Origin of the sequence: Corynebacterium sp. HMSC055G02 (assembly GCF_001809065.1) — a bacterium.
GTDB lineage: Bacteria > Actinomycetota > Actinomycetes > Mycobacteriales > Mycobacteriaceae > Corynebacterium > Corynebacterium jeikeium_D.
This window is the reverse complement of the sequence record NZ_KV795633.1, coordinates 1-57,671: the sequence shown is the minus strand read 5'-3', so window position 1 is coordinate 57,671 and position 57,671 is coordinate 1. Positions and strand designations below refer to the sequence as shown.

General features: G+C 58.3%; 51 protein-coding genes and 2 tRNA genes. 35 read left to right on the top strand and 18 right to left on the bottom strand.

The features are described 5' to 3' along the window. The first annotated feature begins 69 nt into the window (after positions 1-69). On the top strand, positions 70-438 hold the full coding sequence (locus tag HMPREF2547_RS00565) for a WhiB family transcriptional regulator (protein WP_005510060.1): 369 nt from the start codon (positions 70-72) through the stop codon (positions 436-438). Positions 439-809: 371 nt separating this feature from the next. On the opposite strand, the gene HMPREF2547_RS00560 is transcribed toward HMPREF2547_RS00565, so the two are convergent. Further along, positions 810-1,292: a metallopeptidase family protein gene (locus HMPREF2547_RS00560; protein ID WP_070439494.1), complete on the bottom strand. Its 483-nt coding sequence runs from the start codon at positions 1,290-1,292 to the stop codon at positions 810-812. A gap of 172 nt (positions 1,293-1,464) precedes the next feature. Between HMPREF2547_RS00560 and HMPREF2547_RS00555 the strand changes: the two genes are divergently transcribed. The 4 genes from HMPREF2547_RS00555 (at position 1,465) to manA (ending at position 5,712) form a co-directional block, all read left to right on the top strand. Then, positions 1,465-1,872, top strand: coding sequence for a DUF3499 domain-containing protein (locus tag HMPREF2547_RS00555; protein ID WP_005509890.1), 408 nt, complete (start codon positions 1,465-1,467; stop codon positions 1,870-1,872). 116 nt (positions 1,873-1,988) lie between these two features. Next, positions 1,989-3,368, top strand: a complete 1,380-nt coding sequence (locus tag HMPREF2547_RS00550) for a phosphomannomutase/phosphoglucomutase (RefSeq protein ID WP_083295704.1) — start codon at positions 1,989-1,991, stop codon at positions 3,366-3,368. 38 nt (positions 3,369-3,406) lie between these two features. Next, complete coding sequence (locus tag HMPREF2547_RS00545) at positions 3,407-4,423, top strand: hypothetical protein (RefSeq protein WP_070604414.1); 1,017 nt, start codon at positions 3,407-3,409, stop codon at positions 4,421-4,423. An 86-nt stretch (positions 4,424-4,509) separates the two neighbouring features. Then, positions 4,510-5,712: a mannose-6-phosphate isomerase, class I gene (gene manA, locus HMPREF2547_RS00540; RefSeq protein WP_049172794.1), complete on the top strand. Its 1,203-nt coding sequence runs from the start codon at positions 4,510-4,512 to the stop codon at positions 5,710-5,712. On the opposite strand, the gene HMPREF2547_RS00535 is transcribed toward manA, so the two are convergent. Beyond that, positions 5,709-6,467, bottom strand: a complete 759-nt coding sequence (locus tag HMPREF2547_RS00535; protein WP_069359452.1) for a hypothetical protein — start codon at positions 6,465-6,467, stop codon at positions 5,709-5,711. The two genes, manA and HMPREF2547_RS00535, sit on opposite strands and share 4 nt — an antisense overlap. A 350-nt stretch (positions 6,468-6,817) precedes the next feature. Between HMPREF2547_RS00535 and HMPREF2547_RS00530 the strand changes: the two genes are divergently transcribed. The 9 genes from HMPREF2547_RS00530 (at position 6,818) to secA (ending at position 18,148) form a co-directional block, all read left to right on the top strand. Continuing rightward, the gene (locus tag HMPREF2547_RS00530; RefSeq protein WP_038627901.1) at positions 6,818-7,192 is read left to right on the top strand and encodes a DUF4259 domain-containing protein; all 375 of its coding nucleotides are present in this window, start codon (positions 6,818-6,820) and stop codon (positions 7,190-7,192) included. Between the two features lie 67 nt (positions 7,193-7,259). Beyond that, entirely contained in the window at positions 7,260-8,714 is a 1,455-nt protein-coding gene (ahcY, locus tag HMPREF2547_RS00525; RefSeq protein WP_070604412.1) for an adenosylhomocysteinase, read from the top strand. A gap of 45 nt (positions 8,715-8,759) precedes the next feature. Beyond that, positions 8,760-9,389 (top strand): dTMP kinase, encoded by a 630-nt coding sequence (locus HMPREF2547_RS00520; RefSeq protein ID WP_069359479.1) that lies wholly within the window; start codon positions 8,760-8,762, stop codon positions 9,387-9,389. A gap of 54 nt (positions 9,390-9,443) precedes the next feature. Continuing rightward, on the top strand, positions 9,444-10,118 hold the full coding sequence (mtrA, locus tag HMPREF2547_RS00515; RefSeq protein ID WP_048731669.1) for an MtrAB system response regulator MtrA: 675 nt from the start codon (positions 9,444-9,446) through the stop codon (positions 10,116-10,118). Between the two features lie 78 nt (positions 10,119-10,196). Beyond that, positions 10,197-11,870, top strand: a complete 1,674-nt coding sequence (gene mtrB / locus HMPREF2547_RS00510) for an MtrAB system histidine kinase MtrB (RefSeq protein ID WP_070429795.1) — start codon at positions 10,197-10,199, stop codon at positions 11,868-11,870. Beyond that, entirely contained in the window at positions 11,871-13,712 is a 1,842-nt protein-coding gene (locus tag HMPREF2547_RS00505; RefSeq protein WP_049193303.1) for an LpqB family beta-propeller domain-containing protein, read from the top strand. A gap of 493 nt (positions 13,713-14,205) precedes the next feature. After that, positions 14,206-14,463 carry a hypothetical protein gene (locus tag HMPREF2547_RS10550; protein ID WP_141737802.1) on the top strand — a complete coding sequence of 86 codons (258 nt, stop codon included), beginning with the start codon at positions 14,206-14,208 and terminating at the stop codon, positions 14,461-14,463. 161 nt (positions 14,464-14,624) lie between these two features. Beyond that, positions 14,625-15,284, top strand: coding sequence for a ribosome hibernation-promoting factor, HPF/YfiA family (gene hpf, locus HMPREF2547_RS00495; protein ID WP_016422210.1), 660 nt, complete (start codon positions 14,625-14,627; stop codon positions 15,282-15,284). Positions 15,285-15,445: 161 nt separating this feature from the next. Next, positions 15,446-18,148 carry a preprotein translocase subunit SecA gene (gene secA, locus HMPREF2547_RS00490; RefSeq protein WP_070545755.1) on the top strand — a complete coding sequence of 901 codons (2,703 nt, stop codon included), beginning with the start codon at positions 15,446-15,448 and terminating at the stop codon, positions 18,146-18,148. 3 nt (positions 18,149-18,151) lie between these two features. Here the strand turns inward: secA and HMPREF2547_RS00485 are convergent, their stop codons facing one another. Continuing rightward, the gene (locus tag HMPREF2547_RS00485; protein ID WP_049172812.1) at positions 18,152-18,775 is read right to left on the bottom strand and encodes a hypothetical protein; all 624 of its coding nucleotides are present in this window, start codon (positions 18,773-18,775) and stop codon (positions 18,152-18,154) included. A gap of 288 nt (positions 18,776-19,063) precedes the next feature. On the opposite strand from HMPREF2547_RS00485, the gene HMPREF2547_RS00480 reads away from it, so the two are divergent. The 4 genes from HMPREF2547_RS00480 (at position 19,064) to HMPREF2547_RS00465 (ending at position 22,769) form a co-directional block, all read left to right on the top strand. Further along, positions 19,064-19,474 (top strand): HAD-IA family hydrolase, encoded by a 411-nt coding sequence (locus HMPREF2547_RS00480; protein ID WP_038627918.1) that lies wholly within the window; start codon positions 19,064-19,066, stop codon positions 19,472-19,474. Then, positions 19,474-19,965, top strand: a complete 492-nt coding sequence (locus HMPREF2547_RS00475) for a DUF6912 family protein (protein ID WP_049172814.1) — start codon at positions 19,474-19,476, stop codon at positions 19,963-19,965. The genes HMPREF2547_RS00480 and HMPREF2547_RS00475 overlap by 1 nt, the downstream gene beginning before the upstream one ends. Before the next feature lie 329 nt (positions 19,966-20,294). After that, a complete protein-coding gene (locus HMPREF2547_RS00470; protein ID WP_049172816.1) occupies positions 20,295-21,359 on the top strand; it encodes a flavin reductase family protein in 1,065 nt (354 codons plus the stop codon). A 69-nt stretch (positions 21,360-21,428) separates the two neighbouring features. Next, positions 21,429-22,769: a fatty acid desaturase family protein gene (locus HMPREF2547_RS00465; RefSeq protein ID WP_049172818.1), complete on the top strand. Its 1,341-nt coding sequence runs from the start codon at positions 21,429-21,431 to the stop codon at positions 22,767-22,769. On the opposite strand, the gene HMPREF2547_RS00460 is transcribed toward HMPREF2547_RS00465, so the two are convergent. Genes HMPREF2547_RS00460 through aroA form a run of 3 tightly spaced genes read right to left on the bottom strand, consistent with a single transcriptional unit; the run spans position 22,766 to position 26,665 of the window. Continuing rightward, entirely contained in the window at positions 22,766-24,151 is a 1,386-nt protein-coding gene (locus tag HMPREF2547_RS00460; RefSeq protein WP_049172820.1) for a chloride channel protein, read from the bottom strand. The genes HMPREF2547_RS00465 and HMPREF2547_RS00460 overlap by 4 nt on opposite strands. Then, the gene (rsgA, locus tag HMPREF2547_RS00455) at positions 24,138-25,184 is read right to left on the bottom strand and encodes a ribosome small subunit-dependent GTPase A (protein WP_049172822.1); all 1,047 of its coding nucleotides are present in this window, start codon (positions 25,182-25,184) and stop codon (positions 24,138-24,140) included. Before rsgA ends, HMPREF2547_RS00460 begins: the two co-directional genes overlap by 14 nt. Before the next feature lie 2 nt (positions 25,185-25,186). After that, a complete protein-coding gene (gene aroA, locus HMPREF2547_RS00450) occupies positions 25,187-26,665 on the bottom strand; it encodes a 3-phosphoshikimate 1-carboxyvinyltransferase (protein WP_080971514.1) in 1,479 nt (492 codons plus the stop codon). Positions 26,666-26,735: 70 nt separating this feature from the next. Here aroA and HMPREF2547_RS00445 point away from each other — a divergent pair, with 70 nt between their 5' ends. Continuing rightward, positions 26,736-27,431 (top strand): SOS response-associated peptidase, encoded by a 696-nt coding sequence (locus HMPREF2547_RS00445; RefSeq protein WP_049193311.1) that lies wholly within the window; start codon positions 26,736-26,738, stop codon positions 27,429-27,431. Between the two features lie 39 nt (positions 27,432-27,470). Here the strand turns inward: HMPREF2547_RS00445 and ybaK are convergent, their stop codons facing one another. Continuing rightward, complete coding sequence (ybaK, locus tag HMPREF2547_RS00440) at positions 27,471-27,983, bottom strand: Cys-tRNA(Pro) deacylase (RefSeq protein WP_070604410.1); 513 nt, start codon at positions 27,981-27,983, stop codon at positions 27,471-27,473. A gap of 98 nt (positions 27,984-28,081) precedes the next feature. Between ybaK and HMPREF2547_RS00435 the strand changes: the two genes are divergently transcribed. Continuing rightward, positions 28,082-28,711, top strand: coding sequence for a sigma-70 family RNA polymerase sigma factor (locus HMPREF2547_RS00435; protein WP_016422221.1), 630 nt, complete (start codon positions 28,082-28,084; stop codon positions 28,709-28,711). Further along, complete coding sequence (gene rsrA, locus HMPREF2547_RS11090; RefSeq protein ID WP_016422222.1) at positions 28,708-29,016, top strand: mycothiol system anti-sigma-R factor; 309 nt, start codon at positions 28,708-28,710, stop codon at positions 29,014-29,016. Before HMPREF2547_RS00435 ends, rsrA begins: the two co-directional genes overlap by 4 nt. Positions 29,017-29,168: 152 nt before the next feature. Here the strand turns inward: rsrA and HMPREF2547_RS00425 are convergent. The 4 genes from HMPREF2547_RS00425 to HMPREF2547_RS00415 form a co-directional block, all read right to left on the bottom strand. Beyond that, positions 29,169-29,241 (bottom strand) — tRNA-Ala (locus HMPREF2547_RS00425). Positions 29,242-29,605: 364 nt separating this feature from the next. Further along, positions 29,606-29,680 carry a 50S ribosomal protein bL37 gene (locus tag HMPREF2547_RS11085; protein WP_014300525.1) on the bottom strand — a complete coding sequence of 25 codons (75 nt, stop codon included), beginning with the start codon at positions 29,678-29,680 and terminating at the stop codon, positions 29,606-29,608. 76 nt (positions 29,681-29,756) lie between these two features. Continuing rightward, complete coding sequence (locus HMPREF2547_RS00420; protein WP_016422223.1) at positions 29,757-30,026, bottom strand: WhiB family transcriptional regulator; 270 nt, start codon at positions 30,024-30,026, stop codon at positions 29,757-29,759. A 484-nt stretch (positions 30,027-30,510) separates the two neighbouring features. Then, positions 30,511-31,617, bottom strand: a complete 1,107-nt coding sequence (locus HMPREF2547_RS00415; protein ID WP_246819583.1) for a diacylglycerol/lipid kinase family protein — start codon at positions 31,615-31,617, stop codon at positions 30,511-30,513. A gap of 100 nt (positions 31,618-31,717) precedes the next feature. On the opposite strand from HMPREF2547_RS00415, the gene HMPREF2547_RS00410 reads away from it, so the two are divergent. Then, entirely contained in the window at positions 31,718-32,176 is a 459-nt protein-coding gene (locus tag HMPREF2547_RS00410; protein ID WP_236658477.1) for a hypothetical protein, read from the top strand. Here the strand turns inward: HMPREF2547_RS00410 and HMPREF2547_RS00405 are convergent. Both HMPREF2547_RS00405 and HMPREF2547_RS00400 read right to left on the bottom strand, forming a co-directional pair. Further along, on the bottom strand, positions 32,173-33,504 hold the full coding sequence (locus tag HMPREF2547_RS00405) for an Rv3212 family protein (protein WP_070604405.1): 1,332 nt from the start codon (positions 33,502-33,504) through the stop codon (positions 32,173-32,175). The genes HMPREF2547_RS00410 and HMPREF2547_RS00405 overlap by 4 nt on opposite strands. Positions 33,505-33,572: 68 nt before the next feature. Next, positions 33,573-34,937, bottom strand: coding sequence for a DEAD/DEAH box helicase (locus HMPREF2547_RS00400; RefSeq protein ID WP_070604403.1), 1,365 nt, complete (start codon positions 34,935-34,937; stop codon positions 33,573-33,575). 94 nt (positions 34,938-35,031) lie between these two features. Here HMPREF2547_RS00400 and HMPREF2547_RS00395 point away from each other — a divergent pair, with 94 nt between their 5' ends. The 7 genes from HMPREF2547_RS00395 to HMPREF2547_RS00365 all read left to right on the top strand — a co-directional run bounded on the left by HMPREF2547_RS00395 (position 35,032) and on the right by HMPREF2547_RS00365 (position 47,348). Further along, positions 35,032-35,256 (top strand): DUF3107 domain-containing protein, encoded by a 225-nt coding sequence (locus HMPREF2547_RS00395; RefSeq protein WP_042388469.1) that lies wholly within the window; start codon positions 35,032-35,034, stop codon positions 35,254-35,256. Further along, a complete protein-coding gene (locus tag HMPREF2547_RS00390) occupies positions 35,256-36,164 on the top strand; it encodes a DUF3152 domain-containing protein (RefSeq protein ID WP_070604401.1) in 909 nt (302 codons plus the stop codon). Before HMPREF2547_RS00395 ends, HMPREF2547_RS00390 begins: the two co-directional genes overlap by 1 nt. 9 nt (positions 36,165-36,173) lie before the next feature. Beyond that, positions 36,174-37,025 carry a TIGR02569 family protein gene (locus tag HMPREF2547_RS00385; RefSeq protein WP_048733339.1) on the top strand — a complete coding sequence of 284 codons (852 nt, stop codon included), beginning with the start codon at positions 36,174-36,176 and terminating at the stop codon, positions 37,023-37,025. A gap of 103 nt (positions 37,026-37,128) precedes the next feature. After that, on the top strand, positions 37,129-40,479 hold the full coding sequence (locus HMPREF2547_RS00380; RefSeq protein WP_246819581.1) for an ATP-dependent helicase: 3,351 nt from the start codon (positions 37,129-37,131) through the stop codon (positions 40,477-40,479). Between the two features lie 2 nt (positions 40,480-40,481). Continuing rightward, positions 40,482-43,976 (top strand): ATP-dependent helicase, encoded by a 3,495-nt coding sequence (locus tag HMPREF2547_RS00375; RefSeq protein ID WP_070604397.1) that lies wholly within the window; start codon positions 40,482-40,484, stop codon positions 43,974-43,976. Between the two features lie 115 nt (positions 43,977-44,091). Then, entirely contained in the window at positions 44,092-45,159 is a 1,068-nt protein-coding gene (locus HMPREF2547_RS00370; RefSeq protein ID WP_016422233.1) for a potassium channel family protein, read from the top strand. Between the two features lie 119 nt (positions 45,160-45,278). Next, entirely contained in the window at positions 45,279-47,348 is a 2,070-nt protein-coding gene (locus tag HMPREF2547_RS00365) for an ATP-dependent DNA helicase UvrD2 (protein ID WP_070604485.1), read from the top strand. Positions 47,349-47,374: 26 nt separating this feature from the next. Here HMPREF2547_RS00365 and HMPREF2547_RS00360 read toward each other — a convergent pair whose 3' ends face one another. After that, positions 47,375-48,310 (bottom strand): TOMM precursor leader peptide-binding protein, encoded by a 936-nt coding sequence (locus HMPREF2547_RS00360; protein ID WP_042388472.1) that lies wholly within the window; start codon positions 48,308-48,310, stop codon positions 47,375-47,377. Between the two features lie 68 nt (positions 48,311-48,378). Between HMPREF2547_RS00360 and HMPREF2547_RS00355 the strand changes: the two genes are divergently transcribed. After that, entirely contained in the window at positions 48,379-48,909 is a 531-nt protein-coding gene (locus HMPREF2547_RS00355; protein ID WP_016422236.1) for a YgjP-like metallopeptidase domain-containing protein, read from the top strand. A gap of 4 nt (positions 48,910-48,913) precedes the next feature. Here the strand turns inward: HMPREF2547_RS00355 and HMPREF2547_RS00350 are convergent, their stop codons facing one another. Beyond that, the gene (locus tag HMPREF2547_RS00350) at positions 48,914-50,416 is read right to left on the bottom strand and encodes a zinc-dependent metalloprotease (RefSeq protein WP_070604395.1); all 1,503 of its coding nucleotides are present in this window, start codon (positions 50,414-50,416) and stop codon (positions 48,914-48,916) included. A gap of 139 nt (positions 50,417-50,555) precedes the next feature. Between HMPREF2547_RS00350 and HMPREF2547_RS00345 the strand changes: the two genes are divergently transcribed. Next, the gene (locus HMPREF2547_RS00345) at positions 50,556-51,629 is read left to right on the top strand and encodes a YlbL family protein (protein WP_070604394.1); all 1,074 of its coding nucleotides are present in this window, start codon (positions 50,556-50,558) and stop codon (positions 51,627-51,629) included. A 37-nt stretch (positions 51,630-51,666) separates the two neighbouring features. Here the strand turns inward: HMPREF2547_RS00345 and HMPREF2547_RS00340 are convergent, their stop codons facing one another. From HMPREF2547_RS00340 to HMPREF2547_RS00330, 3 genes are all read right to left on the bottom strand, one after another. Beyond that, positions 51,667-53,094, bottom strand: a complete 1,428-nt coding sequence (locus tag HMPREF2547_RS00340) for an alanine/glycine:cation symporter family protein (RefSeq protein ID WP_070604392.1) — start codon at positions 53,092-53,094, stop codon at positions 51,667-51,669. 69 nt (positions 53,095-53,163) lie between these two features. Continuing rightward, positions 53,164-53,589 (bottom strand): fluoride efflux transporter FluC, encoded by a 426-nt coding sequence (locus HMPREF2547_RS00335; RefSeq protein ID WP_070604390.1) that lies wholly within the window; start codon positions 53,587-53,589, stop codon positions 53,164-53,166. After that, positions 53,586-54,005 (bottom strand): fluoride efflux transporter FluC, encoded by a 420-nt coding sequence (locus tag HMPREF2547_RS00330; RefSeq protein ID WP_224433822.1) that lies wholly within the window; start codon positions 54,003-54,005, stop codon positions 53,586-53,588. The genes HMPREF2547_RS00335 and HMPREF2547_RS00330 overlap by 4 nt, the downstream gene beginning before the upstream one ends. A gap of 282 nt (positions 54,006-54,287) precedes the next feature. Here HMPREF2547_RS00330 and pgm point away from each other — a divergent pair, with 282 nt between their 5' ends. The 4 genes from pgm to HMPREF2547_RS00310 all read left to right on the top strand — a co-directional run bounded on the left by pgm (position 54,288) and on the right by HMPREF2547_RS00310 (position 57,566). Then, a complete protein-coding gene (pgm, locus tag HMPREF2547_RS00325; protein WP_005511175.1) occupies positions 54,288-55,943 on the top strand; it encodes a phosphoglucomutase (alpha-D-glucose-1,6-bisphosphate-dependent) in 1,656 nt (551 codons plus the stop codon). A gap of 54 nt (positions 55,944-55,997) precedes the next feature. Beyond that, on the top strand, positions 55,998-56,438 hold the full coding sequence (locus tag HMPREF2547_RS00320; protein ID WP_016422243.1) for a MauE/DoxX family redox-associated membrane protein: 441 nt from the start codon (positions 55,998-56,000) through the stop codon (positions 56,436-56,438). A gap of 145 nt (positions 56,439-56,583) precedes the next feature. Further along, on the top strand, positions 56,584-57,315 hold the full coding sequence (locus HMPREF2547_RS00315; RefSeq protein ID WP_016422244.1) for a DsbA family protein: 732 nt from the start codon (positions 56,584-56,586) through the stop codon (positions 57,313-57,315). Positions 57,316-57,490: 175 nt separating this feature from the next. Next, positions 57,491-57,566: transfer RNA gene (locus HMPREF2547_RS00310), tRNA-Ala, on the top strand. Positions 57,567-57,671 lie beyond the last annotated feature (105 nt).

Below are 57,671 nucleotides of genomic sequence, written 5' to 3'. Positions count from 1 at the left end.
CAAATGTGTGTTTCGCACACTAAGCCCAATTTAAAGACCCGCAGCAACAACCATCAGGAGGCCCTCGGCATGGAAAAGTCCAGCATGTTTGATGGCGGCTCTGCTGTGGATAGTGAGACGAATGCGGGTGACATCGCTGTGAATGATAGCTCCTCTGAAAACCAGCCTCGGCCGTTGACAGAGTGGGCAGATGACCTTTCGGGGTTGTTTGAAGCCGTCGATCAGGACTGGCAGGAGCAAGCTCTGTGTGCCCAGACCGATCCAGAAGCTTTCTTCCCTGAGAAGGGTGGGTCCACTCGCGAAGCAAAGCGTATTTGTCGTGCTTGTGGTGTGCGAGATGAATGCCTGGAGTTTGCTCTCGAGCATGATGAGCGCTTCGGCATTTGGGGTGGCCTCTCTGAGCGTGAGCGCCGCCGTTTGAAGCGGCAGATTGGCTAGGGCAGCCGGGTCTGCATTTTATCCCTCGCTCGACCTCGCAGTTTCCCCTTGGGTAATACCCTGGGGGATTTTTCGGTGAAGGAGTTTTTCCTGCTCTCTAGGGTTAATAGACGAAAATATGTCCGCTCAGCATGTCGCTGGGTGGGCCCTTTTGTCGCTTAGTTCTTAATGCGAGTTACTGACTGCGTTTATGACAAAAATCGCCCGAAAAATGGCCTGAAAGTGTCATAAACTTGCACAGTTTCACATTTGCAGCCCGTATTCACGCGTGCAGCCGGTAATTTATGGGGCCTGACCAGTTACTATCTTGAGAATCACACACTGTTTGTCTATTAACCCGGTCTCTAGGGAGCTCCTTAGAAGAAAGCTTTCTACAGGAAGTTCTCGTCGAAACTAGGGTCCACCTCAACCGGATCAATGCCCAGATATACCGCCACCAGGCGGATCAGTACATATTGCAGCATCTGGTCCAGTTCCACTCGGCCCGAGACACGGCGCTCAATGGGGCGGCGGAACACTACTACGCAGGGGCGGGTGGGGTTGCCTACGCGGTCAATGCCAGCAGGGATAAGTCGTCCCAGCGGAACAGGTCCATCAGCGACAATCTCTTCCGGGAAGTACATGTCCGGGCGCAACTGCATGCGAGGAATCGTGTCGATGGCGATGTCCAGGTGCGACAGTTGTCGGGACCAGCGCTGATCCAATGGGGCATAGGCGTCAATAACCGCCTGGTCAAAAGCTTCTGAACGGCTCTTCCAACGAGGTACTTCCGGCGGCAGCAGAGGTCCCCGAGGTCCGCGACCGCGTCGCAGTGAGCGTCGCAAAGAGCGCGGAGTATAAGCCGATGAATTCATATTTGTTGAGCATAATCGGTCGGCCTGTCAACGTGGGTGAGGTCAACTTTCGGCCATGTCGCGGGTTTGCTGGGTAAGGCTGGGGTGCCCCGGGGAGCGTCGGAAAGCGAAAAACGCCCGGAGTGGGAGAAAAACTATCGAAACTTAAAGTTAGGGTCTAGACTTTGATGCCGTGAGTGTTTTTAGACGTTGTTGCCGGCCCGGCTGTGGCAAACCTGCCGTAGCTACGTTGACGTATGCCTACGCGGAGTCGACGGCTGTGGTGGGGCCGCTCGCCGCCGCGTCCGAACCGCATAGCTGGGATCTCTGTGAGAAGCACGCGCGTTCCATCACCGCACCGCTGGGTTGGGAGCTCGTGCGTTACGACGTGCCGACGCCCGCCCAGGACGATGATGATTTGACCGCATTGGCGGAAGCCGTCCGTGAAGCTGGCCGCAACGCGACTGGCCTGGTGCTGCGGGATGAGGTCGACAACCGTCCTCAGACCTACAAGATTGATTCCAGCCGTCACCCGTCGACGCGGAAATCCGCGCGCGGTCACCTGCATGTAGTTCGCGATCCGGAGGATTCGGACGACTAACGGGTCGGGCGCCGTGCCCCAGCTCATGCCATCTTGCCGCGGCATTTCTTTGTGAGAGCCTCTCTGGGGCTAGTATCATTTTTCACAAAACTGATACTTACCCAGAGAGGTTTTTCGTGGGCACTTACAATCGTTCCGATTTGGATGCCGTCATCAAGGCCTATGACGTGCGCGGTGTTGTCGGTGAGGGCATCGACGCGGACCTCGTCGGAGCCATCGGCGCCGCCTTTGGGCACATCATGCGTTCAGAGGGCGCAACGCGTGTCGTAGTTGGCCACGATATGCGTGAGTCCTCGCCGGAGTTGGCGGCTAGTTTCGCCGATGGCGCGGCAGCGCAGGGGCTCAATGTCACCCTGCTCGGCCTGACCTCTACGGACGAGCTGTATTTCGCCTCCGGAGTAAGGGAATGCCCGGGCGCGATGTTCACTGCCAGCCACAACCCAGCTGAATACAACGGCATCAAGATGTGCCGTTCGCTGGCCCGCCCAATCGGGCAGGAGACAGGGCTTGCTCAGATTAAGGACCTGCTTGTCGACGGAATTCCGGAGTACACCGGCACTCCGGGCGAAATTGATCGTGAGGATGTTCTGCAGGATTACGCGGCGTTCCTCCATGGGCTGGTCGACATTCGCTCCGGCCGTCGCCTGAAGGTTGCAGTCGATGCCGGTAACGGTATGGGGGGACTGACAGTTCCGGCAGTGCTCGGAGAAGACATGGATGTTGCTGATCTCTACTTTGAGCTCGACGGCAACTTCCCGAATCACGAGGCCAATCCATTGGAGCCCGCCAACCTCGTTGACCTACAGAAGTTTACGGTGGAGCAGGGCGCAGACATCGGTATTGCCTTCGATGGCGACGCTGACCGCTGCTTCGTCGTCGACGAGAAGGGCAACCCGGTCAGCCCATCGGCCATCTGTGCGTTGGTGACCACCCGCTACCTGGAGCAGAACCCGGGTGCGGCTATCATCCATAACCTGATCACATCGCACGTCGTGCCGGAGATGATTGTGGAAAACGGCGGAACCCCGGTTCGTACCCGTGTTGGGCACTCCTTTATTAAGGCGCAAATGGCCGAGCACAGTGCTGTTTTTGGTGGCGAGCATTCAGCGCACTACTACTTCAAGGAATTCTTCAACGCAGACTCCGGCATGCTGGCTGCCATGCATGTCCTGGCCGCACTGGCCGAGCAGGATAAGCCGCTGAGTGAATTCATGGCCGAGTACAACCGCTACGAGGCCTCCGGTGAGATTAACTCCCGCCTGGGTAGTGCCGAGGAGCAGCAGGCCAAGCAGAAGGAAATCGAGGCCGCGTTTGCCGATCGCACGGAGTCCTCGGACTGGATGGATGGCCTGACCATTGAGCTGGCGGACTCCAAGGCGTGGTTCAACGTCCGGGCCTCCAATACGGAGCCGCTGCTGCGTCTGAACGTCGAGGCTCCGACGCGTGCTGAGGTCGACGCTCTTGTCGACGAAGTTCTCGGCATCATCCGCGGTTAATCAACCCCACGCGCCCGTTTTCAGGCATGCTTGGGAGTATGACCTCGTCATTCGACTCCTCCCATAACCCGCGCCAAGAGGCCCTGTTCTATCGTATGGCCACTGCCGGTGCAGGTCTCAGAGCTGCTGCTTCCGCGACTCGCGGGGGTGCGTTTGCTCAACTTTCACTGCCGCGCAGTGCGGTCATCCTCGTGGGAAATCGTCGGGCGCAGCTCGCTGCCGAATCCGTGCGCGCGCTTGCCGACGATATCCGCTGTCCGGTGGTAATTGCGCATCAGTTGCCCAGTTATGTCGGTGCCCTCGACTTGGTCATCGTCTGTGACGACAACCCCGGCAGCCCACTGGGGGCAGCTCTGGCTGAAGCTGATAGGCGAGGTGCTGCCACGGTCGTGGTGGATCCCGGTGAAGGGCCACTGCGTGCCGCCGGTAGCCCCGATACGGTTGTGGTTCCGCGCCCGGCGATGGCGGAGTCCGCGTCCTTTACCGCCTATGTCGGTGCCATCGCCAGCGCGCTCACCGAATGCGGTGCCACCACCCTGGCTCCGGCCGGGGTAGTGGAGGAAGTCGCTGATGCGGTGGACGCCGATATTGCCGCCTGTGCTCCGCAGCGAGATGAAACAGTTAACCCCGCGCGGCAGGTAGCGCAGTGGGTGGCAGGCCGCAGAATGCTTGCAGTGTCGACGACCTCGGCGCTGGCGCCGGTAGCGGAACTGGCATCGTTACAGATGCTTGAGGCAGGCGTGGTCTCGGCAGCGTCGTCGATAAGCGAATTGTCTCTTAGTGTGGGCGCGTTGCTCGCTGCAGAACCCCAGGAAAGCCGCGATATTTTCTATGACCCGTTTATTGATGGTGGGGATGAAGGGGCGACAGTGCTACCGTTGGGGGCGATTGTTTTAGCTGCGCCGAACAATGTGGGCCACTACCGGGACCACTACGGCGAGGTTGGATGGGCTCGTGTGGAGTGCCCTGCGCTCGATGCGGAGACTCATCATCCACTGGTTGAAGTATGTGTTACTGCAGCCAGAGTTGGTGCGATTGCGGCGTTTTCTGCGTAATCGCCGGGTGTCACCGAAGGCTTTTGGGCCTTCGGTGAGATTGGCGTGCTCGCGCCAGAAGTGACTATTAGAGGAGTGATACGGGCATGGAGCTGTTGGACCCCGTGCTGCAGTCGTACCCCTGGGGGTCTCGTACACATTTGGCGAGAATCACCGGTGCGGACGCTCCCACATCGAAGCCCTGGGCGGAACTGTGGTTTGGTGCGCATGCACTGGCATCGGCCACGGTGGCCGGCACGCCGCTGGATGAGCTCATTGCGCAGGATCCGGCAGCTGCGCTCGGATATGCAATTGACACCGACAACGGCAGGCTGCCGTTCCTGTTGAAGCTGCTCGCAGCCGATGAGCCGCTGTCGCTGCAGGCACACCCCACCTTGGCAGAAGCTCAGGAGGGATTTGCACGCGAAAATGCGGAGGGCATTCCGGCCACTGCACATTTCCGAAATTACCGGGACAACAACCACAAGCCGGAACTTATTGTCGCCCTGACTACCTTCGACGCGTTGGCCGGATTCCGCCCGGTGGAGCGCACGAAGGAGTTGCTCGCGACGCTGGCGGTACCGGAGCTCGACCATTACATGGGACTGCTCGATGCCGCCGATGACGAGAGTGCTCTGCGGGCATTGTTTACAACGTGGTTGACGTTGCCCCAGGATGTCCTCGATGAGCTGGTCGAGGCCGTGGCTGCCAAGTGCGCGGATTACAGTGGCGATGACGAGGAGTTCTCGCGAGTAGCCGAGACCACTTGCGAATTGGCTCGAAAGTATCCGGGGGACCCGGGAGTCCTGGGGTCGATGCTGCTTAATCGCCTTCGCTTACAGCCGGGCGAAGCCATCTACCTTGGTGCTGGACAGCTGCATGCTTACCTCAATGGCATGGGCGTGGAAATCATGGCCAACTCCGACAACGTGCTGCGCGGAGGGCTGACCTCTAAGCACGTCGATGTCGTGGAGCTACTGCGCGTGCTCTCTTTCCGACCGCTGCCAGATCCGGTGCTGCAGTCGCGGCTGACCGATGATGGCTGGAATGACTATGACGCGCCGGTGCGCGAGTTTCGCCTTCGTTCGCGGGATCTGGAGCCGGGCGAACATGTTCTGCTCGACGAAGAATCCGCCACGGTTGTGTTGTCTACAGCGGGCACGGTGGCGTTGCGTCACGACGACTCCGTGGTTGAGGTTCCCAGCGGCCATGCGGCCTGGGTTCCGGCTGTCGACGCAGTCGATATTGAGCTGACTGCGCGCCAAGACGGGGCAACCGTCTTTGTCGCGACCGTCCCGCGGGTGGGTTAGTCCTCGTCGTTATCGAAGAGATTTCCCAGGAATCCGGAGTCCTTCGGCTTTTCCGGGATTGGGGAAATCTTGCTATTGCTAGCCCCATTGCCGCCAGTGGTGTCCTTCTCCGTCGAAGGGGTCTGGTCCTTCGGAGGTGTCGGCTCCTTCGGGGATGTCGGCTCCTTCGAAGGAGTCTTCTGAGGAGTCTCGGACGGAGTTGTGGTTTGCGTACCCGACTGGGACTGCGCCTGCGATGAAGGCGGCTTCGGCTCAGCTGCTGCACCACCATCGCCTTCCGGAAGACTGTCGTTCGGCTTTTCCGAGTTATCTTCCGGTAGCAGTGGCACCGGCTTGCTGGGCGTCGGCGAAGAAACGTCGTCAGAGGTGGGCTCTGTGGTCTCCGTGGTCGTCGGAGGTGTCGATGTCGTCGACGTCGGAGTTGTCGCACTTGAGCTTGTGGAAGTCGGGGGGATGTACGCCTGCGGTGGCAGGTACGGATCCTCAACGATCTCGGTGCTCGATGACGTGGTCGGACGAGATACTAGACTGTCGTTCGTCTCAGTCAGCGAGGAATCTGAATTCGGTTCAGTGGTCTGCTGCAGCTCGGCATCACTAGGAACTGGAGGCAGTGGAGCAGAGGTCTCCATTTCCGACTGAGAGCCGGCGTTTTCCGGATTTGCACCCTTGGCGGCATTGCTATCGGAGCAGCCTACGAGCGAAGCGCTCAGGGGAAGGGCTGCAAGCAGAAGAGCTCCAAAAGCCTTCTTCACCATGGTAGGTACTCCTTTCGTGTCATGCGTGAGGTCGCCCTGTAACGAAAAAGATAACAGTTGCATTACGAGGTCTGGGAACTAACTTAACATGCCCGTTATCTTCTCTCTAGGGTGAAAATTGTGTTGAAGGGATTAAATATGTCTCTCGAACTGTAAAAGTGACGAAAAGTCGGGTAGAACTTCGGTAAGGCCACATGCGGTTTTCCGGCTAGCGGTACGTGCAGGCGACAGCTTTTAGGTCGGCGGCCAGATTACCGTGGGCTCGTCGAAAAGCGCTCTTTGGAAAGCGCTCGTCGATAGGCGAAAACTGGCTATTGGTTCGAAGCGCGAAAGGAGCGTGGCCACCTATCATGTCCATCTGGGATACTGAGATTTTTGGTAGCGATTCGGTCATTGAACTCTTCGATGAGGTTCAGGATCTCGACTCACAGGATCGTGTTGGTGCATTGATTGATGCTGGCCGCATTGGGGTGGATTCCGAAAATAGCGATGAGAAAGCATGCGCACTCGCGGCGGCTGTGATCATTGCAATTTGGAATGGTGCGCCATTTAGCGGCGGTGACATTGTGGAGGACTACAGCTTCATCCGGGAGGGAATCTCCGAGGCGCACGGCAGCGAGGAAGATGCGTTGGCTATCGCATCCGAGGTCTTCGATAGTCTTCTGGGGGAACTCAGTGAGTCTGACCAGGCGGCGCTGGAAAACTGCGTCGAAGCGGTAGAGTAACTCTCGCGTCCCCAGTAGTAATTCTTTAAGAAGAATCTCACGTCAAAGAATCTAGAGAAAGCGTTACATGTCCTCGAAGAACATTGATTTCAAGGTTGCAGACCTCTCCCTGGCTGAGGCCGGTCGTCACCAGATTCGTCTGGCTGAGCACGAGATGCCAGGTCTAATGGCGCTGCGCGAAGAGTACGCGGAGCAGCAGCCACTGGCCGGTGCCCGTATTTCCGGCTCCATTCACATGACGGTTCAAACCGCAGTGCTCATCGAGACGTTGACGGCGCTGGGCGCACAGGTCCGCTGGGCCTCGTGCAACATCTTCTCCACTCAGGATGAGGCCGCTGCGGCAGTCGTCGTTGGGCGAAACGGCACTCCGGAGGACCCGCAGGGTGTTCCGGTTTTCGCTTGGAAGGGCGAGACGCTGGAGGAGTACTGGTGGTGCCTCGACCGCATCTTCGACTGGGGCGATGAAGATGCCAACATGATTCTGGACGACGGCGGCGACGCCACCATGGCTGTTATTAAGGGCATGGAATTCGAGGATGCTGGCCTGGTGCCGCCAGCAGAAGAGTCGGATTCGGACGAGTTTATTGCCTTCAAGGACATGCTTCGCGCCAGCCTGGAGAAGGATGCCGGCCGTTGGCACCGAATTGCAAAGTCGGTCAAGGGTGTCACAGAGGAGACCACCACTGGTGTCCACCGCCTCTACCACTTCGCAGAGCAGGGCGTGCTGCCATTCCCGGCCATGAACGTCAACGATGCGGTCACCAAGTCCAAGTTCGATAACAAGTACGGCACCCGCCACAGCCTTCTGGACGGCATCAACCGCGGTACCGACATGCTGGTTGGCGGCAAGAATGTGCTGGTTTGCGGTTACGGCGATGTGGGTAAGGGCTGCGCGGAGGCGCTGGCGGGGCAGGGCGCTCGCGTTCAGGTCACCGAGGCCGACCCGATTAACGCATTGCAGGCATTGATGGACGGTTTCGACGTCGTCGCTACTGAGAGCGTCATCGCAGATGTCGACATTGTCATCACCGCCACAGGCAACAAGGACGTCATTACTTTCGAGCACATGCAGCAGATGAAGAACCACGCGCTGCTGGGCAACATCGGCCACTTTGACAACGAGATTGACATGCACAGCCTGCACCACCGCGATGATGTCCGTCGTGTGGAGATCAAGCCGCAGGTCACCGAGTACATCTTCCCGCATGCAGACGGCGAGGAGCGCTCTCTGATTGTGCTTTCCGAGGGGCGTCTGCTCAACCTGGGCAATGCCACCGGACACCCGTCCTTCGTAATGTCGACCTCCTTCGCCGACCAGACAATCGCGCAGATTGAGCTCTACTGCAACGGTGATAAGTACGACAACACTGTCCACCGTCTGCCGAAGATTCTGGATGAGAAGGTCGCTCGCATTCACGTCGAGGCACTCGGCGGTGAGCTCACCCGACTGTCCAAGGAACAGGCCGAATACATCGGCGTTGACGTCGAGGGCCCGTATAAGCCAGAGCACTACCGCTACTAGTTCTAGCCAAGGCTAGGCCGTAGCCATGTGTGCGAGGAGAAGAATTTGATTATCGCAGTCGAAGGAATCGACGGTGCTGGCAAGAACACGCTTGTCACAGCTGTTACCAATCAACTCCGAAGTCAAGGGCACTCCGTTTCATCGATGACCTTTCCGGCGTACCGGCAGACAATCTTCGCTGATTTCGCCGATCAAGCCTTGCACGGTCAGCTCGGCGACACTGCGGACTCCGCCTGGGCAATGGCACTCCTGTTCGCTCTGGACCGCAAAGAACGTCGTCAAGCGATTGTTGATGCAGCGCGCGAGAACGATGTTCTGATTATCGACCGCTACGTCGCGTCCAACGCGGCCTACTCCCTGGCTCGCACACAGGATTCGGCGATCGTTGAGTGGATTGAGAAGACCGAATTCGGAGATTTCCAGCTTCCGCTTCCCGACGTTCAGGTCTGTCTGGCCACGTCGGTGGGAGTGGCAGCCGACCGCGCACGCAATCGGGAAGCCGCTGATGTGCAGCGAACTAGGGATACCTACGAAAAGGACTCGGGTTTGCAGGAGCGCACGCTGGCGGCGTACCAGAAGTTCGCGGGGGGCTCGTGGCAGTCACCATGGTTGATGCTTACGGGGGATGATGGGGCGGACCGTCTTGTGGAATGGATCAGTGCACGCCTGCGCTAGCCACCTCAACCGGAAACTACAGAACTAGATAGCTTTACGTTTAGAATATGACGCATGAGCTCAAAAATCCTGGTTGTTGATGATGATCCGGCCATCGCCGAAATGCTCACGATGGTGATGGAGCGCGAGGGCTTCGACACAGTAGTAGTCGACGATGGCCTCGAAGCTGTCAAGGCAGCAGAGCGGGAGAATCCAGATTTGATTCTGCTGGATCTCATGTTGCCGGGCATGGGTGGTGTCGATGTCTGTCGCACTGTGCGAGAGACATCGGCGGTGCCGATCATCATGTTGACTGCGAAGACCGACACGGTCGATGTGGTCCTCGGCCTGGAATCCGGTGCGGATGACTATGTCACGAAGCCCTTTAAGCCGAAGGAGCTCGTGGCGCGTGTGCGCGCTCGGCTGCGTCGTCAAGAGGACAGCCCGAGTGAGACCCTCGAGGTCGGCGACCTGACTATCGACGTGCCCGGTCACGCCGTGTTCCGCGATGGCAAGGAGATTTCTCTGACCCCGTTGGAGTTTGACCTATTGCACACTCTTGCTTCCCGTCCGAAGCAGGTCTTTTCCCGTGATGAGTTGTTGGAAAAGGTCTGGGGATATCAGCACACCTCGGATACCCGACTCGTCAACGTTCACGTTCAGCGTCTGCGCTCGAAGATTGAATTGGATCCGGAAAACCCCCAGATTGTGCTGACCGTCCGCGGTGTCGGGTACAAGACGGGTGACTAATCAAGGTCAGTCAGCTTTAGTGGGAGCCGATTCTTGCGTCGATTAATAACGAAGCTTCGAGACTTCACCAACAGGGGAGTGACCTGGGCGGTTACGCTCTGGCGCACGTCTATCCAAGCGCGCATTCTGACCTCTGTGGTGGTACTGAGCGCGATGGTGATTGCGGTACTCGGTTTCGCGCTGGCGACTATTGTTACCCAGCGGCTTATCGACGCAAAGGTTACCGCTGCCGACGAGGAAATTGACCGTGCTCGCGCGGTGGTGGAGCAGGCGATTGAGAACTCTTCGTCCAACGAGCTGCAAGCTCTTCTCAACGTGGGGCGCGATGCCCTTGTGAACCGTGCAGCCGGTTCCGGTGCTGCGCCACTGACAAGTTATGAACCGCTGCTCGTGGCGCCGGTGCCACGAGGCACGGTGTTGGCTTCATCGCCGATTAAGGCCGATGTTCCAGAACGATTGCATGAAGTAGTCCGACAAGGGCAAATTGCGTATCAGGTACGCCAAGTCACTGATAACCGCGGCGATACGTACTCGGCGTTAATTATCGGTAGCCCTACTTCTACCTCGGTTGATGGGCTCGAGCTCTATCTGGTCACCTCTATGGCTGCAGAGGAATCGACTATTAAGTTGGTTCGTGGTCTCCTCGCCGGTGCGACAGTAGTCATCATGGCGCTTCTCGGCGGTATTACTTGGTTCTTCTCCAATCAGGTGACGACACCAGTGCGTTCCGCCGCCCAGATTGCCCAGCGCTTTGCCGACGGCCACTTGCGCGAACGCATGGTCGTGCAGGGTGAAGATGACATGGCGCGACTGGCCATGAGCTTTAACAAGATGGCCGAATCGCTGTCGACGCAGATTAGACAGCTGGAGGAATACGGCAGTCTGCAGCGACAGTTCACCTCCGATGTCTCGCATGAGTTGAGGACGCCTCTGACCACGGTGCGTATGGCCGCCGACCTTATTGCTGACGGCGCTGAGGACCTCGATCCGGCGACTCGCCGCGCAGCTGAGCTGATGAATGAGGAGCTTGAGCGTTTTGAGATGCTTCTCAATGACCTGCTTGAGATCTCACGCCACGATGCCGGCGTTGCTGATCTGTCCGCAGAAAAGGTCGATGTCCGTCGCTGCGTGGATGCTGCCTATCAGCAGGTAACGGTCGTGGCTAAGGAGACCGGTACACCCATCCGCTTCCACCTGCCCGATGAACCGGTAATGGCAACAGTCGACTCGCGTCGTATCGAGCGCGTGCTACGCAACCTTATGGCCAACGCTGTTGACCACAGTGAGGGCAATCCGGTGGATGTCACAGTGCGGGCGAGCAATTCCGCGGTCTCGTTTACGGTCGTTGACCACGGTGTGGGGCTAAAGCCGGAACAGCAAGAGCTGGTGTTTAACCGGTTCTGGCGCGCTGACCCCTCGCGTGTCCGACGCACCGGCGGGACCGGACTTGGCTTGGCGATCGCGCGTGAGGACGCACAATTGCATGGTGGGGAACTGGAGGCATTTGGCGTGCCGACGGTCGGTAGCTGTTTCCGCCTGACTGTGCCACTGGAGCCTGATGCGAGCTTCGGTGAGCATCCGCTCGGCCTGGAAGTTCCGCCGCTGCCCGATCAGATTCCGCATCAGCAGGAAATTGGTGCACGGGAGTTGGAATCGGATTCGATTGCACCGCAAGTCAAGAGCCAGGATCAGGGTAAGGGGCAGCCGACTAGCGATAGCGAATCCCGACAGGCACGAGAGGAGGATATTTAAATGACGGCGCAGCAACAGTCAAAGGCTCGTCGCGTCCTGCGTAAGACAGTGGCGCTTAGCTCAGTGATCATTTTGGGCACGGCCGCAGGATGTACCACCATTCCGAGAAACACCAGCCCCCAGGTGCTGCGTCCGTTTGAGCCGCCCCAAGTTCGTATTGAAGTTCCTCAGCCACGACCGAATGTCAATGCAGACATTGTCCTGCGCGACTTTTTCGCCGCGGCCGCGCATCCGGTTGATGATTTTCAAGCTATGCGTGCCTTCATGACCCCGGAACTTGCGGCCAGTTGGAAACCGCAGGATAGTGCCCGCATTCTCGACGGTGTCAACCTCATCGCCCAGAGGGATGAAGGAGGATCGCGACAGTCCTTCGTTGCCCGAGGTCGCAGCGTTGGTCAATTCGGTACTGATGGTGCGTATGAGCCCCAGTCCGGTGACTATGAGGAAACCGTGGAGATGAAGCTTGGTTCGGATGGGCAGTGGCGCATTTCCTCGCTGCCCGACGGTGTTGTCATGGAGCGTCAGGCATTCCTGGAAAACAATGTGCCTCGCAATATCTATTTCCTCGATCCGGCGGGTAATCATTTGGTCACAGATCGTCGTTGGCTCTATCGTGGCGTCACCGATGGCGCGACCAATCTGTTGACGAAGCTGAAGAACGGCCCATCAGCACCACTGCGGCCGGGCGTCACCACCGTGCTCAAGCCCAATGCCTCAATTGCGGTGGAAGCAGGACCTGTGTCCAACGCGGACGGTCGCAGGGTCGAAATCACCGGATTGGGTGATGTTTCCGAGGAACTGCGTGTCATGCTCGCGGCGCAGATTATCTGGACTCTCGACTCGGCAGATTTCCGTGGTCCGTGGATCCTCATGGCCGACGGCGAACCACTAGTTGCCAGCCACGACGAGCCGTGGACGAAGGACACCGACACAATCCAGCTCTACGACCCGAATCATCTACCGGCTGATAACGCACCGTTACGGACGGTCGACCGCAGCGGTATCTACGAGATCGCTGACGGCCACGCCACACCTGTGGGACGCGGCTGGACCGCCAGCGGCAGCACCGCGGTGTTCTCCGCGGCAGTGGGCACCAACCCCAACGGCAGCGAGCTCATTGCCGCCGTGTTCCGCTCGGCCGTGGATGGTCGTGCTGGGTCGTATGACCTCGGGGAGTCCACATTGATGCTCGGCGGAATACAAGATCAGCCGGTTCCTGTGCTGACTGGCGAGAGTCTCACCCGTCCGACATGGTCTCCAGACGCCGAGGCGGTCTGGACAGTGAAGGACGGTACAACCGTCGTACGCCTGGTTCGGCAGTCGACGTCATCTCGGATTCAGCAGGAGGAGGTTGATACCTCTGAGCTCAATCACCTTCTTGACGGCGGCGCAGGCACGGGGCGCCCGAGCGCCGGTATTTCTGAATTCCGCGTCGATTCTTCAGGCACGCAGGTAGCGATGATTATCGCTGGTGAAGTCTATATCGCCACCATCGAAAGGCATGACGATAAACCGTGGAAGTTGACGCACCCGCGTGCTCTGCCGCTCCCTGAAAACGTTTCCCCGGTGTCGCTGACGTGGTCGCCGAATCAAACGGTCACGGTGGGCGGTTACAGCGGGGACACCCCGATGTGGAGCGCCTTCCCGGACGGTGCGACCAGCTCTGTTCTGCCGAAGCTCAACCTGACACCGCCAATTCCTGTGGTTACCGCGACCTCGTCGAAGCGTTACGCATTAGATGCCACCGGTGTTATGGAGCTGATCTCCAGCGAGGGGCAGCAGCAGTTCTGGCGCCAGGTTCCGGGTGCGCGTGGTCGAATGGCTCCGGTGTCTGTGGAATAAGCGCAAATCGGGGAGGGGATTAATGGCGCAGGGGAGGTCATCGCAGGAATTTCTGCGCGTGCTTTACGACGTTACCCGCGATGCAATCGGCCTCGTGATACCGGAAACCTGTCCGGTGTGCGGCTGCTCCGGGACGCTGTGTCGCGATTGCAAGGACGATCTTCAGCAACCTCCAGTGCGGTTTTCACCGCGGGCTGCGTTACGCGCAGCAGCGTGGACCTGCGGTCCGTACTCGGGTGCGAGGAGACATCTCATTTTGTCGGCCAAAGAACGGGGCAGTGGTGAAGCCAGACGAATCATGGGGGCCGTGTTCGCCGCTGCGGTACGAAGGCTAGCCTCTGATGGCCATATAATGCCCCCGGAAATTACCCCCGTCATTTTGATTCCCGCGCCGACAAGATCGTCATCCCGTCGACAACGGGGTGGGGACCCGGTAACAATTGCCTGCGACTTTGCTTGCAGTCAGCTCCCCTCCAGTTCGGTATTGCCCCTGGTGCGCATTGGCGGGCGCACGCGGGATTCCGCGGAGCTGGGGGCTTCTCAACGCAGACGAAATCTTTCTGGCCACATTGTGCCGCTGACGCAATTCAAGCGCGGAATTAGCGACAAGCTGCGACAACGCTGTGCGCAGGCGACAGTAATTCTGGTTGATGATGTGGCCACTACTGGTGCCACTGCAGCGGAAACCGAGTTGGTGGCAGCGTCATTGGGGATTCGCATCGACATGGTGTTGGTGCTCGCCCGGGCGTAGACGCAGGGGTGTCGTCGGCAAGCGAAAAATAAACGAGGGGAACGTGGCATTGGTTACCCCCGGAACTGTATCCTGGGGGTGCAGAAAGACTCGTCACCGTAGACGCCGTGAGTAATCCCGCTCACGGAAGGGCGGTGGCCATACCGGGAGGTAGGTAGCAAGTGTCCACCCCTGCTGACAACAACGAGGTACTCAGCCCGAACGCTCAGGTGACCATCACCGGGCGCAATGTTGAGGTTCCAGAGCACTTCGCAGATCGTGTTAAGGCGAAGCTGGCGAAGATTGAGCGCCTCGACCCGACTTTGACCTTCTTCCACGTGGAGCTCCAGCACGAGCCGAATCCGCGCCGTGCAGACCGCTCTGACCGTATTCAGATCACCGCTACTGGCAAGGGTCACCTGGCTCGTGCGGAAGCCAAGGAAGATAGCTTCTACGCTGCACTGGAGTCTGCTCTGGGCAAGATGGAGCGCTCCCTGCGTAAGGTGAAGGCTCGCCGCAAGATTAGCCGTTCTGGCCACCGTGCACCGATGTCCGTCGGCGAGGCAACTGCTTCGCTGGTTGCAGAGGCTGAGGCAGCGGCTCCGGAAAAGGCTGATCCGTACGAGGATCTGGTCGAGGACGTGACCCCGGGTCAGGTTGTGCGTACCAAGCAGCACTCCGCAACTCCGATGACGGTGGAAGATGCTTTGTCTGAGATGGAGCTCGTCGGTCACGACTTCTACCTCTTCGTTAACGAGGCAACCTCTCGTCCGTCCGTGGTCTACCGTCGTCACGCATACGACTACGGTCTGATTGAGCTGGCAGACGAAGACGAGAAGTAAGTCTTCACCAAAAAGAGCACGCAATACCGCGCAGAGCTGTGTATTGGTAAGTAATTGCTCACATGAGCCCGTCTTCTCTTAGAAGGGAAGGCGGGTTCGTCGTATAATCAACCGTTGCACATTAAAGTTCGACGTGAATCGGCCGGAAAGGTCCCAATTTAGTGTTTTCGCTCAGCAAGTTGCTCCGCATTGGTGAAGGCCGCGCTGTCAAGAGGCTTGGCAATATTGCAGATCAGGTCATCGCCAAGGAAGACGAGTACGCAGCTCTTTCAGACGATGAACTCCGTGCCAAGACCGAGGAGTTTAAGAAGCAGCTGGCTGACGGTGCCGATGTAGACGATTTGCTTCTGGATGCTTTCGCCACGGCGCGCGAGGCATCCTGGCGCGTGCTGGGGCAGAAGCACTACCGCGTCCAGGTTATGGGCGGTGCGGCACTGCACTTCGGCAACGTTGCCGAGATGGGTACTGGTGAAGGTAAGACCCTGACCTGTGTGCTGCCCGCATACCTCAATGCGTTGGCAGGCAAGGGTGTTCATGTCGTTACGGTTAATGACTACCTGGCTAAGCGTGACGCGGAGTGGATGGGTCGAGTCCACCGCTTCCTGGGGCTTGAGACTTCCGTGATTCTCTCTGAGCTCAGTCCGGACCAGCGCCGCAAGGCCTATGCTGCCGACATCACCTACGGCACGAACAACGAGTTCGGCTTTGACTACCTGCGCGATAACATGGCGCATTCGCTCGACGATTTGGTGCAGCGTGGGCACCACTTTGCCATCGTCGATGAGGTTGACTCGATTCTGATTGACGAGGCCCGTACCCCGTTAATCATTTCCGGTCCGGCAGATGGCGATCCGCACTGGTACCTGGCGTTCTCCAAGATTGTGCCGCGTATGAAGCGCGACATTCACTACGAAGTCGATGAGCGTAAGCGCACCATCGGTATTCGTGAAGAGGGCGTTGAATTCGTTGAGGATCAGCTGGGTATTGCCAACCTGTATGCTCCGGAAAACTCCTCGCTGGTCAGCTACCTGAACAATGCCCTGAAGGCCAAGGAGCTGTTCACCCGCGACAAGGATTACATTATCCGCAATGGTGAGATCCTCATTGTCGATGAGTTCACCGGTCGCGTGCTGGCAGGCCGTCGCTATAACGAGGGCATGCACCAGGCAATTGAGGCCAAGGAAGGGGTGGAGATTAAAAACGAGAACCAGACGCTGGCAACCGTTACGCTCCAGAACTACTTCCGCCTCTACGACAAGCTGTCCGGTATGACCGGTACGGCTGAGACCGAAGCGGCTGAGCTGCACCAGATTTACAAGCTGAATGTCATGTCGATTCCGCCGAATCGCCCGAAGCAGCGTGAGGATCTGCCCGACCTGATTTACAAAACGCAGGAGGCAAAGTTTGCCGCTGTTGTCGAGGACATCCGCGAATGCCATGAAAAGGGCCAGCCAGTTCTCGTTGGTACGACGTCAGTTGAGAAATCCGAGTACCTTTCCAAGCTCCTGCAGCGCGAAGGTATTCCTCACTCTGTGCTGAACGCTAAGCACCACGAGAAGGAAGCTGAGATTGTCGCAGTGGCGGGTCGTCTCGGAGGCGTTACCGTGGCAACTAACATGGCCGGTCGTGGTACTGACATTGTGCTGGGCGGTAACCCGGACATCATCGCTGACCTGAATCTGCGCTCTCGTGGTCTGGACCCGGTGGAAACTCCGGAAGAGTACGAAGAGGCGTGGGACGCTGAGATTGAGCGTGTTCGTCAGCAGTCGAAGGAAGAAGCTGACAAGGTACGTGAGGCCGGTGGCCTCTACGTCCTGGGTACTGAGCGTCATGAGTCACGCCGCATTGACAACCAGTTGCGTGGTCGTACCGGTCGTCAGGGTGACCCGGGTGTTACCCGCTTCTACCTGTCCATGCGCGATGATCTCATGGTTCGCTTCAACGGTCAGCGCATGGAAGCGCTGATGAACACTCTGAATGTCCCGGATGACGTTCCTATCGACTCCAAGGTTGTCTCCAACTCCATTAAGAGCGTCCAGGCTCAGGTGGAAAGCCAGAACTTCGAAATCCGTAAGAATGTTCTGAAGTATGACGAGGTTATGAACCAGCAGCGTAAGGTCATCTACGCTGAGCGCCGTCGCATCCTCGAAGGTGAGGATTTGAAGACTCAGGTCCGTGACATGCAGGACGACGTAGTCGATGCGTATGTCAACGGTGCCACCGCTGACGGTTACGTGGAGGATTGGGACCTCGACGAGCTGTGGAATGCCCTTGAGCAGCTCTATAGCCCGACGTTTACCGCGCAAGAGCTCATTGATGGCTCTGACTTCGGTACCCCGGGTGACCTCTCGGCCGATGAGCTGTCCAAGGCTCTGCACGCGGACATCTCGGCCAGCTACGACCAGCTTGAGGATGCGGTCTCCGCAATTGGCGGCGACGACCAGATGCGCAACATCGAGCGCTTCACCATCCTGAACGTCATGGACCAGAAGTGGCGCGAGCACCTCTACGAGATGGACTACCTCAAGGAGGGCATTGGCTTGCGCGCCATGGCCCAGGCTGACCCGCTGGTGGAGTACCAGCGTGAGGGCTACGACATGTTCACCGCGATGATGGACGGCATCAAGGAAGAATCGGTTCGTCAGCTGTTCCTAATCCGTAAGCAGGTTATGCCCGCAGTGGAAAACACTGAGGGACAGGAGAATCAGGCTCCAGCTCTGCCGACGGAAGCTGCTGAGCAAAATCAGCAGATGACCTACTCCGGTCCCAGCGAGGACGGCAGTGCAGAGCAGCAGCGCGTGGATCAAGAGTCTGAGGGCAACCGAGCGCAGCGTCGGAAGGCGGCTCGCAAGCGCCGTCGCTAAGCACTAAAGCACCCGAAACGCGGTCATGGTCCATGGCCGCGTTTTTGCTGTTCCGCGGCGGAAAGTGCCCGTGAACGCGCGAACGCGCGGACCGACACGGCAACTACCCAGGAACTCGACCTTCTTGCCGTCCGCGGAAGCGCTGGCGTGAAAGGATTGCAACGCGACACCCTTGAGGCTGGTGTTCTTCGACAGCGTGAGTATCGCAGCGTGAATAATCGGGTCGATATTGATGCGACGTAGATCGTTGACTCGCCTGCGACCCGCGATGATGTCGAAGACGCGGCGAGTAATCGTGCCAAGCTCCTGTCTCAGATTCTGTTCACAGTGCTGGACGACGTGCGGTGTTTGCGGCGTCTTTTTTGCAGCAGGAGCGGCCGCGACGGGCGGTAATGCCGTCATGACAGCGGCTCCGGTGGCAGCCGAGCATCCGCTGTAGGTCGGTGCCACTTTTGCGGTTTGAGAGGCGGCGGCATTAGCTGACTGGCCGAGTTGAATTGTGTGGAGAAGCGAAAAGCCCGTTGCCGGTTCAATGGATTCCCTGCCACTGGAGCGGTGCTCAGCGGCGTGCGACAGCGCGTAAGGCATCGGTGTCTGAGATTTTGGTACGTGAGACGTTGGTGCCATGGATTAATCCCCCTAAAAACTCTCCATTGGCAAGTTCCCCCTTGCTGAAGACCATTGTCCTACAAGTGCTTTAAGTGTGCAGCTTGTGAAGGGGAATTCACGGCCGGCGTGGGGGGGATTGTGGAGAAGGCGCAGTCGCGAAATGGGCTGAGTGTTTCGCTGTTAATGGTCCTATCGGTTTCCGTCAAGGCCGTTCTGGTCGTCTACAAATGGGCGTAACGAACAGCCAATTAACACGCTGAACTGGAAAAAAGGCAAACGTGCAGGTCATGCGATAAACTACAGGCCATGCGCGGAATGATTATCGATTACTGTGGTGTCCTTGACGGCACGGATGAAGACCAGGCACGTTGGCGTAATTTGCTGGTAGAGGCGCGTGCAAATGGTGTTGGCCTGGCAGTCCTGTCGAATGACCCAGGTGGCCCATCGGCGGATCCGATTCGCAAGCTCGAAGATGAGGGCCTGGTAGACGCAGTTGTGCTCTCTGGTGAAATTGGCCATGAGAAGCCTTCGGCAGAGGCTTTTAATGCAGCCGCTGCGGCTATTGAACTGCCGGCACGGGACTGCGTGTTGGTAGATGATTCGATTGAGAACATCCATGCGGCCGTCTCTAACGGCATGGTGGGAGTCTTCTATCAGCAGTTCGACCGCGCAGTGGTCGAGATTGCCGGTCTGCTGGGTCTCGAGGGCGAGTTCTAATGCGCGTCTATATCCCAGCGACTTTCTCCATGCTTGAGGCGCTTAAGGAGGATGAGCTCTTCCACGCCCGCGGTGGTTGGGGCTTTGCTGTCACTGAAGCGCTGCGCGATTTCTTTACTGAGGGCGATGATGAGGAACTGGCAGACGTAGCCTTTGATGAGGCTGCGCGTGCGTCGCTCCGTCTGCTCGATGCCGCAGAAGAGAAGTTCCCGCACCGTCGAGTGGTCATTTCCGTTGATGTGGAGGCGGAGCCGCAGTCGGATATGGGAGATGCTGTGGTTAAGGTCGGCGGCCCAATTTCGCTTGCCGACGTTGCAGCTCTCCACATTGATGTGGAAGAGGCGGAAAGCAAGGTTGAGGCTGCGATTGATGCCGTCGATAAGGCAGATCTCGGTGACGAGGATGCGGAGCTCACTGTCGGCGATGCGCTGGAGATCCCGCTGGCGTGGTACGACGTAGCTGAGCTCGGCATGGTGGTCGACTTCCTGTAGTAGCGCGTGCTCGGCGTTAAAGAAGGGGACTGGGTTTAGGAACCCAGCCCCTTTTTTGTATGGCACAAGTGTTTTCAGTGGGGGTATAAAAGACGGGATTGTTTTGTGTGGATAAGCTCCATGTCAAAGGGGGTGTTTCGCACGGGAGTGGGGGTAATGACAATTTCGCTATTTGTGTCAAAATCATTTGTTTCTCTTGACCAATAACTTACCGCTCCGTAGTCTACGTCTAAGTAACCTACGGACACGTAATAATGAATCGGGTGGGGCATGCCTACTGATGAACAGCGTTATTACTTGTTCGCCCGTGACAGTCAGGAGGGCCAAAAATGGGGCTTAAGACCAAAGTTTCCCGGGTATTCAAGCATTTATCCACGCCACTTTTGCCCGATGATTACACGCATTTGCTAAATCCGCTGTGGTCAAGTCGCGAGCTGCGCGGTCAGATTGAGGCCATCAATCCCACATCTCCTACTTCAGCAGAGTTGATAATCCGTCCGGGTTGGGGGATGCCAACAGACTTCAAGCCAGGCCAGTTCATCGGACTTGGCGTAGAGGTCAAGGGGAAATACCTGTGGCGTTCCTACTCGCTGACAAATGCGCCGCGGCCTCATGACGGGCTGCTGACTATCAACATCCGTGCGCTAAACGACGGCTATGTGTCCCAACACCTCGTCGCCAATGTCAAGCCGGGTACTGTCGTCCGCCTGGCTGCCCCGGCTGGGGATTTCCATCTTCCGGAGCCGCTCCCAGCCCGCATTGCGTTTGTTACCGCAGGCTCCGGCGTAACTCCGGTGATTTCCATGCTGCGTGATCTTTCAGCTCGCAATGCCTCAGTGGAAGTCGAGCACATTCACTCCTACCGCGGCGAGGCAGAAGCTGTGTTTGTCAATGAGCTTCGCGAGCTGGAACAGTGCAGCGCTACTAGCGCGTTGAAGTATCGCCTGCATGCCCGGAATACGGAGACGCAGCCGCGGATTGACGCTGCGGCGGTTACCGACATCATTGCTGACTTTGGAGCGCTGGCATCGTCGGCAAGCGCCTACGCCTGTGGTCCGGTTGAACTGCTGAAAAACCTTGAGCCGGAGTTTCCCGGGCTGCGGACGGAACGTTTCACCGTTGACCGCTCGGCGGCAGGGGAGGTCGGCGGCACGGTGAGTTTAGGCAGCCGAGGCGATATCGACGTAGACGGTGCAACCACCATCCTGGAGGCGGCCGAGAGCGTCGGGGTTGACCTGCCGTACGGCTGTCGGATGGGAATTTGTGCGACGTGCGTGCAGCAGCTCTCCGACGGCGCAGCGCGGGACATCCGCACCGGTGCGACGTTTGTGGCGGGGGAGCGGGTCCGAACGTGCGTCTGTGCGCCGGCGGGGCACGCGCGTATCGAACTGTAAGTTCGCCCCACATCTATCTCAACCTGTATTAACCAGGAGAAACTACCTAAAGGAGTTGGGACCCTTCCCATGGCAATTTCTGATATCGCATCGTATGCGCACTTGAGCGAAGAAGACGTCGCAGAGATTGGGCGTCGATTTGCGGAAATCGAAAAGCAACACCGCGATTCGCTGGGGCAGAAGGATGCTCGCTACATCCGCACGCTCATCCGCATTCAACGCACCCTTGAGGTGACTGGTCGAGGTCTGCTGATGGTACCGACAGCCGGCATGGCCCTGAACAAACTAGGGATGCTGCCGAAGTCGTGGAAGAACACCGCGCACTGGGGTTTCAAATGGGCGGGTGCCTCAGCGCTGGGGCTGGCAAAGATTTTGGAAAACCTCGAAATCGGCCACAACACCATGCACGGTCAGTGGGACTGGATGAATGACCCCGAGATTCACTCGGCCACCTGGGAGTGGGACAATTCCTGCCCATCCAGCGGGTGGAAGCACTCCCACAACTTTGTCCACCACAAGTACACCAACGTGCTCGGTATGGACAACGATGTAGGATATGGCATTCTCCGGGTGACTCGTGACCGCCGTTGGAAGCCATCGACGCTGCTGCAGCCGGTGACAAACGTGGTGTTGGCCAGCCTTTTCCAATGGGCAGTGGCCTTCTATGACGTCGAGCTCGGGCGCGTGTTCGCCGGCAAGAAATCCTGGGATGAGGCCCGACCGCAGCTCATGGAGGTGCTCAACAAGTCGGGGCGCCAGGTGCTCAAGGACTACGTTCTCTTCCCGGCGATGGCGGGTCCGCGTTACCGTGAGGTGGCCTTTGCGAACATGATGGCCAACCTCGCCCGTAATCTTTGGGCCTACGCGGTCATCTTCTGCGGACACTTTCCGGATGATGCCGAGACTTTCACCAAGGAGCAGTACAACACCGAGGACAAGAGTGAGTGGTATTTGCGCCAAATGCTGGGCTCGGCGAACTTCCACGGTGGGCTGGCGCTGTCGGTGCTCTCAGGAAATCTGAATTACCAGATTGAGCACCACCTGTTCCCGGACATGCCGTCCAACAGGCTCGCGCAGATTTCGAAGCAGGTTCAGCAGATCTGCCGGGAATACGACCTGCCATACAACACGGGGTCGTTCCCGAAGCAGTTCTTCCAGGTCCAGCGCACGCTGCTGAAGTTGTCGCTGCCGGATCGTTTCTTAGTCGCTGACCCGGACAACGCCCCAGAGGTACGTTCGGAGACGGCGTTCAAGAAGTATCCGCAGGTTGAAGCGGAGCTCCAGTCCAGTTCCCCGCAACGCAAGGGCTTAGCGACGGGCCTGCGAATGCTCCGCCGTCTTCGCCCAGGTGTCCGGGAAATTGTCCGGGCCTACACCGGTCGCTCGACGCACACTGCTGCGCGCGGTTAGCCCTCGGCCCGCTTGCGAACCGCAGCCGCGACTGCTGGTTCGCGGTTCCATGGCATTGATTGCTTGTGGGGGAGCCGTAGCCAGGCGCGAATCATGGTCACGGTCAGCGTCGCAGTTGCACCAGCGAGGAAGAGTGCTAAGTAAGCCGAGGAATTCTGGCCGGTGAACTCCACGGTCACGATCAGTGCGAAAAGTGGGGCTGCCATGGACGCCGACAGGAAGGCCGCCGCGCCGAGAATCGCAAAGTCGCTCAGCGGAACTGAGGGCATCAATGGCTGTACGAAGCAGCCGACGATGAAACCGCTGAGCGCGCCAAGGGCAAAGCCGGGAGTCAAGAGACCACCGACGGCACCAGAACGGAAAGTAACGAGAACCGCGATAGCTTTCGCAATCAGCAGGATGACTGCAAAACCCAGCAGCGGGCGGTCCATGAGAACTGTGGTCGCAGCGATACGGCCATTGCCCAATACTTCTGGAACCCACAGTGAAATCACACCAACCAGTGTGAATGCGAGGGGGATGGCCCAGGCAGAGTGCCAGCCAGTCGGTGCTGTGTCCGACATTCGAGAGCTGAGAATGCGAAATGCGTAGCCAATGGCACCGCAGATAACACCGATGAGCAGTGCTGCCCCGAGGTTGCCCCAGCCGTCTGAGAGATTAATTGGGCTGTAGAGCGGGCTACTGCCGACCACGATGCCCGACGTCACCGTGGCGATGGCTGAACACGCCAGCACCACCATCACCGCGGTAATGCTCAGTGAGCCCAGCAGAATCTCCAACGAGAAAACCGCTCCAGCCAACGGGATGTGATAAATCGCCCCCAGGCCGGCACCGGCTGCTGCTGCGACCAGAATACGGCGGTGTAGCGGATCGATGCGCAGTCGATGCGACATCTGCGAGGCCACCATTGCACCGAGCTCACGCGGGGCATTCTCGCGTCCCATGGATGCACCTGCAGCGACAGTCGCCATCTGCAAAAACACATTGACAAGAGTTGACCACACAGGCATGGGGCGGCCGTGCATGCCCGCTTCAACGCTTTCAACAGGCTTCGCCTTTGTGCGAAGAGCTGCCCAGATTGGTCCTGCAATCAGCCCCGCCAACACAATTCCGACAAAGCGCTGTAAACCAGTGGTGCCATCGGTTACGACCGCTACGTCACCCTCGTGCTGCCCGTAGACCGCGTACTCGATGCCGTGCATGATCAGCGCGAGCCCGGCAGCTCCGAGCCCCGTCGCAAGACCCACGATAAGCGTGTAGATGCACAGCCGAATCCAACTGCCGGGAGCGGGGTAGAGTCCGGAGCCCGCTTTGTCCGACTCAGCACCAGCCGCGGCTTCAGAGGGCGTCTCCACAGAATCGGTGTGGCTAGTCTCTTTCAATGTCCAGCTCCCAGTCCTCGTTGTCGCTGATGGCGCTCAACAGGCGACGCACGGCCATCGCTCGACGGTGCTGAACTCCCTCCAGCTTGTCGAGGGCGCACTCTGGATCCGCGGGCGGCCCCAAATGGGTGCAACCACGTGGGCATTCATCTGTCGCTGCCTGGATATCTGGAAACGCCGCCAGCAGCGTCTCCGGTGTCACATGAGCCAGACCAAAGGAACGAATGCCCGGGGTATCAATAATCCACGACGCCGCATCGTCATCGCTTTCCGACGGCAACATCAGCGCCACCGACTGCGTGGAGGTATGGCGGCCCTTACCCACACCACTAACTTCGCCGGTCTCACGGTTGGCTTCGGGAACAATCCGGTTGACGAGGGTCGATTTCCCCACGCCGGAATGCCCAACCAAAGCTGTCACTCGTCCTGGGGCATCGATGAGTTCTGACAGAGGAGCCAAGTCATCATTAATACCGCAGACAACGACATCCACTCCGAGTGCCGAGAACTCCCCGGCAAATTCCTCTGGGTCGGCCAGATCGGATTTAGTCAGACAGAGCACGGGGCGGACACCGCCGGCGTAGGCCGCGACCAGCGCGCGTTCGACAAAACCGGTGCGAGGTTCAGGATCGGCGACTGCGCACACAATGAGCAGCAGGCTGGCATTGGCCACGACGATGCGCTCATACGGGTCATTGTCATCGGCGGTGCGACGCAAAACCGTGCTGCGCTCTGCCAGCTTGACGATGCGGGCCAGTGTGCCCGCACGGCCGCTGACATCGCCTACGACACCGACACGGTCACCGACAACGATATTGGTGCGGCCGAGCTCGCGGGCACGCATGCATGTCACTGCAACATCAGGGTTGTTATCGAGGACTACACCCCAACGACCACGATCCTTGGTCACCACCATGCCCCAGTGGGCATCGGCGTGGCGGGGGCGATCCTTCGTCCGTGGTCGCGACCCTTTACCGGGGCGGATGCGTACATCGGACTCGTCCCATTGCCGTCCACGCCTGCGTGCCGCCACTGTTATTTCCCTGCCTCGGTTCCGTTGTCCACACCATCAATTCGAGCTTCGACTGACTTTTCCAACGAACTAGGGCTGGGGGAGGCCAGTCCGAGCATCTCCAGCCAGCGCAGATCGAATCCAGGCATGGTCTTAGCAGTGGTACCGATATTTTCGACTTCCACGCCCTCCGTGCGCAGGCCAACAATGGCACCAGCGGTGGCCATTCGATGGTCGGCGTAGCTGTGCCAGAGACCACCGTGGAGCGGAACGGGGTCGATCGCAATGCCGTCGTCAAGCTCGGTCGCGCGACCGCCGAGACGGTTGATTTCCGTGGTGAGCGCGGCGAGACGGTTGGTTTCGTGACCGCGCAGGTGTGCGATACCCGTCAGCTCGGTGCGGGTAGTGGCCAAGGCGGCGATGGCCGCGACGGTGGGGGTCAGCTCGCCAACCTCGGACATGTCCATCGTGATTCCGCGCAGCTCCGACGGCTTTGGGCCCACGACGGTGAGGCTGGTGTGGCCACCTTCGTGACGGTTGAACGTCACGGTAGCGCCCATAGCGGTGAGGATCTCGCGGATGCGGTCGCCCGGCTGCGTGGTGTGCTCTGGCCAGTCGGGCACGGTGACGCTGCCACCAGTGACAGCCGCAGCGGCCAGGAAGGCGGCGGCGTTGGACAGATCAGGCTCGACCTGCCAAATACGACCCATCATTTCGGTCGGGTGAATGGTGAACGTTGTGCGTGGTCCCTCAGGTGTGTCGGCCGTGGTCTCCTCGACCTGCACACCGGCCTCGCGAAGCATGTCCAGGGTCATGTCAATGTGCGGGCGGGAAGGAATCTCACCGGTCGGGCGAAGTACCAGGCCACGGCCGTAGCGCGGTGCTGACAGCAACAGACCAGAGACGAACTGGCTCGAAGCCGAAGCGTCAATTTCCACTTCGCCGCCGATGTCCGGCAGATCTTGCTCTTGAACCGAGTCACCGAGGCGGTTGCCCTGATTCGGACCCTGCGGATTGACCGTGAAGGGAAGCCCATTGCCCGCGATGTTCACACCGAGGCTGCGCAGGGCATCCAGCACGGCCGACATCGGGCGAGCCTTGGCTTCTACGTCGCCTTCGAAGAACACCGACCCCTGCGCAAGAGCTGCGATAGGTGGCACGAAGCGCATAACCGTACCTGCGAGACCACATTCCACGACACCACCGCGAAGCATGCGTGGAGTGACGCGGAGCGTGTGGTTCGGGGCACCCGAATATGTCGAGTCGGCACTGATGTCAGTTCCCAGAGCCTGCAGTGCGCGAATCATAAGATCGGTATCGCGAGAGCGCAGAGCACCATGGATAACCGATGGTGTCGAAGATATCGCCGCGATGACAAGGGCACGGTTCGTAATCGACTTCGAGCCGGCAATCTGCACCGTGGCACTAAAAGGCTGTCGACCGGCCTCGGCACCGTCGACACTTACAGTAGGGGCGGACCAATTCTGATTTTGGGAACACACACAACCAATTATGGAACACTTTCACTCCATACCTCGACTAGAGGGGGAGTCAACGGCACAATCAGTTGGTATGTGTGGTCGTTTCGTCAATTTCACAGTCGCCGAAGAACTGCTCAGCACCACGGCTGAGATTCCCGGTTTGGCGCCCGTGCGTGCCGACGGCCCGTTGCCCACCTCCCGCTACAACATCGGACCGACCATGCCAATAGTTGCTCTTGCCCGCGAGCACCCCGGCCGCACAGGAACCATTGCTGCCACCGTGCGCTGGGGTTTAATTCCGCAGTGGGCCCGCGAAGTGCCAACAACACCTTTCTTCAATGCTCGTGCGGAAACCTGGCAGTCCAAACCGACTTTCCGGGACAGCCTGCCCTGCGCAATCCCCATGAACGGTTGGTACGAGTGGAAGAATCGCCAGCCCTACTTCGTCAGCTTCAGCGATGACGCACCGCTTTTCACCGTCGCGGGGCTGTGGGCGCGCTGGGGCGATATCGTCTCCGCCACAATTCTCACCACCGACGCCGTGAGACAGCTCGCGGATCTTCATCATCGTATGCCGCGCGTGCTTGCCGACGACGAAGTCAGTGACTGGTTGGATCTCTCGGCCTGGGCAGCAGACGGAGATGTTGGCATGACCAGCGCAGAAGTGGTGGACAAGCTGACCATCCGACCGGTCAACCGCGCCGTCGGCAATGTTGCGAATGAAGGATCGCACCTGCTGAATGGGCCCGATGGAGCAGCACCCGGCCACAACGAGGAGCTGTTTTAAGGCCGTATCAGCGGGGAGGTTGCAGGAGTAGCCGCAGGGTTAGCGGGCGATGTCGGCGACCGTGGCGTCGCAAAGCGAAACCAGATCAGCGGGTGACAGTTCGATGTCCCACCCGCGGCGACCACCGGAGACGAACACGGTGTCGGCGAGAGTAGCGGTCTCATCAATGACGGTGGGGAGCTTGCGGCGACCGCCAAGCGGGGAGATGCCGCCGGGAACGTAGCCGGTGGCAAGTGACGCGTCATGGGGGTCGGCCATCGTGGCCTTGGAAGCCCCGACAGCCGCGGCGGCGGCCTTGAGGTTGAGCATTCCGGTGGCGGGGACGACGGCGATGGCCAGCCCAGTGAGTTTGCCGGATAGCTCGATAATGAGAGTTTTGAAGATGCGTTCGGGCTCGACACCGAGATGCTCTAGTAGCCAAGAGGCGGCCTCTTCGCCGAAGTTGTCGCTGCCGTGGGGGAATTGGTGAACGTGGAAGTCGATTCCGGCGTTCTGACAGACGGCGATTGCCGGGGTGGCGGCAGCGGATTTCTTGGCGGACTTCTTCGACATAGTTTCCCATCGTTGCACACCAGTGCAGCTAAGCGACGAAATGCCTGGTGACGGGGGTCTGGCCGACTCGTGGGTGCGGATGTTTTAGGATAGGTAGCATGTCAGGTGATCAGACAGGAACATCGGCCATCCGGACTGATGAGTCGGATGAGGAGCTTGCGCAGCGCTTTGAGCGTGACGCCATGCCGCTTTTGGATCAGCTCTATGGAGCGGCGCTGCGGATGACGCGCAACCCCGCCGATGCCGAAGACCTGGTGCAGGAGACCTATATCAAGGCTTTTCAGGGCTTCCGCTCCTACAAACCGGGCACGAATCTGAAAGCGTGGCTCTACCGCATTCTGACGAATGCGTACATCAACAACTACCGCAAGGCGCAGCGTCGTCCTGCCGAGTACGCCACCGATGACATCACGGATTCACAGATCGCGGAAACCGCGTCGCACACTTCGATAGGGCTGCGCTCTGCTGAGGTTGAAGCGCTGGAAAAGCTTCCTGACGAGGAAATTCGTGACGCTTTGATGAGCCTCAAAGAGGACTACCGGATGGTGGTCTACTACGCCGATGTCGAGGGATTGCCCTACAAGGAAATCGCCGAAATCATGGGCACACCCATCGGAACTGTGATGAGTCGGCTCCACCGTGGAAGAAAACAGCTCCGAGACGCGTTGCACAACGTAGCCGTGGAACGTGGATTCTTGAAAGAAGAGAAGGGAGATTCTCCGCGATGAGCCGAGAGTCGAGCCAAGATATGGAGCAGACGCCAGAGCGCGGGCACGCCTGTGAAGATGCTTTCTGTCAGGATGTCCACTCGCGCCTACACGCATTTTTGGATGGAGAGTGTGATTCGGAGGAACGCCGCTTTCTCGAGGAACACATTCACAAATGCCCTCAGTGCTTGGAAGAGTTCGGTTCCGAGCAAGCTATACGACGGCTGCTACGCCGGTGCTGCCAGCAACCTGCCCCTGAGGACCTCCGTCAGCGCATTACCACTCGGATTCGCGTGTCCTATACGCGGGTGGAGTACCGCAGGTAGCTGCTGGCGGCTAGGTTTTGGTGCGTCATCTTTTGGCGCGTATTCCTTTGATGCTTAATGCGATGTTGCGTAATACGGTAATGCGGTAATGCGTAATGGGAAAATCCCAGGTCACGGTGATGTGGCCTGGGATATTTTTGTGGAGCTATTTGTGGAGCTAAGGGGAATCGAACCCCTGACCTTCGCATTGCGAACGCGACGCTCTACCAACTGAGCTATAGCCCCATTGCTTTCGAGCAACCTAGCTGGAGCTGCTGTAAAAGCTCTGTTTTCAGACGTTACTCCGGTGGGGTTTGGGCTCCAAACTCGCTGGTAAGGTTCTGGCGGATGGTTAATCCGGAAAGCGAGGATGCGGTATCGACGAGGCATCGAAAAGGTGTTGAAAGTGACTAGGTTTATGACAAAAAATCGCGGGTGAATTCAATTCATGTGTCATAAACCTAGTCACTTTCAGACCTGCTACCCGTTGAGGTATCCGCTGGAGGCATAAAAAACTCCACCCCGTCCCTCGGTGCAATACCGAGTTGTGCTGGAGTGGAGTGAGATGTCTTAGCCGGTGATGGCTAAGACTGCTGCAACTAAGGGCAACTTAGCTGTTCGGACGCTTGCCGTGGTTAGCCTTGTTCTTACGGCGGTCCTTGCGCTTACGGCCACGCTTGCTCATAGCTGGGCTCTCTTTCTATCGGGTTAAACAGGTATCAACCGGTATAGATTACACGGTACGAGGGTAAGTCCTTTAATTAGACCGTGGTGCTGGTGCGAGTGCGACGGGTGCGGCCGCGGTTGCGACGGCGCTTCAGTGCGCGACGCTCATCCTCGCTCATGCCGCCCCAGACACCTGCATCCTGGCCGGTCTCAAGTGCCCAGGCCAGGCACTGAGCAGTAACGGGGCAACGGTTGCAAACGACCTTGGCCTTAGCAATCTGGGCGAGAGCCGGGCCGGAGTTACCGACCGGGAAGAACAGCTCCGGATCCTCTTCACGACAAACGGCCTTGTGACGCCAATCCATGACAAACTCCTAAAACATTACGAGCCCGGGTGAGGGCAGGGTTAAATTTCCTTGCGGGAAGGCAGCTCCGGAAATGGATTTCGTCAGACACGACAAATCGCCGTATCTCAACGAAGGTTGGGGTTCATTCCCGGTTGCCCAGGGGTATTAGGCATCTTGGGAGGGGCCACCTGTTCCATCGCCTATACGGCGTGAAAGGTAGTGGGGACTCACCAAAGAGTTTGCGCCTAAAAAGGCGAGACTTGCATGGTTACACAACCAGTGAACTGCGTGCCTGTCTCGCTGACGATTTACATGTTTTCACGACTGGGACGGTTCGTAAAGAGCAAAATGAATAAAAGTGCCAAACCTCACAGAAAAGTGAAGTTTTGGTTAAAACGCCAGGTCAAAACTAGCCCTTTGTGGGGGTAAAATTAGTTTTGGTAATTGCAGTAGTGAGGGTGTATGGCGCATTTTTGTTGGCTTGTCAGTAAACAGTTGCAGTTTAAGCCGGGTTTGCCTCGGTCTTTTGGCTAGTACTGAACAGTCGGCGTGTGCGATCCATGACCTTTTTGGTCACCACAACGAGCAAGCGCTCGTCCACGGGGCGGGTAGCGACTTTCTTGGTGAACTGGTCCTCGGTGTAATCGTCGGCACGCGCCACAAAATTGATAGCGCCTTGCTTAACACGGATGTTGAGGGACTCACACTGATTGATGTACTCGCCGTCCAACTGGAGACGAAGTGGGGCAGTAGCGGTGAGCTCGATGTGCTGGGCGTTGTCGACGCGTCGTTCGCGGGCTTCGACGTGGAAGGGGGAACGCAGTCGGGTGAAGAAACCGGCCAAATTGGCTGCGGCGACAAGTCCCGTCACTCCCCTCAGGGAAGTGAAGCCATAAAAGCCCAGGCCTCTGCGTAGGGACACAGTGGAGTTGGTGACGATGGGGAGGTCGCCGAGGAATGTCCAGGGATTGGAGTTGGACACCACGGCCATTGCGAGATCACGGCCAAACTCCGTGCCGTCGATAGTTGCGGTGATTTGTGGCGGGCTTTTGCGCAACTGATTCCATGCGGTGAAAATTGCCGGCAAATAGCGCACGGCTTTGGCGCGGGTACCGTTTTGTCGGAGCTGTTCCATGGTGGAAATGACTTCCGCATCGATGCCGATACCGGCATTGACCACGAAGCATCGCTCCGCTGCATGTCCAACGCTGATAGTGCTGCGGGTTCGGGAGCGCAGCAGACTTGCGATGTACCACGCGGCATCTACGGGGTCGCGGGGAATGCCCAACGCACCTGCCAAGACGTTGGCGCTGCCGGTGGGAATTGTCGCGATGGCAGGCAGTTCAGTGGCAGGCAGTGCGGAGAATGGGTTGGAGTCCATGAGCCCATTGACAATCTCGTTAATGGTTCCGTCGCCGCCGAGGGAAATAATGACGTCGTAATCGCGAACCGTTATTCCCGCCACCATTTCCTCAGCATGGCCGGGGTAAGCGGTGAACATGGATGTCAAGCGGATCCCCTCGACTGAGCGAAGCGCCCGCACAATGCTGGGCATGCGTCGAGCAGAGTTACTGGTCGAATTCGGATTGGAGATTAGCAACGCACGCACAGGCACCAAGAGTAGTGCATGAATAGACCTGTGATGGGTGCATTGGTCGACTTGCCTCCAGAGTGTATTCATCGGTTCTCGCCGGGCTAACATGGAGGGCGTGAGTAACCAGAAAAACAGCAGCAATGCGTCCAAATCGCGTACTACTGACCAGCTTGCGGTAACTGACGGGCCGATGGCCGCACCTCAGGTTGTCATGGTCGGTGCGTGGATCGGTGTCGCCGAATGTGCCCTCGGTCTGGGCTACGGAGTCTTCCTTCTGATTCGTGATTTGATGGGGTACCGCGACGAGGCCGCGGTCATTTCCGGTTGGGGTACCGCGCTGTGGTTCCTTCTCATTTTTGGCTCTGTTCTCGCTGGTGCGATTATGTTGCTGCGTGGCGCCCGTTGGGGGCGCGGGCCGATTATTATGCTCAACCTCTGCTTGCTCGGTGTGGCCTATTACATGTTCCGCTCGAGCGCTTTTCTGCTGGCTCTGCCGACGGCGGCAGCTTCAATTGCGGCGCTGGTCTGTATGTTTAGTCCGAAGGCAATTGACTGGGCTGCCCGCTCTTTCTAAGCTTCGATGGCGAACGCGTCGACTGACTCACCGCGCTGAACCAGTAGCGTGTCACCGACAACCGCAAGGCGCACGGGCACTTCCGGCTTGTCCGCATTATTTGCTTGAGTGGACTTCGCAGCTGCAGGCAACGGGAGTGTGCCGATAATCTCCAGAGTCTTGGCATTCAATACCGCGACTCCGTCAGTGACTGGCATGAAAACATGCTCACCCCATGGAGCTGGGGTTCCTGTGGCCTCAGCAAACTCGAAATCCGGCGCCAGGGTGCTCGGGCGGAAGCCCAGTAAACCACGCGGCGACCACCACGTCATGTGATGGGGAAGATCCGTTGTAAAAGGCGCACGCGGGGCATCGCCGTTGGAGTTAGCTTCCGCCGGTGCTGGGCGCAGGGTAGTCTCATCCAGCGCCAATTCAGTCAGCATCGTGCCGTCCATACGAAAAACTCGGATGCGGTTGTCTGACAGTACCGCCGCCGTGTCCTGGCCAATCGATACCAGTGACATATCTGCAGTTGCCGGACCAAGGTCAATATCGCTCTTGACCTCCGGTTTCCGAGACTCCTCCGGATTTGCCGCCTGCATGACCAGGCGCCCGTGACCATCGCAGTTGTTTACGACGGCCAGCAGCTCCACGCGCGTGAGCGCACTGATAATCGAACACTCCGGATGCGGCTGCATCTTCGGTTCCGGAGACGCTGGAATCTTGCCGTACTCGACTACTCGGACCAGGTCAGAGCGCCACAGCTCCAGGAATCCAGAGTCGTAGACACCTGCGTATGAGTTCGAGCGCACGGCGGCAGGGCCGTCAGCCGCAATCGATTTACGGGTCGCAACATACTGTCCCGAGTCGGGCTTGAGTGCAACGGTCTCACCGCAGCCAGCTGCCCCACGAAAAGTCGCGAAAACTTGGCCATCACTGCCCGAGAGCGCACAAAGCGGAATATCTCGTCGATAGTGCCAGCGCTCCGTGCCGTCGTTAAGCGAGATAGCACGCACGCCCCGGTCCTCAGCAACGATGAGGGAGTTGTCCATCACCAGTGGCGCCGGGGAGATGGTGTGCGTGCTTGTGCTTGCCGACGATTCGGTGGACCACACCGGCCGGAGAGTATGTGGCATTGCCTCCGGATCGTTCGCGGCCGGGGCTTGCGCTGTGCTGCTCGTCGGTGCCGTGGATTCAGTGCGATCGACCTTACGAGCCGGAGAAGCGACCCATGTCCAACCGACGACTAGCACTACGGCGATGATGAGAACTACTGATGCGATTCGATTGCGGCGCAGTCGGGTCTCTGCAGTGGTGGGCTCAGCGTTGGCTTGTGGTGACTGCAGCACGGTTGGAATGTCCTGTCGACGAGTGGTCGTGGCGAGAGGTGAGGTGGGGAGTTGGCACGCGCAGCGGCCTAGCTGCGACGATGAGAATTGGAGTGGCCGTCCCGCTTTGAGCTTCGTCCTTGGCCGCGATTGCGATGATGAGACTGTGAGCGGTTGTTTCGCGGGCCTCTTCCGCCACGCCCGCGAGGTGGCCGGGAACCCAATACCGGGCGGGCTGGCCCGACCTTCTCATCGATCCCCTCGGGGATGTCTAGAGCTTCGGCGAGCTCGGGGGAGGTGGAAAACCACGTCGGAATCTCGGCCATGTCCAGGTCGAGAGCATCTGAAATAGCCTTCCACTTTGTGGTTTCATCCCAGCCGACGAGCGTAACGGCGACACCGCTGTGTCCCGCGCGGCCGGTGCGGCCGATGCGGTGGACATAGGTCATTTCGTCATCGGGCACCTGGTGGTTGATGACGTGGGTGACATCGTCGATATCGATACCGCGAGCCGCGACATCGGTTGCGACCAGGACGTCGACGTCGCCATTGCGGAACGCCGTCAGCGAGCGCTCACGTGCAGGCTGGCCCATATCGCCGTGGACGGCGGTGACCAGGAAGCCGCGCTCGCCGAGCTGCTCAGCAACCGAGGCGACGCCGCGCTTCGTGCGAGCAAAAATGATGGTGCGACCACGACCGTTGGCTTGCAGGATGCGGGCGATGACCGAGACCTTATCCATCTGGTGCGATTGGAAAACAATCTGTTTAGTGGTCTCGTGGACTGTGGCCTCTTCCTCGCCTGATTCAGCACGGATGTGCACCGGGCGATTCATAAAGGTACGTGCGAGAGTCAGAATTGGGCCCGGCATTGTTGCCGAGAAGAGCATGGTCTGACGTTCATCTGGCACCGCAGCCAGAATCTTCTCGATGTCCGGCAGGAAGCCCAAGTCGAGCATTTCGTCGGCCTCGTCGAGAACCAAAATCTTTACGCCTGACAGCTCTAGATTATTGCGCTGGTAAAGATCGATGAGACGGCCGGGAGTACCGACGATGATGTCCACACCGCGGTCTAGCTGTTCAATCTGTTCCTCATAGGGGCGGCCACCGTAAATAGTGCACACACGCAGATTGGTTGAGTGCGCAGCGCGGGCCAAATCCTCGCCGACCTGCACACATAGCTCACGGGTGGGGACGATGATGATTGCGCGGGCAGTGCCATCCGGTTCTGGAATGCGGGCGTCATCAAAGACGCGGTCAATAAGGGGGACACCAAAACCAAGAGTTTTTCCCATGCCAGTACGGGCTTGGCCGATAATGTCCGTGCCGTCGAGCGCCAAGGGCAGCGTCAGTTCCTGGATTGCAAATGTGCGGGTGATTCCTTCGTCGGCGAGTGCGTCGCAGATTTCCGCGGCGACCCCCAATTCGACGAATGTCGGGGACTGGGACTCTGCCACGGCGACTCCTTTGCTGTTTGTAACCTCACGTGACACGACGGCTTAATCGGTCTCTCTAATCCTAGCCGCTTTGGGAATGGTTATGATGTCACCTATGGACATCACTATTGGATTTGCAGACAATACGCGTGAGCTGAACATTGAAAACGTCGCTGGTGGTGAGGAGGTCAAGGCTGCGATCTCCCAGAAGCTGGCTGCTGGCGAAGGTGTGATTGAGCTCAGCGACGGCGCTGGTCAGGAGTACCTGATTAATGCTGACAAGGTCGCCTACGTCCGTACCGGTAATAACGCAGACCGTAAGGTTGGCTTCTTCGCCTAATGACGCAAGAACCCTTTCTCGTACGCATTGCAAGGAGTTGGGGGTGGCGAGCCTATGCCATCCCTGTACTTGTGGTGCTCACAGTCATCATTCTCTTCGACATCTTCACTGCTGAAGATGATTCTTCAGGTTCCGGCACTGGCACTATCGCCTCGCAGAGTGGCAATGGTCGCCCTGGTCCGGTGCCCGGTGAGGGATACGGTGATGGTTACGAGGGAGGGCAGTTGCCACCCGGTCCGGCCTTTGCCACGGAACCCTCGGGAAATTTTAAAGATGTCACCGTGGCGCATCCCCGTGTTGGGGAGGGGCGCGACAATGCGGTCAGGTATTCCGTGGAAATTGAAGACAACATTGATGTTCCTTCGATTGGTGGCGAGCGCGCCTTTGCAGAGACGGTGAACTCGATTCTGGCCGATCCACGTGGCTGGACAGCTAATCCAGATTTTTCTTTCGAGGCAGTGCCTCGCGACCAGGATCCGACGATTGTCGTGCAGCTTTCCGCGACTGGAACCGCACATCAGCTGTGCGGCAACACCTTGGGAATGGAGACCTCCTGTTACCTGTCTGGGCAGCGGGAAGGTGAGCCTGGGCGCGTGGTCGTCAGTATCGCCCGGTGGGTTCGAGGTGCCCTGCCTTTTGAGGGGGACCTGGGATTGTATCGCCAATACCTTATTAATCACGAGGTTGGTCACGGACTTGGGTACGCGGTTCACGAGCCCTGTCCGAGGGACGGCGGTATCGCGCCAATCATGATGCAGCAGACCCTGAGCGTGTCGAACGATGAACTGCACAAAATCGACAGCAGCGAGGTCTATCAGGTCGATGGTAAGACGTGTTCTGTCAACGGCTGGCCGTACCCATTTGGGGCGGACGACGATACGGCCGCACCGACTCAGAAAGCAAGGTAGTAGCAGATTATGATCGCCACTCCTCCCGACCGTGTTTTAGAGGCCTTTGGTGCCGAGGGCGAGCCGCATCGTGCCGGGCGAGCTTGGGACAATGGCTGGGTCTACGACGATTCCATTGTCCTTTCGCCGGTACATAATTCGGCGCAGGCGCTGTGGTCTGCAAAGGTTCGCAGTGCGCTAGATGTCGATGGCGTCCGAGTGGCGAAATCCGTGCGTACCAGTGACGGCCGCTTGGTTATTGCTGGGTGGCAGGCTCGTCATTTCATCCCGGGGGGATTCGCGCCACGTGCCGATGAAACCATTGTGGCCGCTGGTCGCGTGGAAGAGTCGCTTGCCAGTATTGAACGGCCACAGTTCCTCCTTGATAAAGAGCCCGATTACTTCGTCATGTGTAATCGCGCAGCTTGGGACTCTGACCCAATCGGCATCCTCGAGCAGCTTCTCGACGCGGATAGCGTCCCCCGCGCCGATTGTGCCGAGGCTCTCACGATCTCCGGTGATCTTCTCCAGCTGCGGGCAGAGATGGTTGTGCCAACGGAGCTTCTGCAGGTCTGTCACGCAGACCTCGTCGGCACGCTGCTTTACGACGGCACGGCCGCCCCGGTTCTCACCGATATCGTGCCAGCGTGGCATGTCCGTGGTTGGACAGCTGCCTTGGCGGCAGTGGATTGTCTGTCCATGATGGGGGCTGATGAGGAGCTACTGCGGCGCTTCGATCACCTGCCGGATTTCGGTCAGTTGCTCGTTCGTGCGATGTGTTATCGACTTTTTGTCCACGCTGTTAGTCCAGAATCGCAGCCGAGTGCGTATCGCGGTCTGTTCCGCGCGGCTTCGCTAGTTCGCGCGTTTGTGTCTAAGTAACGCCGGGCAGTATTTACGGGAGTTTTTGGGACGGGGGTACTTTTCTCCTTATTTCGAATGGGTGTTCGAGTATCGGTCCGGAGGTTGTGCCACAATGGTGCACATGAACGTAGATGGAATGCCGAAGGTTCGGTTCGTCCAGGAGGAACCTCCTCGTCGTCGGCAGTGGTTGGGTACTGCGGTAGAGGCGCTTTTCCCTTCCCATAATCAGGCGCTCGTGGTAGAGAACAAGCTTGTAAACCAGTCTGTTGTGCGCGTTTTAGGCGGCCCAGGGACTGGAAAGAGTTCGCTGCTGGCAGATCTCGCGGTGGACTACATGCAGGCGGGCATTCCGGCGGACAGCATTTTGGTGGTGTCACAGTCAAAAGAGGCCGCTGCGGAATTGAGGCGGGATATTGACAGGCGTTTTTCCTCTGAACTGGGGGAAGGTGGTTCGGTCGGGGCAGGTCAAGGTGGCATGGTGCGTGCCGTGCATTCGCTTGCCTATGCAGTAGTACGTGATGCCGCTGTCAGTCGGGGAGAGCCTGAACCATCGTTGACCACTGGTGCACGCCAAGATGCTGTCGTGCGGCAACTTTTGGCCGGACATGCGGAAGATGGTGGTGCGTATTGGCCAGAGCGGTTGCGCCCGGCTCTCCCATTAGTCGGTTTTTCCCGTGCAGTTCGTGACTTTCTGCTGCGTGCAGCTGAGCGGGGGATTGATGCCCCGAGGCTTCAGCAGCTCGGCGTGGACTATGGCATTGAGTCGTGGTGTGCGGCTGGCAAGTTTATGGCGGAGTATCAGCAGACTATGCGGTTGGCGTGGGAGCCCAGCCTGAACGCTGCAGAGATTGTCTCTGCGGCATTGATGGAGCTGGATGCAGACGCGCAAGCACTGGCTCGGTGGGGAAAGTCGGTGGTGCTGGTCGATGATGCTGAACACCTATCCCCGGAAGCTGCGCGTCTTGTGGATCGGTTTGTGTCGCAGGCGGCGGTAGCCGTCATTACTGGTGATGAAGATCAATCGGTATTCCACTTCCGCGGTGCTAATAATGACTATCTCCGGAGGACTGGTGAGGCCGAGTGCAAGGCAATCCACTTGCAGCAGTCTTACCGCTGTAACGCTGATATCGCGGATTTAGTCAACGCAGTTTCTCAGCGCTTGCCTAAGGCTCCTGCATACCGTGGCATTGTCGGTTCAGTTGGAGCACAGGAAGCTCGTGAATCCGAAGTTGGAAACAACAGCGATACCGTCGCAGCGGAAAACTCGTACGCAGCTAAAAGTGCAGTAAAAATAGCTATTCATCCTTCTGAACGTGCACAGCGAGCCACAGTCGCGGACTACTTCCGGCGCCTTCATATTGACGAGGGAGTGGCATGGAAGGATATGGCGGTCATCGTCCGGTCCGGTGCAGGGGAGTCCTCTCTGTTCCGTGCGTTGTCGCGTGCGGGTGTGCCTGTGCAGATTGACCCAACGGACATCGTGCTAAGTCATCAGCGATTGGTGCGAGCGCTGATGGTGGCGTTGCGGGCAACTATGAACCAGCTCGATGACGTGGAGTGGGACGAGTTCCTCTCCGGCCCATTGGTCAACATGGATCCGATTGTCAAAGAGCGTCTGCTGCGCGGAATCCGAAAGGCCGACCTGTTCGGCGGGGCCGCGATGACTCAGCTCATCGGAGTCTTGAAGGCAGAGGGACTCACAGCTGAACATCTGGAGCTTATTGAGTCTCTGTCGCAGCGTGAACGTCAGGCGCTGCAGGTGCCGCTGGATCTGTTGAGCGCAGCTCGTGAAGCGTTGCGCGATGGTGTGGAAGCAACTTTGTGGGCAATTTGGCAGTCCACTGGTTTGGCAGACCATCTGGTGGCGGCATCGTTGCGCGGCGGTACAGCTGGCGCATCGGCTGACCGCGATTTGGATGCTGTGATGGCACTGTTCGACTTTGCTGGTGACCGTGTGGAGCTGAATCCAAAACTGACGGTTGACGGTTTTATCGCTTCTGTGGAAGAGCAGGAGCTGCCCATCGGCGCACGTGACCGTAGCGGGGTAGAGCGCGATGCCGTGCGCATTCTCTCAGCCCATGCGGCTCTGGGCAGGCAGTGGAAAGCAGTAGCAGTTGTCGGAGTCCAGGAAGGCCAGTGGCCCAGCCTCGGTGTGACTGGCTCGGTGATGAAGCAGAACGAGTTCATCGGTCTCGTTGATCACGGAATTGAGCCGCGGGAGTACATCAATTCCATGGCGGATGCGCTGGCGGAGGAACGTCGTTTGCTGCACGTCGCGGTATCACGGGCGAGCGACAGGGTACTGCTGACCGCAGTCGATTCTCCTGACGATGTTGGAGTTCCCAGTCCGTTTATTATCGAGCTCGTTGAAAAGCTCGGTAATTCGGTGACGGAGCTGGTGAAACAGTCGGAAGCATCGTCGTCTGCGAACGGAGTCGGGGCTACGGCTAATGAAGCAAACGCCGGCAATCCGGATGTTGCAGAGGCAGAAGATGTCGCATGGGCCGGTGAAGGCCTGCCACGGGTGCTCTCTGTGGAGTCACTGCTGGCAGAACTGCGTGCAGCCGTTGTGGACGATGCGGAGACTGAGACGCGGCGTCGACAAGCTGCACGTCAACTCGCGCGATTGGCGCAGGTTGAGGTTGCTGGCGCACATCCAGACACCTGGTGGGGGCTCCGTGCACCGTCGACTTCGAAGCCGGTAAATGACAAGAAGCCGATGAGGATCAATCCCTCCAAGGTGGAAGCAACCCTGAGTTGTCCGTTGAAGGCCATGTTGGATAAATCAGCACCGACATCGGCCATGTATCTGGGCTCTCTACTGCATCAGGCGGTAGAAGCAGTCGCCAAGGGAGTGACTGTGCCTGAGGCTCAGTCTGAGATCCGGCGTGTTTTTGGGGACCTGTCCGATGATCCGGAGTGGCGTAAGCGTACTGAGGAAGAGACCTGGTTGACCGGGCTGGAGGATTGGCAGCGGTGGATTGAGACTAAGAAAGATATCGGAACCGAGGTCCCAGTAAATGTCAACATCAACGATGACATCGTGATTGTCGGACGAATCGACCGGTTGATTGAAGACGCTGATGGTGCAGTTCAAATCGTCGATATTAAAACCGGTAAGACAGCGCCCTCCGGTAAAGAAGTAGAAGGACACGCACAGCTAGCTACATATCAACTAGCGCTGTCGAAGGGGAAGCTCGTTGAAAGCGGAGATGGGCTCGCTGTGGACAACGGCGAAGGCATTGAACAATCTGGGGCATACCTGGTATTTCCGCGAAAGTCACACAATAAGACCATTATCACTAGCCGCGAACAGTCAAAGCTCACGGAAGACAAGTTGGCTGACTGGGAGCGTCGCGTAGAGCAGGTAGCACGTGCGACGTCTGGCCCGCGTGCCTTGGCGCTCGCTGGTGATCATTGCAAGTTCTGCACGCTTTCGAAGGCGTGCCCGGCAGCAGAAGGGAATCGGTAGTCATGTCGGAGGAACGAACCATCATTGATCCCGTCACCCTGTCGGAGATGATGGGGCAGGACTTTCCGCCCACTCCGCAACAAGCGGCGGTAATCGGTGCACCGATGGAACCAATGCTTGTTGTCGCCGGTGCCGGTGCTGGTAAAACAGCGACAATGGCTGCCCGTGTCGTGTGGTTGGTCGCCAACGGCTTTATCCGCCCAGAAGAAGTTCTAGGTTTGACCTTCACCAGGAAGGCAGCGCGCGAGCTCGGCGTCCGTATCCGCCAACAGCTGAATGCGCTTGCTTCCTCCGCTGCATTTCGTGCACAAGCTTCACCAGAGGTATTAGCAAGCCTCGAGGTCATTGCCCCAACCACGCTTACTTACGATGCTTATGCCTCTGAAGTCGTGAGCAATTATGGTCTTTTGCTGCCGACGGAGCCGGGGGTCACCATTATGGATGGCGCGACGCAGTGGCAGTTGGCCTGGGAAACAGCTCGCAATGTGACCGAAATTGATGTCGATATTGCACCATCAACGCTGGCTAGTCGCATTATTGAGCTGGGGTCGAACATCGACTCAAACTTATCTACCCCGCAGGCGATTCGCGAGGAAACCGAAGCGTTCATCAGCAATATTGAGCAGACCCCGCAGAAGGGTAAACGCGAGGGACTAATTGGCGATCTACAGGGCATCGTCGATAAGCAGCGGGAGAGATTAGAGATTTTGCCGCTGGTAGAGCAGGTTCGAGCTCGGTGCAATGAAGAAAATGTCGCCACCTTCGGTATGCAGATGGCTCGGGCGGCCCGGCTAGCCACCGACTTCGCGGAAGTCGGGGAGGAGGAGCGGCGTCGCTTTAAGATCATCATGCTCGACGAGTACCAGGACACGTCGCACACACAGCGGCTGTTCCTGCGTGCGCTGTTCTCCGGTGGTTGTGTCACCGCTGTCGGCGATCCGATGCAGGCAATTTATGGCTGGCGAGGAGCAACGGCCGAAAACCTTGTGCAGTTTGTCAATGATTTTCCGCGGTCGGATGGGCAGCCAGCGGAGAAAAAGCAACTGACCATTTCTTGGCGAAACCCGCAGTCAGTGCTGCAGCTTGCTAACGCAGTCTCCGACCGTGCTTTTGCGGGGCAGGCTCGTACGGTAGAGGCACTGGATGCAGGGCCAAAAGCAGGCCAGGGCGAGGTGCAGCTTGCTTTCACTGCAACCGGTGAGGAAGAAGTTGCATACATCGCAGATTGCATGGAGGCGCAATTACGCGAATGTGAAGCAGCTGGCAACAAGCTCGATGCCGCCATCCTGGTTCGGACAAATGCTGAATCGGCTGTCTATTTAGAGGCACTGTCTGAGCGGGGTGTGCCTGCAATCATTGTAGGACTCGCTGGATTACTGCACTTGCCCGAGGTCATGGATATCACCTCGGTGATGAAGATATTGGTCGACCCCAGTTCAGACCCGGATGCTCTGCGTCTGCTGCTCAGCCCACAGTTCAATTTGGGTGCCGCAGACGTGGAGGCACTTCGCACTCGTGTAGACCAGCTGGCAATGGCAGGCAAGGACGAGTTGGCCCGCAAGAAGGGCAACGTCGAAGAAACTTCAGACTCCTCACCGCTTTCCCAGCTCGCTCGCCAGTATGACAAGCTCGTGGAAGATGCCGAAGCAGCATCGTCCGCGGTGGGGCTGGGGCACGCCATCGCCGACCCGGATATTCGTTTTTACGACGGCACCCCGCTGGCGCGCGGCAGTGTGGAAAAAAATGGGCGGTTGGTCTGCAGCGAGTCACTGAACTACACAGATGAAGCAATGGTGCGCATCGCACAGTTGGGTGCAAGCCTACGAAAACTACGCCGGTTCTCGCTGAATAAGCCTCTGCCGGAACTGGTCGAGGACATCGCTACTGAGTTTGGAATTCGCGTAGAAGCAGCGGCTGGACAGTACGGTTCTGCTACCGCGATAACCAGGCCGACAACCGCACATCTGGATAGGTTTGTCGATATCGCTGCGACGTATTCTCAAAATATCTCGGACGATGTGACAGGGTTTTTGAACTATCTGGAATTCGCTGTCGAACACGATGATGGCTTGGAACGGGCACCTATGAACATGCCGGAAAACTGTGTCCAAATCATGACTATGCACAAGTCAAAGGGCTTGGAGTGGGAAACGGTTGCTGTTCCGGGCATCACCACTAGCAAGTTCGACAGAGTTGATTTGTCATCGTGGCTCACCAATTCAGTTCAGCTTCCTCCTGGCGCAATTACTCAAGTGGATCCGCTAACGGCTAGTGCAGAAACAACAGAGGATGCAACGCAGCTTGCAGCAGGCGATTGGGCTCCTGTCGCTGATTCTGTCGATAGCAACGCCCCCGAACTGGACATATCAGGCACCGATAACCAGACCGACCTCAACAAGGTGATCAAAGCCTACAAGGAAGAGCTGCGAGAAGTGGAGAGGGAAGAAAAACAGCGCCTCTTCTACGTTGCCATGACTCGCTCCGCGAAAAAGCTCATTGTCACTGCAAGCAGGCGGCCTAATCCGAGCTTGAAGAAACCCACCGACGTGTCGGCGGACTTCGCAGCCATCGCCACTCAATTCAGTGACTATGTGGTGTCGTGGACAGATGGGGAGGACCCTGAGGTAGAGGACACTGAAGTCGATTTGGACTGCGACACTGCGGTTGATGGGGTGGTCTGGCCCGTCGATACCCTGGGCAACCGCCGAGATAGTGTGCAGCGAGCAGCCGAAAGCGTCATGCGCTACATGGGCGAAGACCAGGATGAGCGCCCCATTGCAGGTGACCTGTCTGAGGTATGGGAAACGGAAACGACCATTCTCGTGGATGAAATCCTTCGAGCTAAGGCCGCGGAGATTCATCTACCAATGCCGACAAGCATGTCCACTAGCGAATACCAAGCGATGATTGCGGATCCGGTCGCGTTTGCTCGTCGGAAAGCACGCCCGGTGCCGTTTAAGCCAAACCGATTCGCGCGCCGAGGTACGGCATTCCACGCTTGGTTGGAGAATCGCTTCGGTGCACACAGTCTGCTGGACGATGAGGATCTCTTCGGGGATCAACTGGATGACTTCCTCGGCACAGAACAAGTCGCGTCCGAACGCGAACTGGAGAAATTGAAGGCGAACTTCGAGGCATCTGTGTGGGCTGACCGCACGCCAACGCATGTAGAGGTGCCGTTTGAAATTGCCATCGGGCAGAGGCGGGTCGTCGGCCGAATCGACGCGGTGTTTAACGACAACGGGAAGTGGAGCGTCATTGACTGGAAGACAGGCCAGATGCCGCGCGGAAAGGAAAGGGAAGTAGCGGCGCTACAGCTGGCGATTTACCGCCTGGCGTGGTCGGATAGGCTGCGCGAGATGGGAATGGAAACTGCCCCCGAAGACATTGAAGCCGGGTTCTTCTACGTTTCGGCAGGACGGACGCTAATACCAGATGAAGCGCTACTGCCAAGCAGGATAGAGTTAGACAGGAAAATGCGCGAGCTGATTGGATAATCATCTACGTATGTAACTGCCGCGTGGCCGTGGCCAGTTATCCAGGTGAAAGCAGCAGTTTGTATGCGCTATTTTTCACCGGGAGGAGTTTTCATGAAAGGCAGGCGAGGAGCGGTTGCGTAATCCAATTCGGAAATCTTCGGGATACGAAACCGGGCTCAATGATCTTCCCGGGCATGCACTGCTGGGAGTCATTGGCCTGCCTGAGTCCGCGCCGAAGAATCCTTGGCGGCTAATCATACGTCGTTTGAACTACGCCGTATTTTTGCTGCTGATTGCATCCGTCGTGGTCTACTACGACCGCAACGGATATACGGAGCCTCTCACCTTCATCGATGCGGTGTATTACTCGGCTGTCAGCCTGTCGACGACGGGTTACGGTGACATCACGCCGGTGACACAGAGGGCTCGATTACTCAATATTTTGATCATTACGCCACTGCGCGTGGCCTTCCTTGCTCTCTTGGTCGGTACTACTCTGACCGTTTTGACCCAAGAATCTCGGAAAACCCTGCAAATTCAGCGCTGGAGGAGACAGTTGCGCAACCACACCGTCGTTATCGGATACGGCACCAAGGGTCGTTCTGCCATTGCAGCTCTTCTCGCGGACGGCGTAGATCCGGCAGAAATCGTTGTTATTGATACGGACAAGGAAGCACTCGATCACGCTTCGAATCAAGGCTTGGCGACGGTGCATGGGTCGGCTACCAAATCCGATGTGCTGAAGTTAGCTGGTATTCAGCGTGCCCGCTCTATAGTCGTTGCACCGAACAAAGATGACACAGCGGTGCTGGTCACGTTGTCGGTCCGTGAGTTGGCGCCGGGTGCCTCAATTGTGGCCTCGGTGCGTGAATCAGAAAACCGCCACTTGTTGACGCAGTCAGGTGCAGACCAAGTGGTTATTTCTTCTGAAACCGCCGGCCGAATGCTGGGGCTGGCCACGGTGACTCCTTCGGTGGTTGAGATGATGGAAGACCTCCTGAGCCCGGATGAAGGATTCTCTGTTGCAGAGAGGCTGGTCACCGAAGAGGAAATCGGTGCCAGCCCACGGCACCTCGCGGATATTGCACTCGGCGTGGTGCGCTCGGGTGAGCTGTACCGAATTGATTCACCGGAGTGTGAGTCGGTGGAGCCAGGCGACCGGCTGCTGTACGTCCGCCGTGTCTACAGCAATGACGAATAGCACTCGACCAGTTTAAAAATGGGGTCTAACAACTTTTGACTTACTCAGAGGCGGATGTGAACAAGCCGGATTATCTAGCTGGGCTGGATCCAGACCAGCGCGAGGCAGCAACGGCTCCGATGGGGCCGGTGTGCATTCTTGCTGGAGCCGGTACAGGTAAGACCCGAACAATTACTCATCGCATCAAGTACCTCATTGACCAGGGGTTTGTGCAGCCGCAGAAGGTATTAGCGGTGACATTTACCTCGCGTGCAGCAGGGGAGATGCGCGACCGCCTGGCAAAGATGGGAACGCCTGGAGTCCAGGCGCGTACTTTCCACTCGGCAGCTCTTCGCCAGCTGCGCTACTTCTGGCCCCAAGTCGCCGGTGATATGCCCTGGCAGCTGTTGGATGACAAGAAATTCCGTGTCGTCGCCCAAGCAGTACGCCGGGTGGGCCTGGACACCTCCAAGGAAACGATCCGCGATGTCATGGGCGAGATTGAGTGGGCGAAGGCCACTCTGGCCGGTGCGGATCAGTACCAAGCCGCGCTGCGGGAGCATGGGCGCACGGCGCCTCTGTCTGCGGAGAAAATTGTCGATTGCTATCGCGCTTACGAGGACATAAAAACCACCCCGGACGGGCTATTGCTCGACTTCGACGACCTACTCATTCACACCGCCGGTGCGATGGAGAATTCCCGTGCAGTGGCGGAGGAATTCCGCAACCAGTATCGGTGCTTCGTCGTCGATGAGTACCAGGATGTCACCCCGTTACAGCAGCGAGTTCTCAACGCCTGGCTGGGAGACCGTGACAACCTGACAGTTGTCGGGGACGCCAACCAGACGATTTACTCTTTCACAGGCGCGACTCCGCAATACCTGATGAACTTCTCTCGGGACTACCCGGAAGCCACAGTGGTCCGCCTGCAGCGGGACTACCGATCGACCCCACAGGTCGTCGGTCTGGCTAACAATGTCATCGGCCGTGCGCAGGGACGTATCGCCGGCTCGCGGCTGAAGCTGATTGGGCAGCGTGAAGACGGCCCGGAGCCGACTTTCAATCAGTACGACGATGAGCCAATGGAAGCTCGCGCGACCGCGCGCAGCATCAAGCGACTTATCGACGCGGGTACGCCGGCATCGGAGATTGCCGTTTTGTACCGGATTAACGCACAGTCCGCAGTTTTTGAGCAGGCTTTGTCCGAGGTAGGAGTCGCCTACCAGGTTCGTGGCGGGGACGGTTTCTACCAGCGTCCCGAGATCCGCGATGCCATCGCAGCACTTGTGCGAGTTTCCCGTTCCTCACGGACTGTTCCGACATTGCAGGGCACGAATCTGTTGGATTTGGTCAAGCAGGTTTTCGCGGGTCTTGGCATGACTGACCAAGAGCCGGAAGGCACTGGTGCCAGGGAACGTTGGCAGTCACTGCGCGCCCTATTCGACCTGTGTAAGGACATCGTTCATGCCAACACCGAGGTCAATATCCAGGCGCTCCTCGGCCAATTGCACACTCGGCAGCAGGCCAAACATCCACCGACGCTGGATGGCGTGACGCTGGCTAGCCTGCATGCAGCCAAGGGGCTGGAGTGGGATGCGGTGTTCCTCGTTGGGCTTACCGACGGTTCGCTGCCTATCCAACATGCGCTGAATAAATTCGACCGTTCTCCTGCGCAGGGGGCGGAAGCCATCGAAGAAGAGCGCCGTCTGTTCTATGTCGGCATTACTCGAGCCCGCGAACATCTGGAGCTATCTTGGTCATTGTCGCGGACAGAAGGCGGCCGCAGGTCACGTCGCCGCACACGATTCCTCGATGAACTCGACATTGATGTCTCTGACTACTCGGCTGAGGCACAGCGAAGCTCAAGGAGCTCTAGTTCCCGCAGTAAGCGTCAGCAGTCCAAACAGTGCAAGGGCTGTACTAAGCCATTGCACACCGATGCCGAGCGGATTTCAGGGCGTTGTGAAGAGTGCCCAGTCAGTGCGGATCCTGCACTACTGGAAGCATTGCGTGCATGGCGCTTGGAAATGTCGAGGGAAATGACGGTCCCCGCATTCGTAATCTTCTCCGATGCGACCCTTCTGGCCATCGGTGAGCAGCAGCCGACTACGCCGGAGGAACTTCTGCAGATTCCCGGAATTGGAGAAGCGAAGCTCAATCATTTCGGCGAAGGCATCTTGGGAATCGTCAATTCTTTCGTGAATTCCTAGTCAGATTCTGCTCAAGGCACTTCGAATTACATGAACTGCATCTGCGAGTTTCCATGACCACACACTGGGCACTGCGGGTGGGGAGCAACAGTAGTGCGAGTGATATCGAGGCTTTCCAGATCTATGCGCACCTCCGTTGCACATAGATCTGAGAGATCCGGCCGCCGCAGCTGCCCAACCAACAGTGGCACCGCTGTGTTCAGCCATTCCGGTGCGGCCACGGGCGTAAAAGTGCGAAGCTGTAGCGCAATCAGTGCCCGGACGGGGTCGCGGTCTCGTCGATAAGCTTCGAAACACATCGAGCAGGGTCCTTGACCTGGTTGAACAAGTGGCCCAAGAATCAGTGCCCCATCGCGGAAATGCGTGTGCAGATGCTCAATTCCACGATGAAACAGAGCGCGAACCAAGGGCATGCTCGGTACTTCCATGCCCGTGACCACCGCGAGCCCGATCTCTTCCGGTGTGGATTGAGATATTTTCAGCGTCGCATTGCGGGTGGGCGACATTGCCGTCGTCCAACTACCACAACCCGTGCGACGAAGCTCCTTTAAAAGTCCGGTGCGCAAGCTGTCCCGACCAATCAGCGTAATCCTCCGCCGTGTCGGTGGTTTTTGGACCAGTGCGGCTCGGTGAAGGTCGGAGATAAGTGCGGTAATGAACTGCGGTGACAGTTTGTCGTGACTGTCAGTAAAGGCCTCGCTTAAGGTGCTACCTCTATGAGCTGCAAGAAGCGCCGAGAAGACAGGCCCCGGCGGGGTGCCGTCGGAAAGCGGCAGAATCATGCTGCGCTCCGGTTCCACGCCGAACTGAATCCGCGCGCCTGGGCGCATGACAATCGGTACCTCCGGCCGCAGCGCGTAGTCCGTGGCAGGCGCGGCAAGTGTTTGTGCCGCGGGTGTGTGCGAACCTATTACGCCAGCCGTACCATCCCGCCCCCGAGACGTATCCCTGTATTCCCCCATAAAAATATCTTTTACCCCGGGGCCAGCTTTTACGCAATCGCAGCGCAGAGCATATACGCTTAAAAAGCATGAGCACCAAGCGACCTGAGTACGGCCCGGATGTTGAGGTTCGGCGCTCGAAGCGCCGCCGCCGTACTGTGTCCGCCCGCGCGGAGGGAAACCGGATCATTGTCATGGTTCCGGACGATCTCAGCGCCGCTGCGGAAAAACAGCAGGTCAATGAAATTGTTGCGCGAGTGCGGAAGAAAGTTGGCAGCAACCTGGATAATTCCGAGCTGGAGCGCCGCGCACGGCTGCTCTCTCGTACGGTGCTGGAAGATCGCCCGCGGTTCGAGTCAATCAAATGGGTCAAGAACATGTCGCGCAGGTGGGCATCGGTCACCGGCGGTGTCGATAGTCCGGGGCGCATTCGCATTTCGCACAGGCTTGCCGACGTCCCGGGGTACGTCCTCGACGACGTCATTGTGCACGAACTGGTGCACACTTTCGTCGACGGTGGTCATACCGAAGAGTTTTGGTATTGGGCGGCAAAAGCCCCGTACCACGAACGGGCACGGGGCTATTTAGAGGCGTATCAGCGCTGGGGAACCCAGAGCTAACTAGCTACTTATCGTCATCGGTGTCGCCAGAATTGTCCTCCTCGGTGTCACTGTCCTTGCCCTCAGTCGCGCGCTTTTCGGCTTCTTTGCGCAGCTGCTCTTCAAGCTCTGCGATCGGGTCGAAGTCATCGTTGTCCGAGCCACCAAGAACCGAGTCAATAAAGGCCGCGGGTTCATCCAAATCTTCTGCTACGGGCAGGAAGTCCGGGTGATCCCAGACCTTGTCACGTCGCTCGATGCCCACAGCGGTGGTCAGGCGGTGCCACAAGTTGGTTGCCTCACGCACCTTGGGGGAGCCGAGGTCAATGCCGGTGGCCTTCTCCAGCGCCTGCTCAGCACCTTCGGTGGCGCGGCGACGACGCCAGGCTTCATCCAATTGTGCGGCACCCGGTAGACGCTCACCGAGGGCATCGGTGACAACCATGTCCACCCACCCTTCGACCAGTGCTAGCAGCGTCTGGAAACGAGTACGAGCATTCTCGTTGCGAGAACGAATCTTCGGACTCAGATCCATATTTTGCAGCTGACTCATAGCCTCCTGCATACGCTGCGGATCCTGCATGTTCTCAATATCCAGACCGCGAGCGGCCTCTTCGATCGCGGAGTAGTCGATGACGATGCCAGCGGCGTACTCCTCGACAGAGGAAATCATGCGTTCAGCCAGCCATGGCACGCGGTCGTAAAGACGTTGGTGTGCAGCTTCGCGGGCAGTGGCGTAGATAAACAGATCGCGCGCTGGAACCTCGAGTTCCTCTGCGAGAGCAACTAGATGTGTTGGCAGCAGTACCGCCGCACCAGTGGTGTGTAGCGGCAGCCCGAGGTCAGAACCAGTCAGGCTCGTCTGTGCCAATTCAGCCAGCGCATTCCCTAGCTGAGTACCGAAACTCATCGAGTTCATCTGGCGCATGATGCCCAGCATCGGGCCCATCATCTCGCGAGCTTCCTCTGGAACGCCCTCGAGGGAGGCATCACTCATGCGGCTGGCGACGGGATCGACAAGGCGAGTCCATGTCGACTTGGTGTTCTCCAACCACTGCAGGCTATTCCACGCTTCTACGCGGTTGACACCAGCGGGAAGGGAGGTGACGTCATCTAGCCACAGTTCGGCCAGGCGCAAGGAATCAGCCAGCGCCTCGCGGGCCGAGTCCTTCACCGGAGCTGGGTTACCAAGACGGGTCCGCGCAACGCGCTCGGCCGCGTCGTAGTTGACAGGGCCAGAGTTAGACTCCTGGAATCGCTGCCCCATGCCGGAGAACATCTCGCCGAACTGGTTGAGAATATCGCCCAAGTTCGGCTGTTCTCCTTTGCCAGAGGAGCCGCTGCCGGGCTGCCCGGGGCCGCCGAAACCGAAGCCACCGGCGCCGCCCATGCCACCGAAGGGAAACCCGAAGAAACCGAAAGGACCGCCCTGGCCGCCCTGACCGCCCTGGCCGGAGTCATTGTTGCCAGCGTCGTCACGATCGTCATCATTGTCGTTCGGACCAAAGCCAAATCCGTTAGAACTCATGCTCCCACCGTACCGGGCAATGACCCGCGTGAGTACTTAAAAGCACCACTTTATTGGCAACTTCGCGCCCAGCGAACAGACACGGACAAGATTCATCAGGTGTCCAGTAGGCAGATAGCGAGAATGTAGGGTGTTATTTGTGAATCGTCGTACCCAAACTCTTGTTGCGGGCGCTGTGCCCATCGCCGCGTTGGCAACTGTGCTCTCGCTGCCAACGCTGACAGTGCCCTATGCCGCGCAGGGGCCTGGCCCGGTCTTCGATGTCCTCAGCGATGTCGAGGGCAAGAGCATTATCTCGGTCAGTGGCAGTGCTGCGGACTCCGAACTCTCTAAGGGCACGCTGGATATGACAACCGTCGCAGTCAGACATAACCTGACATTGCCGCAGGTCATTGGCCTGTGGTTCGATCGTGACAACGATATCGTCCCCATTGAGGCGGTCTTCCCTCCGGGCCAGAGTCAGGACGAGGTGGAAGAGGAGAACAAGGCTGCATTCACCGAGTCAGAGGCCAACGCCACCTCCGCTGCGCTGGCACATCTCGGGTTGCCGATGGAAGTCACCGTCGCCTACACAGTGCCGGACAGTCCCGTCGATGGGCGACTGCATGAAGGCGATGTGATTCTCGCAGTGGATGGGGTGGCAGTAAGCAAGCCCGAGCAAGTCAAGGCGATTATTGCCGGACGCAACCCGGGCGATACTGTCACGTTGAGGGTCAAGCCTTCGACCGTCGATAAGCAGAAGGCTGCTAAGGGCGAGGACTCTGCCCCCGAGAAAGCCGTCGATATTTCTGTGACACTGGCGGAAAACCCGCATCAAAAGAATGCCGCGCTGCTCGGCGTTGGGATGGGGGCGCAATCCGCGGACGACACCAAGGTTGAGTACCAGCTCAGCGGCATTGGAGGTCCGTCGGCGGGTCTCATGATGACGCTCGGAGTGATTGACAAGCTGAGTCCAGGCGATTTGACCGAGGGGCAGCACCTCGCTGGCACCGGCACTATTGATGCTGCCGGCAACGTGGGCGAAATCGGTGGCATTACACACAAAATCTCGGCCGCCCGAGATGAGGGCGCCGAGATGTTCTTCGTGCCGGAAGGCAATTGCGCAGAAGCGGTGACTGCCGACCGAGACGATATGAAATTGGTAAAGGTCTCTGTGCTTGACGACGCGCTTGCGGCAATCGAAAAGCCGGAGACCGCGCAGACCTGCTCGTAGTTTTGCCGTAGCCCTTACGGGCAGCAGGTAGTTTCAGTTAGTTCTTGCTGAAAGCCTCGAAGTCCTGCTGAGACTGCCACTTGTCGATTTCCGCAGCCGTTGCGCGAAGTTGAGGGTCAAATTCGAGGTATGCCTTTGTCTCACGCGCGATGAGCCCGGACAGGACAATCAGACCGATGAGGTTCGGCAGCGCCATCAGGCCGTTGAGAGCCGAGGCGACGGACCAGACGGTTTCCAGCTGAGTTACCGCGCCGACGAAGACCACGCAGGTGAAGACTGCACGGTAGAGGCCGGTGCCGCGGCGACCGACCAGGGACTCGAAGGCGCGCTCACCGTAGTAGGACCAGCCCAGCATGGTGGAGAATGCGAAGAAGACAACCGACAGCGTGACGATGGTGCCACCCCAGTGGCCCGGCAGACCGCGGGAGAATGCCTCAGCGGTCAGAGCACCAGTGTCGACGTTGCCATCCTGCCAAACACCGGTGCTGATGATAACCAGGCCGGTGAAGGACACGACGATGATGGTGTCAATGAAGGTCTGAGTCATGGAGACCAAACCCTGACGAACTGGGTGAGTCGTCGATGCGGCGGCAGCGGCGATAGCCCCGGAACCCAGGCCCGACTCGTTGGAGAACAGGCCGCGGGCAACACCCATCTGCAGGGCGAGAATGAGCGTGGAGCCTGCGAACCCACCAACGGCCGCGGTGCCGGTGAAAGCATCGGTGAAGATGAGCTTGAAGGTCTCGGGCAGCGCCGAGACATTGGCGACGAGCACCCACACGGCCGCACCGATGTAGAGCACAATCATCATCGGCACAAAGCCGGCGGTGATGCGGCCAATCGACTTAATGCCACCCATCAGAGCTGCGCCTACCAGGATGAACATGATCATGCCGGAGAGCGTCGGATCGATGTCGAAGCTGTTTTCGAGGTTCGAGGCCACGGCGTTGCCCTGGGTCAGGTTGCCGATACCAAACGCTGCCAGCGCAGCGAAGACGGCGAAGAGAATGCCCAGCGTCTTACCAAAACCATTCGGGATGGCCTTGCGCAGGTAGTACTGCGGACCACCGGACTGTTCGCCAGCTGCATCGACCTGACGGTACTTCACGCCCAGGAATGCCTCGGAGTACTTCGATGCCATACCAAGCAGGCCGGTCACCCACATCCAGAACAGCGCACCGGGTCCACCCAGGCCGATCGCGGTAGCGACACCGACAATGTTGCCGACACCGACTGTTGCCGCGAGAGCCGTCGCAAGCGCCTGGTAGTTGGTGATATCTCCCTCGGCGTCTTCGTCGTTACGGTCGATGAGTCCGAGGCGCAGTGCCGGGCCGAGTTTGACCAGGTGAATTGCACCCAGGCGAATGGTCAAAATGATTCCGGTGCCGATCAGCGCGGGGATCAGGAGATACGGACTCCAAATAAAACTATCCGCCGCTGAGGCAAAATCGCTGAAGCTTTCCATGCTGTGGAACTTTACTGGTAGAAAGCCTAAATTCGATCATTAAATTCTCAGAAAATGATTATTGTGCTACTAATTCGCCACAAGTGGGGGTAAACACATTCCGACGAAAGCAAAAACTATTCCGCCAATCAGTGTGAGAGCAAGGTACCCACATGCCCTCCAAAAGTGTTGGTTCTTAAGGCGTACGATCTCTCCGGCGAGTGTGGACCACGTCGACAGGCCGCCGGCGAAGCCAATCATTACCGTCGCATAGGCCAGAGCAGGCGTCATGCCATTGCTTATCGACGTTCCCCGCGACCACACCACAGCAGCGACACCGGCGACGAAGCAGGCAATCATATTCGCGGTCCACGTTCCGGGCAGTTTGGAATCAGCCCACTTCACCGCAAGTTCGGCCAGCGCATAGCGCAGCGCTCCACCTACTGCCGCGCCAACTGCGATAGCGAGGATGGCAGACAGCGCCGAGGAAAATGAGCCGAGGAGATTACCGGTCATTCCGCGACCTCCCGTGCGCACTTGGTGCCCAGCCAGTAGGCGAGAGGGCAGCACAGCAGGTGAATAAGTCCGACGCTCACAATCAGTACGACTGACGTGTCCGCTTGCACCAACAAGAGAATGACAAATGCGGAGAAAGTGGTGAAACCGCCACAAAAGCCAGTACCGCAGAAAGCGGAAAGCCGAGGATTAGCAAACGCGATACTGCTGACCAGGCCGAAGAGAAAGCAGCCCAACAAGTTGATGACAGTGGTCGAAACTGCGCTAGTTCCCGAGCTCACAATCGCATCGATTGCCGCGCCGAGCAGAAAGCGACTTACCGCGCCAATAGCGGCACCGCCGGCGACAACCAGGGCCATGAGAACCTGCGCCCGTCCTGCTGATGGCAGTTTCGCAACGACAGATTCCTCATTCACGGTAAAAACGCTAGCACAGTGGCGAAAGGGGAGGTAGGCGCCGACAATTCGGAATCTTTCACCAGGAGGTGTTCCCGTCGGCACGCGACAATCTACCTACTGCACCCTATTGCAGGGGCGAGTTTGCCTTGCCGAGTGGTTCTTGCCATGCGCGCCGACCCTAAAACGGGGACACTGGGGAAGAGGAAGCGCATTTAAATCCGGTTTCCCCATTCCGGCCGGCTCGTCGGCGGTGAAATCGGTGGTTGCGCAGTTCGCCGATTCAGCAGGAGGATACCCACAATGGCTCATGAGCGCGCCGGGCAATTGGCCCAGCCATCCGACCTTATCGATGTCGCGGAACTGGTCACTGCTTACTACACAAAGCACCCGGACCCGAATAACCCCGACCAGAAGGTCGTCTTCGGTACTTCCGGTCACCGCGGTTCCTCCCTCGACGGCGCTTTCAACGAAGACCACATTCATGCCACCACTCAGGCCATCGTGGATTACCGCAAGGGCCAGGGCATTGAAGGCCCGCTCTACGTCGGTCGCGATACCCACGGCCTGTCCGAGCCGGCAATGATTTCCGCCCTCGAGGTGCTCACGGCCAACGGCATCACCGTGATGGTTGACGCTCAGGATCGCTACACGCCGACTCCGGCCGTCAGCCACGCGATTCTGACGTACAACCGCGACGTGGAGGGAGGTCCGACGGGGAGTAGCTCCGCGCGTGCCGACGGCATCGTGATTACCCCTTCCCACAATCCGCCACGGGATGGTGGTTTTAAGTACAACCCGCCGACTGGTGGTCCGGCGGACGCGGATGCGACGGACTGGATCGCAGCTCGCGCCAATGAATACCTGGCTAAGGGCCTGGATGGGGTTAAGCGCCAGCTGGTGGATAAGGCCGGAGACCTCGTAGTAAAGCACGACTACCTCAACGCATACGTGTCGGACCTGCCGAACGTTGTCAACCTCGACGCCATCCGTGATGCCGGCGTGCGTATCGGCGCCGACCCAATGGGTGGTGCGTCGGTGGATTACTGGGGCGCAATTGGCGATGCGCATAACCTAAACCTGACTGTGGTCAATCCGCTGGTTGATGCGACCTGGCGTTTTATGACGCTGGATACAGACGGCAAGATTCGTATGGACTGCTCCTCGCCGAATGCGATGGCGTCCTTGATTGGTAACCGCGATAAGTTCGACATCTCCACCGGCAATGACGCGGACTCCGATCGCCACGGAATTGTCACACCGGACGCGGGTCTAATGAACCCGAACCACTACCTGGCCGTTGCCATTGACTACCTCTTCGCACACCGTCCGGGCTGGTCGCAGGAGACCGCGGTCGGTAAGACGCTGGTGTCTTCGTCGATGATTGACCGCGTCGTTGCCAATTTGGGCCGCAAGCTCGTGGAAGTTCCAGTCGGCTTCAAGTGGTTCGTCCCGGGTCTGCTCGGCGGCACCATCGGCTTCGGTGGTGAAGAATCCGCTGGTGCATCGTTCCTGCGTCACGACGGCACTGTGTGGTCTACCGATAAGGACGGCATCATCCTGGACCTCCTGGCCAGCGAGATCAAGGCTGTGACCGAGAAGACTCCATCGCAGCTCTACGCAGAACTCGCCGATAAGTACGGTGCCCCGGCTTACGCTCGCACCGATGCGGACGCAACCCGTGAGCAGAAGGCAATCCTGAAGAAGCTCTCGCCAGAGCAGGTCAAGGCCGACACCCTGGCAGGGGAGACCATCACAGCCAAACTGACCGAAGCGCCGGGCAACGGCGCTGCGATTGGTGGCCTCAAGGTGGTTACGGAAAACGCATGGTTCGCGGCGCGTCCGTCGGGCACTGAAGATAAGTACAAGATCTACGCGGAGTCTTTCAAGGGCGCGGATCACCTGGCACAGGTTCAGGCTGAGGCACAGGACGTGGTCTCGGCGGTTCTGAACGGGTAAACGGTATCCGTTGGGCTAGCTGTAAACAGTTAGCCTGTACTAATATTTCTATGCATGAAGAATTTCGTAGGCGTGGTGGCACGATTCGGCCTGGCTGCAGTTTGGTTGTACTCGGGTCTAATCAAACTGCTGAACCCGCTGGAATCGCGTCAGGCAGTGCAAGCTTATGAGCTGCTGCCGAGTGATTTGGTGCCGATGGTAGCGGTTGCGCTGCCCGCTTTCGAAGTTATCCTCGGACTCCTGCTGGTATTGGGGCTTTTCCTGCGCCCGGTAGCGGTGTTGTCTGGCGCGCTCTTGCTGGTGTTTATCGGCGGCATTATCTCGGCGTGGGCGCGCGGCCTGCAGATTGACTGCGGGTGCTTTGGTGGCGGTGGCTACGACGAGAACGCTGGCCCCGCTACGTATCTGACGGAAATCGCCCGAGATATAGGTTTTCTGGCCTTGGCTGTATTTGTGTACGTGTGGCCGTGGAAGAAGTTTGCCATTTACGCCTAGCCCGCTGGCTAGAGGGGAAGCCTAGGGGATAGGCCAGGGGAATGGGGGCAAGGTGATGGGGCCTAGCGATGCGGCCTAACAACCATTTCCGTTTTCTCAGGCGCAATTGTGTCATTGGCAAGAAAACACCGCTATCGTAAGCGGTGTGAGTCAGAAGATTAAGAATCCAAATGAAAAGGGCAGTGGCTTCGTCGTCGGCCTGATTGCTCTTCTTGCTGTCGTTGCAGTTGTTATTGGTGGCGTTATCTACATCGGCCGGTCGCAGCCGATTGAGGGACTGCCAGATGAGGACGTCGACTTCTCCGTCGCACTCGACGGCGATGTCATCCGACTGAGCAAGGACGGCGCCGAAGGGGCTAAAACAGCCACGATTTTTGAGGACTTCTCGTGCCACTACTGTGCTCAGATGAGCGAAGAGGGCCACGATGATGAGCTCAAGGCGCTAAACGACGGCAAGCTTGTCGCTGAATACCGCACGCTGAACTTCCTGGATGGTCAGGAGAAGGAGCAGCGTGACGGTCACTCCACTCGCGTCTTCGCGGTTGCCCGCAAGATTGCTGAGACCGGTGATGCTCGCGCATATTGGAACTTCCGCACAATGATGATGGCTGACCAGCAGAACTCTGTCACGTGGAGCGATGATGAGTTGGCTGACCGTCTGGAGCAGCTCGGTGTTGCTGACGAAATTGTCAGCGAAGTCCGTTCCGGCATCGACACCACCGAGGCTAAGGCAAGCGCAAATGCCAACTTCGATGACCTTGAGAAGCGCTTGGGCAAGGTTTCCTCACCGCACGTCTTTGTCGATGGCAAGGATATTCTGGAGAACATTTCCGGTGATGGCGGACTGGGGCAGTGGGTCAAGGTGGCCCTGCGCTAGGTTCCGTGCACGCTCACACGATTCATCTTCAGTTCATGTTCGGCAGATCCACTCTGGGGCACTCGGCGAATACGTAAAAGAGTGTTCTACATGCGGATTTGGTGATACATGACAGTGCCATGTAGCCTTTGAGGAGTCCACAGCGGAGGGTGAAAGCCACTTCGATGTTGATTCTGGGGCTATGGCGCAGCTGGTAGCGCACCACACTGGCAGTGTGGGGGTCACGGGTTCGAGTCCCGTTAGCTCCACCAGAGTAAAAACCCTCGGTCGTTATGACCGGGGGTTTTCTTGTATCTGCCCCTGGGTAGTGTGCTCGCCGTTTGGGTTAAACGACAAAATGTGTGTCTGGCTCGGCG

Bases quoted from the DNA above. Each gene is read 5' to 3' on its own strand.
- HMPREF2547_RS00565 (WP_005510060.1), top strand. From the start codon at position 70: ATGGAAAAGTCCAGCATGTTTGATGGCGGCTCTGCTGTGGATAGTGAG.
- HMPREF2547_RS00560 (WP_070439494.1), bottom strand. From the start codon at position 1,292: ATGAATTCATCGGCTTATACTCCGCGCTCTTTGCGACGCTCACTGCGA.
- HMPREF2547_RS00545 (WP_070604414.1), top strand. From the start codon at position 3,407: ATGACCTCGTCATTCGACTCCTCCCATAACCCGCGCCAAGAGGCCCTG.
- manA (WP_049172794.1), top strand. From the start codon at position 4,510: ATGGAGCTGTTGGACCCCGTGCTGCAGTCGTACCCCTGGGGGTCTCGT.
- HMPREF2547_RS00535 (WP_069359452.1), bottom strand. From the start codon at position 6,467: ATGGTGAAGAAGGCTTTTGGAGCTCTTCTGCTTGCAGCCCTTCCCCTG.
- HMPREF2547_RS00530 (WP_038627901.1), top strand. From the start codon at position 6,818: ATGTCCATCTGGGATACTGAGATTTTTGGTAGCGATTCGGTCATTGAA.
- ahcY (WP_070604412.1), top strand. From the start codon at position 7,260: ATGTCCTCGAAGAACATTGATTTCAAGGTTGCAGACCTCTCCCTGGCT.
- mtrA (WP_048731669.1), top strand. From the start codon at position 9,444: ATGAGCTCAAAAATCCTGGTTGTTGATGATGATCCGGCCATCGCCGAA.
- HMPREF2547_RS00505 (WP_049193303.1), top strand. From the start codon at position 11,871: ATGACGGCGCAGCAACAGTCAAAGGCTCGTCGCGTCCTGCGTAAGACA.
- HMPREF2547_RS00485 (WP_049172812.1), bottom strand. From the start codon at position 18,775: ATGGCACCAACGTCTCACGTACCAAAATCTCAGACACCGATGCCTTAC.
- HMPREF2547_RS00480 (WP_038627918.1), top strand. From the start codon at position 19,064: ATGCGCGGAATGATTATCGATTACTGTGGTGTCCTTGACGGCACGGAT.
- HMPREF2547_RS00475 (WP_049172814.1), top strand. From the start codon at position 19,474: ATGCGCGTCTATATCCCAGCGACTTTCTCCATGCTTGAGGCGCTTAAG.
- HMPREF2547_RS00470 (WP_049172816.1), top strand. From the start codon at position 20,295: ATGGGGCTTAAGACCAAAGTTTCCCGGGTATTCAAGCATTTATCCACG.
- HMPREF2547_RS00465 (WP_049172818.1), top strand. From the start codon at position 21,429: ATGGCAATTTCTGATATCGCATCGTATGCGCACTTGAGCGAAGAAGAC.
- HMPREF2547_RS00445 (WP_049193311.1), top strand. From the start codon at position 26,736: ATGTGTGGTCGTTTCGTCAATTTCACAGTCGCCGAAGAACTGCTCAGC.
- ybaK (WP_070604410.1), bottom strand. From the start codon at position 27,983: ATGTCGAAGAAGTCCGCCAAGAAATCCGCTGCCGCCACCCCGGCAATC.
- HMPREF2547_RS00435 (WP_016422221.1), top strand. From the start codon at position 28,082: ATGTCAGGTGATCAGACAGGAACATCGGCCATCCGGACTGATGAGTCG.
- rsrA (WP_016422222.1), top strand. From the start codon at position 28,708: ATGAGCCGAGAGTCGAGCCAAGATATGGAGCAGACGCCAGAGCGCGGG.
- HMPREF2547_RS00420 (WP_016422223.1), bottom strand. From the start codon at position 30,026: ATGGATTGGCGTCACAAGGCCGTTTGTCGTGAAGAGGATCCGGAGCTG.
- HMPREF2547_RS00395 (WP_042388469.1), top strand. From the start codon at position 35,032: ATGGACATCACTATTGGATTTGCAGACAATACGCGTGAGCTGAACATT.
- HMPREF2547_RS00390 (WP_070604401.1), top strand. From the start codon at position 35,256: ATGACGCAAGAACCCTTTCTCGTACGCATTGCAAGGAGTTGGGGGTGG.
- HMPREF2547_RS00385 (WP_048733339.1), top strand. From the start codon at position 36,174: ATGATCGCCACTCCTCCCGACCGTGTTTTAGAGGCCTTTGGTGCCGAG.
- HMPREF2547_RS00380 (WP_246819581.1), top strand. From the start codon at position 37,129: ATGAACGTAGATGGAATGCCGAAGGTTCGGTTCGTCCAGGAGGAACCT.
- HMPREF2547_RS00375 (WP_070604397.1), top strand. From the start codon at position 40,482: ATGTCGGAGGAACGAACCATCATTGATCCCGTCACCCTGTCGGAGATG.
- HMPREF2547_RS00365 (WP_070604485.1), top strand. From the start codon at position 45,279: ATGGGGCCGGTGTGCATTCTTGCTGGAGCCGGTACAGGTAAGACCCGA.
- HMPREF2547_RS00360 (WP_042388472.1), bottom strand. From the start codon at position 48,310: ATGGGGGAATACAGGGATACGTCTCGGGGGCGGGATGGTACGGCTGGC.
- HMPREF2547_RS00355 (WP_016422236.1), top strand. From the start codon at position 48,379: ATGAGCACCAAGCGACCTGAGTACGGCCCGGATGTTGAGGTTCGGCGC.
- HMPREF2547_RS00350 (WP_070604395.1), bottom strand. From the start codon at position 50,416: ATGAGTTCTAACGGATTTGGCTTTGGTCCGAACGACAATGATGACGAT.
- HMPREF2547_RS00340 (WP_070604392.1), bottom strand. From the start codon at position 53,094: ATGGAAAGCTTCAGCGATTTTGCCTCAGCGGCGGATAGTTTTATTTGG.
- HMPREF2547_RS00335 (WP_070604390.1), bottom strand. From the start codon at position 53,589: ATGACCGGTAATCTCCTCGGCTCATTTTCCTCGGCGCTGTCTGCCATC.
- pgm (WP_005511175.1), top strand. From the start codon at position 54,288: ATGGCTCATGAGCGCGCCGGGCAATTGGCCCAGCCATCCGACCTTATC.
- HMPREF2547_RS00320 (WP_016422243.1), top strand. From the start codon at position 55,998: ATGAAGAATTTCGTAGGCGTGGTGGCACGATTCGGCCTGGCTGCAGTT.